We start from the raw sequence: 55,563 nt of genomic DNA on the forward strand, positions 1-55,563 counted from the left end.
TCTCCTTCTGTGGGGTGGTCGGGCCCGGTGGGGCCCGGGAGAGCGGGTCGGCTGGGTCGAGCCGTCCGGCGGCGCGCGGGTGCGGGGGAAGGGGCGCATGGGCACGGGGCGACGGGATGACGTCCGCTCGGGCATGCGCATGACACGAGAAAGGAGATGCGGGTACTGCGTGAGGTACCTGTGAGTGGACGGTGAACTTCCGGAGAGCAGATTGGCATCCGCCGCCCGAGACTGTCATGACCGCATCAGAACATCGGCTGGAACTGATGGTTGCGAGCGGGGGTTTCGAGCACGGCGACAGCGCTTTCCGGTCGGCGTGGGCGTCGGGGCGGGAACCGTCCGGGGCGGGCACCCTCGCGATGTCGTCGGGTCGGGACCGTCGGGGAACGCGCCCTCGTGATGCCCTTCGGCCGAGCGGGACCGGCCGGTGCGGGCGCCCTCGTGACGTCGGTCAGTCGCGCTGTACGACGATCATGGCCATGTCGTCGTCCCGCCGGCCGCCCGTGTGCGCGCGGACGTCCGCGGCGAGCCGTTCGACGAGCAGACCGGGCGTCGCGTCCGCCCAGGCCGTGGCGCGCTCGGCGAGCGGATAGAAGTCGCCGTCGCCGTTCCGGGCCTCGCTCACGCCGTCCGTGTAGAGCACCAGCCGGTCGCCGTGCGCGAACGGGAAGGTCGCCGCCGCGTAACAGGCGCACGCCCCGTCCGTGCCGTGCGCACCGGCGGGCCACACGCCGAGGCCGAGCGGCGGCGCGGGCTCGGGGACCGCCAGCACCAGCGGCTTCCTGGCGCAGCCGCGCAGCAGGAGCGGCGGCGGATGCCCGGCGCTGACCAGGTGCAGGACGGGTTCGTCGTCCGGGATGTCCATGACGGCGGCGGTCACGAACCGCTCGGCAACGTCCTCCGCCGGCTCCGAGAACTCCGCGAACCCCCAGCGGACGGCGTCCTCGATGTAGGCGACCAGTTCCGGCAGCGGGATCCGGCGGTGCGCCGCGGCCCGGAAGGCGCCCAGCACGATCGCCGTGTCGCTGATGGAGGGCAGCCCCTTGCCCCGGACGTCACCGATGAGCAGGCGGGTGCAGCCGGGGATCCGCGCGGCGGCGTAGAGGTCGCCGCCGATGGTCGCGTCCGCTTCCGCGCTGCGGTACCGGGCGGCGAGGACGACGGGACCGGCCCGCTGCGGCAGCGGCCGCAGGACGACACGCTGTGCCGCGTCGGACACCGAGCGCGCCCGGACGAGTTCGCTCTCCCGCCGGTCCCGCAGCCGCGTGAACAGGACGAAGAAGACGGAGACGGCGAGGAGGGCGGCGATCTCCACGAGGACGCTCTCGGTGCTCAGCGTCCGCCGCTCCATGCCGGCCAGGACCAGCGCGATGACCGCCAGCACGCCGATCAGCGCGGTGGCGCGCGGCCCGGCCCCGACCGCGGTGACCGCCACGGCGACGACGAGGAGGTGGGCGAGATGGATGTCCGGCGGCAGGAACCCGTCGGCCACCGGGATCGCCACGATCAGCAGCAGCGGACCGGCCAGCCACAGACGTCCCGGCGCGGAGCGGCCCCATCCACGCAAGGTGTCGACCAGGGATGTCGCGATCATCGCAGCGCTCACGTCGTGCTCCGGTACTCGTCGTCCTGCACGGCCAACGCGTGATGACATGTCCCCCATTCCCGGACACCGTCCGATGTGACCGTCCGGCTGCGCTCCGTGCCGCACGGGCGGGGCGGCGGACCTACTGGTAGCAGGGAGGTCCGCACAGCACGGTGACCTCGGCGGACGGCGGCACGGTCGGCGGCGGGCCGCAGGCCGGGCGCGGTGACGGTCGGGTCCTGCCGGTCTCCCAGAACACGGGCGCGGCCACGGCCCGTGGTGCGAGCGCGGTGCAGGCCGCGGCGGCCATGCGTGTGCGCGGACGCAGGATGAACTCCTCTGTGGACGTGCGGCGTCCGGTCGCGTCGGTGCGGGCGCCTCGGGCAAGGCGCCGGCGCCTGCGGCCGGTCTCGGGCCGCGGACCGCCCGCGGTCCCGTCTCCGGGCGGATTCCGGCACGTCTCCACAGGGTCGCCGCGAGGGGCGGACGGCGCTCCGCGCCCGGCCCGGCAGGCCGGTGCGCCGGTGCCCGCCGGCCGGGCCAGGAGTGGCGGCGGGTGGGGCCCGGGCGTGGAATGGAGGAGCGGGGGTCGGTGAAGAGGTGGAGGCGTCGTGGGTGTGACACCGCTGACCGAGATCCTCGCCGGGCCTTTCGAGGAGCGGTACGCCGTACCGGCCATCAACGTGTTCAACGACCTCACCATGGAGGCCGTTCTGGCGGCCGCGGTGGAGAACGCCTCTCCGCTCATCGTGCAGACCTCCGTGAAGACCGTGCGGTCCATCGGCAGCGACGTGCTGTACGCCATGTGGAAGGCGATGACCGCCGGCATCGAGGTCCCGGTCACCCTGCACCTGGACCACTGTCCCGAACGCGAGGTCATCACCGAGTGCCTGCGGCGGGGATGGAACTCGGTGCTCTTCGACGCCTCCGCACTGCCGGTGGAGGAGAACATGCGGCAGACCGTCGAGGTGGTCGCGGAGGCCCGCGGGTTCGGTGCCGCGGTCGAGGGCGAGATCGAGTCGATCACCGGTGTGGAGGACGGCGTCGGCAGCGACACCGCAGCCGAGCGGCAGGACCTGGCGGTCGCCCTGGAGTTCCTGCGGACCACGCGGGTCGACGTCTTCGCACCGGCGATCGGGAACGCGCACGGGTCGTACAAGCGGGCGCCGGTGCTGGACGCGCAGCGCGTCTCCGACATCGTGGCCGCCCATCCCGTGCCCATCGCGCTGCACGGCGGCAGCGGCCTCTCCGACGAGCAGTTCCGCGACCTGATCTCCCGGGGCTGCGCGAAGGTCAACATCTCCACGGCCCTCAAGGAGACGTACATGAAGTCGAACCTGGCCTTCCTGCGGACCGCGCAGGAGCGGCAGAAGTGGGATCCGCCGTCGCTGTTCCGCGACGTCCGCCGGGACGTCGTCGAGCTGGCCGGTTCGCTGATGCGGCTCTTCGGCAGTGCCGGGCGGGCGGCCTAGCCGTGCCCGCGCTCGTCTTCGACTGCGACGGCGTCCTCGCCGACACCGAACGCGACGGCCATCTGCCCGCCTTCAACAGGACGTTCGAGGAGTTCGGCCTGCCCGTGCGGTGGAGCGACGCGGAGTACGCGCGGAAGGTGACCATCGGCGGCGGCAAGGAACGGATGCGCTCGCTGCTGACCCCGGACTTCGTCGCCGCGGCCGGCCTGCCGTCCGATCCGGCCGCGCTCGACGAACAGGTCGCGGCCTGGCACCGGCGCAAGACCGAGATCTACACGGCCGTCATCGGCAGCGGAAGCATCCCGCCCCGGCCCGGTGTCCGGCGGGTCGCCACGGCGGCGCACGAGGCGGGCTGGACGCTCGCGGTCGCCTCCACCTCCGCGGAGCCGTCCGTCCGCAGCGTGCTCGAACTCGCCATGGGCCCCGAACTGGCCGCGCACTTCAGCGTGTTCGCCGGAGACGTGGTCCCGCGCAAGAAACCGGCCCCGGACATCTACGCGTTCGCCCTGGACCGGCTCGGCCTGGATGCGGCGCGGGCCGTCGTCGTCGAGGACAGCCGCAACGGACTGCTGGCCGCGCTCGGCGCCGGGCTCGCCTGCGTGGTCACGACGAGCGCCTACACGGGCGGCGAGGACTTCACCGGCGCCTCCCTGGTGGTCACCTCGCTGGGCGATCCGCCGCCGGAGGAGACCGTGGCCCGGGTGCTGAGCGATCCGCTCGGCACCGCACCGGGGCCCTGGATCGAGCTCGCGGACCTCGCCGGACTGCTCGGCACCGTGGGCGGCGCGGGCCCGGATCCCGCACCGTCCGATCCCCGGCCGCACTGACGTCGCGGCAGTCAGGAGAGACATGTCAGCGCCATCGTCCTCGTCACCCGCCCCGCCGTCGGCACCCGGCGGCGACCTCGCCTTCGTGGTGCGGGTCGTCGCGCGGACCGCGGTCGACAACGAACGGGCCTTCAGCGACCTCGACGCCGTCGCGGGGGACGGAGACTTCGGGTACTCGCTCGCCCGCGGCTTCGAGATCGTCCTCGCCGACTGGAACGACCTCGCCGGCGACGTGCCCGCCGAGTTCCTGAAGAGGGTCGCGATGGTGATCTCCAAGCGGGTCGGCGGCACGTCCGGGCCGCTGTGGGGCACGGCGTTCCTGCGGGCCGCCGGCGCGGTGAAGGACCGGCCGGAACCGGACGCCGGGGACGCGGTCGCCATGCTGCGGGCCGCCGCCGAGGGGATCAAGGCGCGCGGCAGGTCCGACGTCGGCGACAAGACCCTGCTGGACGCGCTCGTTCCGATGACCGACGCGCTGGAACGGCGGCTGGCCCGGGGCGAACCGGCGTCCGGCGCCGAACTCGCGGCGCTGGCCGCGTCGACCGCGCGGGCCGCCGCCGACGCGACGGCGCCCATGCAGGCCCGGCGCGGCCGGCAGAGCTACACCGGTGAGCGCAGCATCGGTTCGCCCGACCCGGGCGCGGTGGCGGTCGCGGTGATGGCGGAGCGGGTGGCCGCCGAGTGGGACGCGCGCGGCTGACCCGGCCGGCAGGACCAGGAGGAGGTGCGGCATGAAGAAGTTCGTCAACGACCCGAAGGACTACGTCTCGCAGATGCTGGAGGGGCTGGCCCTGGCCAACCCCGGCACGCTGAGGTACGTGCCCGAGTACAACCTGGTCATGCGTGCCGACGCCCCGCGGGAGGACAAGGTCTCGATCGTGCAGGGCTCCGGATCGGGTCACGAGCCGGCGCACGTGATGACCGTCGGCAAGGGCATGCTCGACGCCGCCTGCCCGGGGGACGTGTTCGCCGCGCCGCCCGCCGACTACGTCTACGAGACGGTGAAACTGGTCGCCTCCGCCAAGGGCGTGCTGCTGCTGGTCAACAACTACACCGGGGACCGCATGGCGTTCGAGATGGCCGAGGAGCTGTCCCAGGCCGACGGGGTGAACGTCCGGACCCTCTTCATCGACGACGACGTGGCCGTGCAGGACTCGACGTACACCGTCGGCCGGCGCGGGGTGGCCGGCAACTTCTTCGTGATGAAGGCCGTCGGCGCGGCCGCCGAACGCGGTGCGGACCTCGACGAGGTGTACCGGATCGGCGAGAAGGTCAACTCGGTCACCCGCACCATGGGCATGGCCCTCACCGCCTGCACGCCTCCGGCGAAGGGGTCACCGCTGTTCGAACTGCCCGACGACTCGGTGGAGATGGGCGTGGGCATCCACGGCGAACCGGGCCGCAGGCGGGAGAAGCTGCGGTCGGCCGACGAGATGGTGCGGGAACTGGTCGACGCGGTCGTGGACGACCTGCCGTTCGCCTCCGGCGACCGCGTCGCGCTGATGGTCAACGGTCTCGGCGGCACACCGATCGGCGAGCTCTACCTGGTGTACGGGCTGGCCCACAGGCAACTGGCCGAACGGGGCATCGAGGTGGGGCGCAGCTACGTGGGCGAGTACTGCACCTCGCTCGACATGGCCGGTGCCTCGGTGACCCTGGTCCGCCTCGACGACGAGATCCTCGACCTGCTCACCGACCCCGCGGAGATCCCGATCCGGGTCTTCTGAGGAGCCGTTTCACGGCCGCCTGCGACGTGACCGCAGAGCGGAGGGCTTGTGGAGGCGATGTGCGGGCATACGGGTTTCACCCTACGAGAGGAGCCTGATCATGCCCGGCATCATCGCGGCAGTGTTGTTCTTCATAGCCTTCCTGATCAACGCGGCGGACATCAGCACCAACGACACGTTCACCTCCACGAACGTGATGCTGCTGGGACTGACCGCCCTGGCTCTGCACGTGGCCGGAATCGGCACCGGCTGGTCGTACCGGAGGCGGCGCTGACCTCCTGCTCCGCTTTCGTGGGCCCGGCGGCAGCGCGCCGCCGGGCCCACGACCCGGTTCGGGTCAGAGCAGTCGCCTGATGTCACCGCGCACCCGGTAGAAGCCGCCGGCCGCCGTGTGCAGGGAGTCCACGACGTAGCGGGCACCGGGCTCGCGTATCCCGCGCGGGAACTGGACGTTCAGCGACCGGTCGTAGCCGTCCGACACGACGTGCACCCGGACCCGGCCCGACTCCTGGACGCACTCCACGACGATCGCGCCGGTCGGCGCCTGCGCGACGGTGGCCACCGCGCTCACGGTCGTGGCCGGCGCGTAGGCGGGCATCGCCGCGGCCAGTTTGACGTCGCGGGCCACCGGCACCGTGCCTCCCTGGGCCGCCGTAACGGCCGCCTCGCTCGCGTCCACGCAGACCAGCGAACCGTCGGTGGTCACCAGGTAGAGCCGCTCGTCGTGGTACTGCATCGACAGCGCCGAGCCGCCGCCGGTGCCGAGCTTCCACAGCCGGGTGCCGTCCTGGTCGAAGCAGTAGACGGACGAGGCCGCGTCGCCGGCGAACACGAACCGGCCGCCGGGCGAGGTCGCGCACGAGTACACGGCGCTGTCGCAGGTGTACGTCGCCTCGATCGCGCCGGTCGCCTTCGCCAGCCGCTGGACCGCCTTGTGGGCCGTGCCCGCGTACACCACGGCGCCCTCCTGCCAGCCGAACAGCACCCCGCCCTTGGTGGGCGTGTGCCACAACTCCCGTCCTCCGTCGGGGGCGTAGGCGGTGACGCCCCGGCTGTGGCCGTGGTAGACGGCCCGTTCGTCGGCGCGGACCATCCAGGCCTGCTCGCCCTGGCTGCGGCGGGCCCACTGGTGTTCGTCCTCGTGGTCGATGACGGTCAGCCGGCCGTCGCGGTCGGAGACGTCCAGCACGCCCTCGTGGATGTCCAGCCAGAAGATGTCGACGTCCGCCGCGATGTCGTAGGCCACGAACGGCAGTTTCGAGGACAGGTCGTACACCTTGCCGTCGTCACAGCCGGCGTAGATCCAGAAGTCGTCCGCGACCAGGCACTTGACGCCGTCCGGGAGGCCGAAGCGGGCCAGTACGCCGCCGTCGTGGTCGAGGGTGTAGACGTCGCCCGACTGGTTGCCGACCCAGCAGTGGTCGTCGTCGACGTGGATGCCGAACGCGGCGGAGCCGGTGCGGAAGCGCCACAGCACCGGCGCGGCCGCGCGGGCGGTGGAGGGGGCCGAGGCGACCTGGCGCCGGGTCACCGAGCGTGGTGCGCGGCCCCCCTGGACGGCCGGGGCGTATCCCTTGCGGACCTTCTCGCCGACCTTCTTCGCGGCGGCGGCCCGGGCCTTCTCCACCGTCGCGAACGTCGTCGTCTGCGTCTGCCCCTCGGCGCCGATCCGGCCGTACCGCACGGTCACGACCAGGTCGGCGACGGACACCTCGTAGAACTTGTGCGCGGCGCCGTCGTCCTGCGACAGCTCCAGGTACGTCGTCGACACCGCGGCAGAACCGGTGGACATGGCAGACCAGACCCCTCCCCATACGGATCCGCCGTCCGTCCGGCGGGTCCCACTGATCGAACCGTAGCCGTGGGCACTGACAACGGACTTCGCGATCAGTCGTGCGGGGGCGGGCGCCGGTGGCGCCGGGACCCGCGTCGGGCGCGGGTCACCGGCACCTGGCGAGCCGGGTCAGTGGCGGCCGCCCCGGTGCCGGCCCCAGGTGACCTGGTCCACCACGCGGTTGCGGTCGTTGCGCAGGGTCGCGGTGTCGGCGAAGTTGTCCCAGGCCTCGTGACGGCGGTCCTGGTACACGTCCTTGGCGTTGTCGCGGCCCACGCCGGTGTGGACGCGGACCGTGGCCCGTCCCTCCAGGCGGAAGTGACGGAAGGTGTAGCGGTGCCCGTCCTTGCCGGTCAGCGTCCAGTGGTCCAGGTTCACCGACCGGCGCGTGGTGTTGGTGATGTCGACGTACTCCTTGTTCAGGGAGCGGTTGGAGTTGTCGTCGCGTCCCGGGGAGTCGTACCGGACGCTGCTGATGACCACGTCGCCGTGCGGGCGGGCGGAGTGCTGGCCGGACGCGGCGGCCGGCAGCGCGAGAGCGCCCACGGCCGCCGTGGCCACGGCAGCGGCGGCGGTCAGACGGCGAGCGATCACAGACACGGACATGAGGTCCCCCTTCGCAGGGCCGGACACCCGGGCGGGCGACGCGGTAGTCGCAGGTCACCCGGGATGTTCAGGCGATTCGGCGGCCGGTCGGCCGCACACCCACACCCTGCCCACGGTGCGGAGGGAATGTGATGACGACGAGAAGGTCATGACCGTTCCGTCATATTCCTATGACCCTTGGATGCAACCTCCATGTATGCGCCGAATGCACGAAGTTGACGCCCTCTCACCGAATGGCCCCTTGTGCGCGAAGGGTCCTCGGCGCGAGCCACCCCCGTGCGCCACCCCCCGGCTCCGTGGCACGTCACCCGAAAGTGAGTAACAGCCGGCGCCGCCGTGACGTGCGGATGCGGCGCCGCCGGCCGGGTCAGGAGCGTGACCGCACCGGCGCGGCCGTGCCGTCCGGCGAGCCGTCCGCCGCCGCGCCGTGCAGGAGTCCGCGTTCCAGGTCGTCCAGCGCCTGCCGGGCCGCGCCGATCCGTGTCAGCAGCAGGCGCCGGTCGTCCGGCTCGCGCGGCTCCTGCGCCGTCTCCTGCTCCTGCCCTTCCATCTGCCGGGCTTCGTCGAGGGACGTGATGACCACGCCGATCAGGACGTTGACGAGCACGAACGAGGCGATGAGGACGTAGGAGGCGTAGTAGGCGAGGCTCCAGCGCGAGACTTCCAGGCCCGCGTGGACGGCGTCGCCGATGCCGTCGAGGGTCATCAGCAGGAAGAGGGTGAGGACCGCGCGGCCGATGGAGCCGTAGTGCTCGGGGTCGTGGTGGCCGAAGAAGACCCAGCCGACCATGGCGTACACGTACAGCAGCAGGGCGCCCACCAGCAGGAAGCTGAGGGTGCCCGGCAGGCTGCGGGCGACGGCGGTGAGCACGATGCGCAGCTGCGGCAGGAAACGGGCCGTGCGCAGCACCCGGGCCAGCCGCAGCAGGCGCAGCACGGTGGTGTTCTCGCGGACGACCGGCAGGAAGGCGCACAGCACCACGGCGAGGTCGAAGAGGTTCCACGGGTCGCGGAGGAAGTCCCGGGGGCGGTCGGCGTGCGCGCCGACGCGCAGCAGGATCTCGACGGTGAACACCGCCAGGCAGCCGTGCTCGGCCGTCCGTAACCACCGGTGCCAGTCCTCGACCAGTCCCGGGTATGTCTCCAGGCCCAGCAGGGCGGCGTTCAGGAGGATCACGGCGAAGACGGTCAGGGCGAACCAGCGGGCCTCCGTCGTACCGCGGCAGCGGCGGGCCAGTCGCTGCCGGGCCGGCCGGCTCCGGTCACCGGTCGTGGGGTCGTGCTGCTCCGGCATGCTGCTGCCACCGCTCCTCGGCTGTCAGGGGATGTCTCCGGCCGACCCGGCGGGACGGCGGACTTGCCGCGTGATCGTCCGCGGGGGAAACTTCTACAGCACTGTAGATCGAAATGCGGAAGGCAGTACTCATGTTCGGCTTGAGCGAGCTGGCACTGATCCTCGTCGTCGCCGTCGTGGTCCTCGGCTTCAAGAAGCTGCCCGAGCTGACGCGTTCGGCGGGCAAGGCGGCCCGGATCTTCAAGAGCGAGACCAAGGCGCTCAAGGAGCAGGACGCGTCGGACCCGGGGACGACGGCGGCCGGTTCCGGCCGGGTGGTCTCGGGCACCGTGGTCGAGCCGGACGGCACACCGCGGCCCTGACCGCGGTGGCGCCGCGCCCGGCGCCACCGCGGTGGCCTGATCTTCGCGGCGCTGGCCAGAACCAGTATCCTTCCGCCTGCGTCGTAGCGGATGGTGCCGACGGCCTGACCTGTGGGGGGACCACATGAGCAGCGAGATCTACTTCAGCAACAACTACCGCGACCTCTGTGAGCGCAACGGCACGGGAGCCGGCTTCCAGTTCGAGTTCTCCTGCGCCCGTTGCTACGACACCTGGCGTTCGCCGTTCGAGCCGTACACCGGCGAGCGGGCCGCGAGCTGGCTCAGGAAGGGCACGGACCTGGCCTGGAGCATGCTCGGCAGCGCGGGCCGGGGTGTCACGTCGGCCGCCGACGGGCTCGCGGGAGCGGGCTACGGGCAGGCCCGCGACCGCGCCTTCGAGCGCGCGATCGCCAACGCCCAGGGCCACTTCAACCGGTGCGCCCGGTGCACCCACTACGTCTGCGGGCGCTGCTGGAACCCGGCGCAGGGCCTGTGCTTCAACTGCGCCCCGGACACCGCCGCCGAGGCCATGGCCGCACAGCAGCGCGGCCTGAACGACATGGCGTCCCAGCGGGCGTACGCCGCCGGTCAGCAGACCGGGCAGACCTACGACCCCGGCACGCCCCGGCAACTGGTCTGCCCCCAGTGCCGTACCGAGACCCACGGCGCGGCCTACTGCTCCGGCTGCGGCCACCACCTCGCGCAGAGCACGCACTGCGGCTCCTGCTCGGCGGTGGTGCCGGACGGCGCGGCGTTCTGCCCGGGGTGCGGCACCCGCCGGTAGCGCGGCGGCGCCTGCCGGACCGGTCACGGGCCGGGCATATCGGTCGGGAACGCCTTTGATAGGGTCACCGCGTCGGACCGCCGGACGCCTGTCCGCGGTCCGCGCGACCACGGCATTCCCAGCCGGTGACACGGACCTCCGGGCCGTCAGCCCGGCCCCAGTCGCCAGGACCACGCGTGTCCGAGGCGGGGCATGCTCTCTCCCGCAGAGGCAGACCGTCATGCGCACGTCCCCGGCCGGCTCCCGCCGTGCCGCCCTGTCCCTCGCCGCCGTGCTCGCCGCGGCCTGCGTCACCGCGGCGGGCTGCTCCGACGCCGCGCGCCCCACGGGCACCGGCTCCGCGAGCCCTGGGGCCGCGAAGGTGTCGGCGCCGCCCGTCCACGCCGACGTCGACTACCAGCTCGGCGGCGCCTATCCGCCGCCGAAGGGCGTTGCCGTCGTCTCCCGCGACCACACCGACTCACCGGCTCCCGGCCTGTACAACATCTGCTACGTCAACGCGTTCCAGGCACAGCCGGACGCCGAAGACGCATGGGACGCCGACCTCCTGCTGCGGGACCGCTCCGGGAAGGTCGTCATGGACGAGGACTGGGGCGAGGCGATGCTCGACATCGGCACGCCGGGCAAACGCGCACGGATCGCCGAGAAGGTGGGCGCCTGGATCGACGCCTGCGCCGACAAGGGGTTCGACGCCGTCGAACCGGACAACTACGACAGTTACACCCGCGCCCCGCACGGCCTTTTGACCGCGGCCGACGCCGAGGCGTTCCAGACCCTGCTGGCCCGCCACGCACACGCCCGGCTCCTCGCCATCGCCCAGAAGAACACCCTCGAACTGGCCAAGGACCGCAAGCGGGTCGGCCTCGACTTCGCGGTGGTGGAGGAGTGCGGGCAGTACGACGAATGCGCCTCCTACGTCGACGCGTTCGGCGACCACGTCCTCGTCGTCGAGTACACCGAACAGGGCATGCGCAAGGCCTGCGCGGGCTGGGGCGACCGGATCAGCATCGTCCGCCGCGACCTCGACGTCACCCCGGCCGGCGGGGACGGGTACGTACGGGAGACCTGCGCGGGCTAGGTCCGTACCGGGCCGTCGGCTCCCCTCCCTGCGGCGCCTGGAACCGCGGACCGGCGGCGCAGTGACGTACGTCACTGCGCCGCCGTCGAACCTCCGCCCCGCGCAGGCATCTTGTCCACGTCGTCGGCACCGCCGGACGAGGAGGACGCATGATCTCGCCTGGCCCGCCCCTGCCGCACCGCGGCGCCCCGGGTGCCCCGGACGGCTGCTCGTCCGTGACCGCCGGGGAGGGGCGATGACGGAACGCGACGCGCACGCAGGACTCGTCGGACGGGAGGCGGACCGTGCGCGGCTCGGCGCCTTCCTGGCCGAACTCCCCGGTGCGGGCGGCGCCTTGGTGCTGCTGGGCGACCCCGGCATCGGGAAGAGCGCGTTGCTCACGGCGCTCGCACGCGACGCCGGGGCGGCGGGCGTACGCGTCCTGCACACGGTCGGCGCGCAGTACCGGGCCCGCACCGGTCACGGCGCGCTGCGCCAGTTGCTGGCCTCGTCGCCCGAGGCGTGGTCGCAGGCGGCCGAAGTCCCCGTGCTCGGCGCCGCCCTGGCCGTCGAGCGGCCCGCCGCACCCGGACACGACGCGGTCGCCGACGCGCTGACCACGCTGATCGCCGGGCTCTCCCGGGACCGGGCCACCCTGCTGGTCCTGGACGACGCGCACTGGCTGGACCCGGCGAGCGGTGCGGTCCTCGGGCGGGTGGCGCGCCGGCTCGCCGGGACCGGCGCGGGCCTGGTCGCCGCGGTACGGACGGGTGAGGCGGGTTCCTTCGCGTACGACGGACTCGCGGTCCACGAACTGCGCCCGCTCAGCGAGGCCGCGTCCGAGGAACTGCTGCGGCTGCGCTTCCCGTCCCTGGCGCCCCGGGTACGCCGGCGGCTGATGGCGGACGCGGACGGCAACCCGCTCGCCCTGCTCGAACTGCCGGCCTCGCTCACCGACTCCCAGCGGGCCGACGCCCAGGCGCTGCCCGCGCGCATTCCGCTGACCCAGCGGCTCCTGGCCACGTTCGCGTCCCGCGTCGGGGCCCTGCCGGCCGCCACCCGGCACCTGCTGCTGGTGGCCGCGCTGGAGGGCACCGGCGACCTGCCGGCCGTACGCCGGGCGGTGGCGGGCCGGTGCCACCTCAAGCACCTGGCGCCCGCCGAGCGCGGCCGGCTCGTGCACGTCGACGACGCGACGGGACGCTTGACCTTCCGGCACTCGCTCATCCGCTCCGTCGTCGTCGACCTGTCCAGCAGTGACCAGCGCCGAGGCGTGCACCGGGCGCTCGCGGACGCCTGGGCCGGCGTTCCCGAACAGCGCGCCTGGCACCTGGCGCAGGCGGCGGAGGAACCCGACGCGCGGGTCGCCGACCTGCTGGAGGAGGCCGCGGACAGCAGCGTCCGCCGGGGCGACGGCCCGAACGCCGTCGCCGCGCTGCTGCGTTCGGCCGGCCTCAGCCCGGCCGCCGCCGAGCGGGCACGGCGGCTGGCCAAGGCGGCCTACTTCGGCGCCAACCTCACCGGCGGCCTGCGCGACGTCCCTCGCCTGCTGGACGACGCGCGCCACGCGGCGCCGGGACAGGGCTCGCTGGCCGCCGCCGTGGCGGGCTCGGCGTACCTGCTCAACGGTTCCGGGGACATCGCCACCGCGCACCGCCTGCTCGTCGGCGCGCTCGCCCAGCGGCCCGAGCCGTACGATCCGGCGGACGCCACACTGGCCGAGGCGATGCACACCCTGCTGCTCATGTGCTTCTTCGGCGGCCGCGCGGAGCTGTGGTCCGCGTTCGACGCCGCGGCGGCCAGGTACACGGCGCTTCCCGAGCTTGTGGCGATCACCCGCAGCACGTTCGCGGATCCCGCCCGCGCGGGCCGCGAGGACCTCGCCCGGCTGGACGCGGCCGTCGCGGAACTCGCCCACCGAACCGACCCGTTGCACATCGTCCGGGTCGCCACCGCGGGCGCCTACCTGGACCGGCTGGGCGACTGCGCCGAGGCGCTGGGCCGCGTCGTGGACGCCGGACGCCGGACGCCGCGGCGAGAACATCACCGCCGCGCTCAACGCGCTGTTCCTGCTGGGCAACCACGCCTGGCTGACCGGGCAGTGGGCGGAGCTGCGCCGGACCGCCCGCGAGGGCCTGGACCTGTGCGAGCGGTACCACTACCCCCTGCTCGCCTGTCCGGGGCACTTCCTGCTGGCCTGCGTCGCGGCGGCACGCGGCGACCACGCGGCGGTGCGGGACCTCACCGGCCGGATGCAGCTGTGGGCCGGGCCGCGCGGCGCCGAGGGCGTGCGGTTCTACGTCCTGCACGCCAAGGTCCTGTACGCCCTGGGCCAGGGCGACTTCGAGGACGCGTACCGGTTCGCGCGGTCGATCGCGCCGCCCGGTGAACTGCCTCCGCACGTCCCGCACGCGGTGTGGTCGCTCCTCGACCTGGCGGAGGCCGCGGCGCGGACGGGCCGGCCGGGGCAGGTCAGGGCGCACGTCGCGGCGGCGCGGGACGCCGGTCTGGACACCCTCTCGCCCCGGCTGCGCATGGTGCTCCTGGCCGCCGCCGCGCTGGGCACGGCGGACGACGGCGCCGCCGTGGCGCTGTTCGGTGAGGCCCTGGCCGTCGAGAACGCCGACCGCTGGCCGTTCGAGCACGCGCGCATCCTCCTGTACCGGGGCGAGAGGCTGCGGCGCGGCCGGTTCCCGGCCCGGGCGCGGGCGCACCTGCGGGACGCGGCCGAGGCGTTCGAGCGGCTCGGGGCGGTGCCGTGGGCCGAGCGCGCCAGCCACGAACTGCGGGCCTGCGGTGCGCCGGTGCGCGCTCCGGGCGGGCCGGCCGCCCCCGCGCTCACGCCGCAGCAGCGGGAGGTCGCGCGGCTGGCGGCCACGGGACTGACCAACAAGCAGATCGGCGAGAAGCTGTTCCTCTCGCCGCGCACCGTCTCCACCCACCTCCACCAGGCGTTCCCGAAACTGGGTGTGACCTCCCGCGCCGCACTCCGGGACGCCCTGGAACGGCTGCCGGAGCGGTGACGGGGCCGGAGCCGCGGGCGGGGTGCGTTCCCCGGGCGCGGACCGGCCGACATCCGCGCGGCGCGCCCCGCCTCGACGTTACTGTCCGGTAAGTATCCTGCTCCCGGAGGTGGTTCCCCATGCCGTCGGACCGTTCACCGGGTCTCGTCGAGGCCGCACGTGCCCTGGCCGCGGGCGAGACGACGTCTCGCCGGCTCGTCGCGGACTGTCTCGCGCGCATGGAGGCGACGCAGGACTCGCTCAACGCCTTCCGGATCGTCCGCCGGTCGGCCGCGCTCGCCGAGGCCGAGGCCGCCGACCGGGAGCTGGCCGCGGGCGGGCGCCGCCCGCTGCTCGGGGTGCCGGTGGCTGTGAAGGACGACACCGACGTGGCCGGCGAGCCGACCGCCTTCGGCTGCCCGGGCGACTTCCCGCCGGCGGCCGAGGACGGCGAGGCGGTACGACGGCTGCGCGCGGCCGGAGCGGTGATCATCGGCAAGACCAACACCTGCGAGCTGGGCCAGTGGCCGTTCACCGAGGGACCCGCCTTCGGTGCCACCCGCAACCCCTGGCAGCCGCGGCACACCCCGGGCGGTTCCTCGGGCGGATCGGCGGCCGCCGTCGCGGCCGGGCTGGTGCCGGCCGCGCTCGGCTCGGACGGCGCCGGATCCGTGCGCATACCGGCCTCCTGGACCCATCTGGTCGGCATCAAGCCCCAGCGCGGCCGCATCTCGACCTGGCCGCACGGCGAGTCCTTCCAGGGCATCACCGTCAACGGCACCCTGGCCCGCACGGTCGCCGACGCGGCCCTGCTCCTGGACGCGGCGAGCGGCAACCACCCCCAGGACCCGCACCGGCCACGGCCGTTGACCGTCTCCGAGGCGATCGGCCGCGACCCCGGACGGCTGCGGATCGCGCTGTCCCTGAAGCCGCCGTTCACCGCGCTGCCCGCCCGCCTGTGGCCGGGCGTTCGCGCCAGGGTCCTCGAAGTCGCCGAGAGACTGGCCGCGTCGGGCCACACCGTCGAGGAGGCCGACCCGCCCTACGGACAGATCGGTCTCACCTTCGTCCCGCGGGCCACGGCCGGGATCGCCGAACGCGTCCGCGAGGTGCCGGCGCCCGGCCTGCTCGATCCGCGCACCCGGGAGGCGGCCCGGCTGGGACGGCTGCTCGGCGGCGCGCCCCTGCGGGCCGCCCGGCGCGCCGAGACCGCCCTGCGCCACCGGATCGGCGGCTTCTTCGCGTCGTACGACGCGGTCCTCGCGCCGACCACCGCCGCTCCCCCGCCCCGCGTCGGCGCGCTGCTGGGGCTGGGCCCGTTCGCCACCGACCGGGCGATGATCGCCGCCTGCCCCTACGCCTGGCCGTGGAACGTGCTGGGATGGCCCGGCGTCAACGTGCCCGCCGGTTTCGTGGACGGTCTCCCGGTGGGCGCGCAACTGCTCGGCCCGGCCGACAGCGAGCCGCTGCTCGTGTCCGTCGCCGCCCGGCTGGAGGCCGACCTGCGCTGGCACGAGCGCTGGCCGCCGGCCGCGGGTGCGGCCGCGGACCCGCCGGCGGCGTGAGGGAACCGGGTGCGGCGCCGCGCGGCTTTCCCGCGACGTGACCGGCCCGTAGGCTCTGGCCATGGACGACGCGTCGATGGTCGGGCTGATGGGGCGGGTCACCGGAACGGTCGGGCCCGGACTCGTCGGCGAGGTGATCGTCCGGGTGCGCGGGGGCGCCGAGCACTTCCTGGCCTACGCCGCCGACGGCTCCGCCCGGATCGAGCGCGGCACGGTGGTGATGGTGGTCGAGCACCTGCCCCCGCGGACCGTCTACGTCACGCCCGCGTACGACAGTTGAGCGCGCTCCGCCCCAGGTGAGGGGCGTATGCGTCAAGATTGCAACAAGGAATCGTCAGCGTCTTCACCCCGCGCTCGCACGGGCGCACACTCCCTTCGTTCGGTGCCGTCAGGGCACCATGCAAAGGGGGCGTATGCCGATGGTCGTCGGCGTCGTTGCGGGGGCGGCGGTTCTCGCCGTGCTCGTGCTGATCGGTGTGTTCAAGATGATGTGGCGGGTCGCCGAGCCCAACGAGGCGCTCATCATCTCCGGTTCGAACCATCGGACCGAGGGTCTCGAAGCAGGTATGGGATTCCGTATCGTCACGGGGCGCGGCACGCTGGTGCTGCCCGGCGTGCAGGCGGTGCGCAAGCTCTCGCTGGACCTGAACGAGACCGAGTTGTCGGTGGACTGCGTGACGCAGCAGGGCATTCCGCTGAAGGTGCGGGGCGTGGTCATCTTCAAGGTGGGCGACGACTTCGTGTCGATCGCCAACGCGGGCCGGCGTTTCCTGGACCAGCAGAAGCTGATGTCCGAGCGGGTGCACAACGTGTTCGCCGGTCATCTGCGGTCCATCGTGGGCGGGTTGACGGTCGAGGACATGATCCGCGACCGGGACAAGCTCACCGGACAGACCCGGGCCGCCTGCGGCACCGAGATGGAGAAGCTGGGACTGATCGTCGACTCCCTGCAGATCCACGAGATCGAGGATCCGACCGGGTACATCAAGAACCTGGCGATGCCGCACGCGGCCGCCGTCCAGCGGGACGCGCGGATCGCGCAGGCGGAGGCGAACCGGCTGGCCACCGAGGCGGAGCAGGCCTCGTTCGCCCGGATGGCGGAGGCCACCCGGGACAGCGAGATCCTCCAGGCCGGCTACCAGGCCGAACGCGACAAGGCGGCGGCCCAGTCCCGCCAGGCGGGCCCGCTCGCCGACGCGGCCGCCCGGCAGGAGGTCGTCGTCCAGGAGACGCGGGTCGCCGAACTGGAGGCGCACCGGCGCGAACAGCAGCTCCAGGCGGACGTCCGCAAGCCGGCCGACGCACGGGCCTACGAGAAGCGCACGCTGGCCGAGGCCGAGCGCGACGCGCGCATCTCGGCGGCCCAGGCCAAGGCGAAGGAGACGGAACTGGCGGCGGCGGCCGAGGCGACCCGGGTCAAGACGGCCGCGAGCGCCGAGGCCGAGGCGACCAAGGCCCGCGGTACGGCGAGCGCGGCCGCCACCCGCGCCACCGGTGAGGCCGAGGCCGCCGCCGCGCAGGCCAAGGGTCTGGCGGACGCCGAGGCGGCCAAGGCCAAGGGCCTCGCCGAGGCCGAGGCCATCAAGGCCCGCGCCGCCGCCCTGGCCGAGAACCAGGAGGCGGTCGTCGCCCAGCAACTCGCCGAGAACTGGCCGGAGATCGTCAAGGCCGGCGCTTCGGCGTTCGGCAACGTCGACAACATGGTGCTGCTCAACGGCGCCGACGGCATGGGAGAGATGTTCGCCAAGGCGCTCACGATGGGCGGTACCGGACTGGGGCTGGCCCGCCAGCTGCTGGCGTCGATGCACCAGAACGGGCAGGACCACGCGGTGGCTTCGCCGGTCCTCAACGGGGCCGCGGCCCCGCGGACGCAGAAGGTCCCGGTGGAGCAGGACGGCGAGTAGCCGGCGGCGCGGCCGCAGCGCAGGGATGCCCCCGGCGGGTCCGGGGGCATCCCTGTTGTCTATTCGGCCTCGTTGAGCCGTCGCAGCAGTTCCAGCAGGGTCGCGCGTTCCGGTGCCGTCAGTCCGGCGAAGCAGCCGGCGAGCACCTGGCCGGCGACCCCGTGTCCGGCCGCCAGGATCCGCTCGCCCTCCGCGGTGAGGCGGTGCAGGATGCGGCGCCCCTGGCCCGGTTCCCGTTCCACCAGTCCCCGCGCCGCCATCCGGGTCACCAGCGTGCCGAAGGCCTGCTCGCTCTGGAAGGTGACGGCGGCCAGCTCGCGCGCCGAGGCGCCGGGCAGCCGGTCGATGGCGCGCAGCGCGTCCCACTGCGCGAGGGTGGTTCCGACGTCCGCGAGCGCGCTGTCCATCGCCCGGTGCTGCCGGTACTGGGCCTGTTTCACCGCTCGGCCGAGAACGTGCAGGTCGTCTTGCATGGGGCAAGCCTAACCCCTGACTAAGGTTGTTTATATAAAGATGTTTAGTTAGAGTCCTCGGCATGACGACGAACCGCACCGTCCCGGTGTATCCCGACCTGCCCCTCTCCCTCACCGAGGCCGGTTCCGGCCGAACCGTCCTCGTCCTGCACGGAGGCGGGGGCCCCGCGACCGTCGCGGGTCTCGCCGCCCGCCTCGCGGAGTCCGGCCATGTCCTCACGCCGGTCCACCCGGGCTGGGACGGAACACCCCGCCCCGACTGGCTGACCGACGTCGACGACCTCGTCACCGCCTATCTGCACCTGCTCCAGGACATCGGGGCGCGCGACGTCCTGGTCGTCGGCTCCTCGCTGGGAGGCCGGCTGGCCGCCGAGATGGCGCTCCGTGACACGGCCGGAGTGATCACCGGCCTCGTCCTGGTCAACGCGGTCGGCCCGGAGATCGACGGCGAGGAGGTCACCGACTTCTTCGCGCTGGACCCGCGCGCCCAGGCCGAGCACTCCTGGCACGACCCGGACCGCTTCCACGTCGACCCGGCCACCCTCCCCGCCGCCGAACTGGCCCGCCGGCAGGCCAACATGGCGACCATGCGGCTGCTCACCGACGGCGGCCGGATGACCAGCGCGAAGCTGCTGCCCCGGCTGGGCCGGGTGACGCGGCCGGTGCTGGTGGTCTGGGGCGAGAGCGACCGGATCGTCACCCCCGCCTACGGGGCCGCCTGGGCGCGGGCCTTCCCCGCGGGCCGGTTCGTGCCGGTGCCCGGCGCCGGTCATCTTCCGCACATCGAACGCGCCGACGTGACCGCCGAGTTGATCGAGGCCGAGCTGCGCCGTACCGGCACCCCGCGTGTTCTCGCAGGGTGAGGCCCCTTAGGGTGCCCTCGTGACTGCGCTTACCGACGACGAGAACATTCCCGGCCGTTACGGCCCCACCGCGACCACCGAGGCCGACCCGCGCGAGGTCGGCACGGTGCGCACCGAGTACTCCCCCGCCCACGACGGCGACCCCGATCCCGGTGAGATCGTGTGGACCTGGGTGCCGTTCGAGGAGAACGACGGGCGGGGCAAGGACCGGCCGGTGCTGGTAGTCGCCCGCGAGGCCGGCGGCACCCTGCTCGCGGTGCAGCTGTCGAGCAAGCGGCACGACGACGACCGCGAGTGGGTGGCCCTCGGCAGCGGCCCCTGGGACCGGTCGGGCCGCGACTCCTGGATAAACGTGGACCGCGTGCTGCGGCTGCACGAGGACGGCATGCGCCGCGAGGCCTGCGCGCTGGACCGGGGCCGCTTCAACCTCGTACGCAACCGCCTGCACGAGCGCTACGGCTGGCGGTGAGGATCTAGGCCGTAGCGGCCGTGTCCGCCGGGAACTCCTCGGTGAAGGCCGCGCGTACCGTCGATCCCGGCGTGCGGTCGAGGATCCCGAAGACCACGTGCGCGAAGGTCCCGGCGAACCGTCCGCCGGGGCCCAGCAGCCCCCGGAAGGCCCCCGCGACCTGGCGGGGGTCGTTCTGGAAGACGCCGCAGCCCCAGGCGCCGAGGACCAGCCGCCGGTAGCCGTGCGCGGCGGCCACCTCCATGACCCGCTCGGCCCGGACGGCCAGGACCTCCGGCAGTTCGGCGGTGCGCTCCGGTGCCGTACGGCGGATCACGCCGGCGTTGGGCGCCGCCGAGGTGAGGAAACCGGCGCGGTAGGGCTCCGCGAGGAGGCGTCCGCGGTCGTCGCGGAAGACCGGGACCGCCGGGGAGTGGATCACCCGGTCCGAGTAGAACGGGTCGCGGTGGGCGCGGTGGTGGTCGTAGAAGGCGCGGGCCTCCAGTTGGCAGGCGTAGAGCGCCGAGGCACGGCACAGGGCCTCCTCCTGTGCCTGCGCGCCGTTCAGATAGCCGCCGCCCGGGTTGCGTGCCGAGGCGAAGTTCAGGACCGCGACCGGGGCGTCCGCCAGCCGGCGGGCGGCCTCCAGGCTGCTCTCGCCGGTGACCTCGAACGCCGTGCGGACCGGGTCGGGCGCGGTGACCGGCACCGGCCGCGGGCCGTACATCCGGGTCCCGGCACGTGCGGCGGCGATGTCGGCGGCCAGGGAGACCTCGCGTCCTTCGGAGGTCCGGTAGCTCCCCGCCGCCACGATCAGCTCGGTCTCCTGGGCGATCCCGCGCAGGCGCGCGCTCATGGCGCCACCCCCGTGGACGCCATGCCCGCGACCTGCGCGGTCTCCCCCGTCGTGCTCATGCAGGCATCCTGGGTGATGCTTGTGGTGCGGTGCAACGGAGTTTCCTGTGCCCGAAACGGCGCCGGAACGTGCGAGGAAGCAGAGGTTACCGATCTAGAACGTCCGAATAGGTACCCTTGTGCGAATCGGCGCGAAGGTCTTGGGTGGAACGGACGATGCCGTCCCGGGCCCATCCACGGCCGGGCCGGCGGCATGGTGGAATCTCAGGAGGATCCCTACATGTCCGACTCGATATCCGACGGCGGCGACTGTACCGACGGGTCGGTGAAGACCGACTTCTCGGACGACCGCACCGCCGTCACCGAAGCCGAGGTGGAGGCCCTGGTCAAGGGCATCTGCTTCAAGACCGGCCCGCCCCGCACGGTCGGGGTCGAGGTGGAATGGCTGGTCCATGAGCTGCGGCAACCACAGCTCCGCGTGACACCCGAACGACTCGAAGCGGCCTACGCCGCACTGCGCACGGTACCCCTGGGGTCGGCGCTCACCGTCGAACCCGGCGGTCAGCTGGAGCTCAGCTCGCCGCCCGCCGCCTCCCTGACGGAGTGCATCGGTACCGTCTCCGCCGACCTGGACGCCGTCCGTACGGTCCTCGCCCGACAGGGCCTCGGCCTCGTGGGCGCCGGTCACGATCCCTGGCACACACCCCGCCGCTTCCTGCGCGAACCGCGCTACGAGGCCATGGAGAGATGCCTGGACCGCACCGGCCCGGCGGGCCGCCACATGATGTGCAGCTCGGCCTCAGTACAGGTCTGCCTGGACGCGGGGCACGAGGAGCCCGGTCCGCTGGGGCACGTCCGCCGCTGGTGGCTGGCCCATCAGCTGGGCCCGGTCCTGGTGGCCGCCTTCGCGAACTCCCCGTTGGTGGACGGACGTCCCACCGGCTGGGTCTCCACCCGGCAGCTGCTGTGGATGGAGATCGGCGCGGGCCGCGCGGGAGCGCCGCCGCTGGCCGGTGACCCGCGCGCGTCCTGGGCCCGGCACGTGCTGGACGCCCCGGTGATGTGCCTGCGCCGGGACGGTGGCCCGTGGGAGGTCCCCGACGGGCTCACCTTCCGGGAGTGGACCCGGTCCGGGTCGCCCACCAGGGCCGACCTCGCGTACCACCTCACCACGCTGTTCCCGCCGGTCCGGCCGCGCGGTCATCTGGAGCTGCGGATGATCGACGCGCAGCCCGGTGACGACGGCTGGATCGTGCCGCTGGCGGTGACGACGGCGCTGTTCGACGACCCGGAGGCCGCCGAGACCGCGTACCGGACGGTGAAACCGCTGGCCGAGCGGGCGCGGCCGCGGACCGCGCCGAACAATCCGCTGTGGATCGACGCGGCCCGTACCGGACTCGGCGACCCGGAGCTGCACGAGGCCGCCGTCGCCTGTTTCGCGGCCGCGCTGGAGGCACTGCCCCGGCTCGGCGCGGCCCGCGAGGTGGTGGCCGCCGTGGCGGCGTTCACCGACCGCTACGTGCGCCGGGGCCGCTGCCCGGCCGACGACCTGCTGGACCCCCTGCGCGGCGAACCGAGCCGCGCCCACGGGAAGGACATCCCCGCATGACCGCCCCCGAGACCGACATCGACATCGAGGCCCTGCGGGACCGGGCCCTGGCGTCCCTGACCACGGCCAGGGACCGCACCACGCTCCTGACCAGCTGCGTCGAGGGGCCCGACCTGACCGCCCAGCACTCCCCGCTGATGTCCCCGCTGGTCTGGGACCTGGCCCACATCGGCAACCAGGAAGAGCTCTGGCTGCTGCGCAACGTCGGCGGCCGGGAGCCGATGCGCCCCGAGATCGACAGCCTCTACGACGCCTTCGAGCACCCGCGCTCCGAACGTCCCACGCTGCCGCTGCTGCCGCCCGAGGAGGCCCGGCGGTACGCGGCCGAGGTGCGCGGGCGGGCGCTGGACCTGCTGGAGGGCGCGGCGTTCAGCGGCACCCGGCTGACCGAGGCGGGCTTCGCCTTCGGGATGATCGCCCAGCACGAACAGCAGCACGACGAGACGATGCTGATCACCCATCAGCTCCGCAAGGGCCCCCAGGCGCTGACCGCCCCGGACCCGGACCCGGTGCCGCCGTTCACCGGCCCCTCGGAAGTCCTGGTCCCCGGCGGCCCGTTCACCATGGGCACCTCCACCGAGCCGTGGGCGCTGGACAACGAACGCCCCGCGCACCGGCGGGAGGTCGCGCCCTTCTGGATCGACACCACCCCGGTCACCAACGGCCGGTACCTGGCGTTCATCGAGGACGGCGGCTACGACGACGAGCGCTGGTGGACCCCGGAGGGCTGGGCGCACGTCCGGGAGCACTCGATCGTCGCCCCGCACTACTGGCGCCGTGAGGGCGATCAGTGGCTGCGGCGCCGGTTCGGGGTCACCGAGGTCGTGCCGCCCGAGGAGCCGGTGCTGCACGTGTGCTGGTACGAGGCGGACGCCTACGCCCGCTGGGCCGGCCGCCGGCTGCCCACCGAGGCCGAGTGGGAGAAGGCCGCCCGGCACGACCCCGCCGAGAACCGGTCCCGGCGCTATCCGTGGGGCGACGCGGATCCGGCGCAGGCCCACGCCAACCTCGGCCAGCGCCACCTGCGCCCCGCCCCGGCGGGCAGCTATCCGCAGGGCGAGTCACCGCTGGGCGTACGGCAGTTGATCGGTGACGTCTGGGAGTGGACGTCCAGCGACTTCCTTCCCTACCCCGGCTTCAGCGCGTTCCCGTACAAGGAGTACTCGGACGTGTTCTTCGGCCCCGAGTACAAGGTGCTGCGCGGCGGTTCGTTCGCCGTGGACCCGGTGGCCTGCCGCGGGACGTTCCGCAACTGGGACTATCCGATCCGGCGGCAGATCTTCTCCGGATTCCGCACCGCCCGCAGCGCGGAGACGGCCTGATGTGCCGTCATCTGGCCTGCCTGGGACCCGAGGAGCCGCTCGGCCGGCTCCTCGTGGAGCCCGCCCACTCCCTGTACCGGCAGTCGTGGGCACCGCGGCGGCAGCGGTACGGGACGGTCAACGCCGACGGTTTCGGCGTGGGCTGGTACGCCGACGGTGATCCGCAGCCGGCCCGTTACCGGCGGGCCGGGCCGGTCTGGGCCGACCCGTCCTTCGCCGACCTGGCCCGGGTGGTGCGCACCGGCGCGCTGCTGGCCGCCGTACGGGACGCCACGCTGGCGGGTGCGGACGGCGAGGCCGCGGCGGCGCCGTTCGCCGCGGGCCGCTGGCTGTTCAGCCACAACGGGGCGATCCCCGGCTGGCCGCAGGCCGTGGCGTCCCTGGTGCCGCTGCTGCCCGCGGCCGACCTGCTCTCCCTGGAGGCACGCACCGACTCCGCGTTCGTCTGGGCCCTGGTCCTGCACCGGCTGCGGTCGGGCACACCGCCGGGCCGCGCCCTCGCCGAAACGGTTCTCCAGATCGCCGAGGCGGCCCCGGCGGCCCGGCTCAACCTGCTGCTCACCGACGGCGAGACCATCGCCGCCACCGCCTGGGGCGACAGTCTCAGCCACCTCTCGGAACCCGGCCACCGCGTCGTCGTCGCCTCCGAGCCGTACGACGACGACCCGCGCTGGCAGGACGTCCCCGACCGCACACTGCTCGTCGCGAGCCGCCGGGGCGTCACCCTCGCCCCGGTCGAGGACCGGGACCCGAGCCCGGCCGAGGCCCCGGCGTCCGCATCCCCGAAGGAGCCCTGTACGTGAGTCCCTTCCGTGTCACCCGCACCCTTCCCGAGGACGCGACGGACGCCGCGCTGCGCGCCGACGTCCTGAACGGCCTCACCGCCACGCCCAAGACGCTGCCGCCGAAGTGGTTCTACGACGCCCGGGGCAGCGAGCTGTTCGAGCAGATCACCGAACTGCCCGAGTACTACCCGACCCGGGCCGAACGGGAGATCCTGCTCGCCCGGTCGGCCGAGATCGCCGCCGCGAGCGGCGCCCGGACCCTGGTGGAGCTCGGCTCAGGCTCCTCCGAGAAGACCCGCCTGCTCATCGACGCGCTCACCTCCCTGGAGGTGTACGTCCCGGTCGACGTCAGCGAGAGCGCGCTGACGCAGGCCGGCCGGGCGCTCGTCGAGGAGCGCCCCGCGCTGTCGGTGCACGCCCTGATCGCCGACTTCACCGGCCGGATGAGCCTGCCCGAGACACCGGGGCCGCGGCTGGTGGCCTTCCTCGGCGGCACCATCGGGAACCTGCTGCCCGCCGAGCGGGCCGTGTTCCTGGCCTCGGTGCGCGGGCTGCTCGCGCCCGGTGACGCGCTGCTGCTCGGCACCGACCTGGTCAAGGACGAGGACGTGCTGGTCCGCGCGTACGACGACGCGGCCGGGGTGACGGCGGAGTTCAACAAGAACGTCCTGGCCGTCGTCGACCGTGAACTGGACGCCGACTTCGACCCGGCCGCCTTCGACCACGTCGCCCTGTGGGACGCGGAGCAGGAGTGGATCGAGATGCGGCTGCGCTCCCGTGTCGCGCAGACCGTGAAGGTGCCGGCGCTGGACCTGGCCGTCGACTTCGCGGCGGGCGAGGAGCTGCGCACCGAGATCTCGGCGAAGTTCCGGCGGGACGGCGTGACCGCCGAACTGGCCGCCGCGGGCCTTGAGCTGACCCACTGGTGGACCGACCCGCAGGGCCGCTTCGCGCTCTCCCTCAGCGTCGCCCGCTGACCCGCCGGCTCAGCCGAAGTCCGGCGCGAGCAGTTCGGTGATCCTGCGGGAGGCACGGCGGGCCTCGGTCGCGGGGTCCGCCCCGCGGAGCACCTTGGTCATGTAGCCCTTGATCGGGTTGGCGGCCTCGACCGCCGGCCAGTCGGGGGTGTTGGGGGTCGCCCGGCCCTGTGCGGCTCCCGCCGCCATGGCGGCGACCCCCTCCGACCCGGCGACCGCGCCCGCGAGCGTGGTCTTGTTCGGCACGTAGTTCATGGTGCGGGCCAGTTCGGTGTCCCACTTGGCGCCGGCCAGCGCGCCGACGACGGCGGTGGCATCGTAGGGCCGGTCGGTGTTCTGCGGTACGACCAGGTCGGAGCCGCCGGTGAAGACGGCACCGGGGTGCGCGGCGGTGCGGCCCGGCACCGGGAAGTAGCCGATCTCGTCCTTGAGTTCCGGGTTCTCCTGCACGATGGACTGGGCGAGGCCGGGCACCGCGATGAGCTGGGCGACCTGGCCGGAGGCGAACACCTGCGCCTGGGGCGGGTGTTCCTCGTCGGCGTCGACGGGTCCCGCGCCCAGGGCCTGGAGCCGCCGGTAGAAGTCCATCCCGCGCAGCGCGGCCGGGCTGTCCAGGGCGCCCTGCCAGGCGGCGTCCGTCTCCACCGCGAGGTCGCCGCCCTCGTCCCAGATGAACCCGGAGAGCGTGTACCAGTCCTGTCCGGCGAGGTAGATCCCCTGGTTACCGCCCGAGTTGAGCTTCTCGGTGTCGGCCAGCCACTCGTCGCGGGTTCTGGGCGGGGAGGTGATGCCGGCCTTCCTGAAGAGGTCCTTGCGGTAGATGACCACGCGGTTGGCCGCGTACCAGGGGATGCCGTACTGGCGGGAGTCGTCCCGGCCGGGTTCGGCGAGGCCGGGCAGCCAGTGCTCCTTGCCCCAGTCCCGCATCGACTCCAGGGTCAGGTCGGTGAGCCGGCCGCCCTCGACGTACTGCGGGACCTGGGTGTTGCCGACCTCGATGACGTCGGGAGCGTCGGCGGAGTCGGACTTGAGCGCCGTCTGCACCTTGTCCACGATCCCGGTCCACTGCTGGATGCGGATGTCGACGCGGATGTCCTTGTGGGTGCGCTCGAAGTCCGCGGTGAACCGGCGCAGGAACTCCGGGGAAGCACTGTTCTGCATCAGCCACACCGTGACCGTGTGCCGCCCGTCCGAGCCGCCCGGCAGGACGCCACAGGCGCTGAGCAGCGCGGCGGACACACAGACGAGGGCGAGCGGGCGACGAGGTCTCACGAGGGGGTCCAGTTCTGTCTGGCGGACAGGGGAAATGGCCCGACGTGGGGGAACGAGCACGGATGGCTCATACGGGTGTACGGGATTTTGGTACAGACCAATACGCAGGGTCAAGGGCCGCCGACACGGCGCGCGGTCAGGCGGTGACCCGGGCGACGAAGGCCGTGAGGTTGGCGAGGGTCCGCTGGACCTTCTCCTCCAGCGTGAGCGACTCGGGCATGCGGGCGCCGGCGCCCGCGTCCTTCCTGCCCCGGACGTAGAGCGGACAGGCGAGGTCGCTGCACAGGTAGACGCCCACGGAGTTCCCCTGCTGCCCGGCCCTGCCCGGCTTGGCGGCGACCATCAGCGAGACGCCTCCGGTGTGGGTGGTCAGGCAGATCGAGCACATGCTGCGCCGCGCCTGCCAGGAGGAGGCGCCCGAGGAGCGCAGGGCCAGGGCCACCGTGCGTCCGTCCAGCTCGACGGCCAGGTAGGCGCGGTCGGGCGCCTGGGGGTCCCGCCAGCCGAGGAAGTCCAGATCGCCCCACGGGCGGTCGGACAGGTCATGGGGGACGAACAGGCGCTTGGCCTCGCCCTTGGTGCAGTTCACGAAGGCGGCGCGGATCTCCCGCTCGGTCAGGGGCTTCATGCACCGCAGGCTAATTTGCCTAAAAGCTTTAGGCAAATGCATTATCGTTCTCGGCGGACAGGAGGAAGATTATGGCTAGAGCAGGGCTGACCCCGGAGCGGCTGACCGTGGCCGGGGCGGAGCTGGCCGACGAGGTCGGCTTCGACCAGGTGACCGTCTCGGCGCTCGCCCGGCGCTTCGACGTCAAGGTCGCGAGTCTGTACTCGCACCTGAAGAACTCCCAGGAACTCAGGACCAGGATCGCCCTGTTCGCCCTGGAGGAACTCGCCGACCGGGCCGCCGACGCCCTGGCGGGCCGGGCCGGGAAGGACGCGCTGGCCGCCTTCGCCGAGGCCTACCGGGGCTACGCCCGCGAGCACCCCGGCCGGTACGCCGCCGCCCGGCTCCGCCTCGATCCGGAGACGGCCGCCGCCAGTGCCGGCGTCCGGCACGCCCAGATGACCCGGGCCATCCTGCGCGGCTACGACCTGGCGGAGCCGGACCAGACCCACGCGGTCCGGATGCTCGGCAGCGTCTTCCACGGCTACGTCAGCCTGGAGCTGGCCGGAGGCTTCGACCACAGCGCCCCGGACCCGCGGGAGTCGTGGGCCTGGATCGTGGACTCCCTCGACGCCCTGCTGCGCGGCCGGGCCGCACCCACCCACTCCTCGACAGGCTGAGGCAATGAGCACCGAACCCGACTGGATCACCACCCCCGTCACCGCGGACCTGCTGCGCGGCTTCCTGGACGTGGAGGAGACCGCGCACGGCCTGCTGCCGCACCGGCTGCCCGCACGGGCGCGCCGGCAGATCCCGGACGACCGGCTGGCCCAGGCCGAGGCCCAGCCCTCCGGCGTACGGCTGGCCTTCCGTACCCGCGCCACCACCGTCGAACTGGACGCCCTGCCCACCAAACGGGTGTACCAGGGGTTCCCGGCCCCGGCGGACGGCGTGTACGACCTGATGGCCGACGGCCGCCTCACCGCCCAGGCGACGGTGCCCGGCGGCAACGTGTACACGGTCACCGACATGGTCACCCAGTCCGCCGAACTCACGGAGGGACCGGCCGGCACCGCGCGGTTCACCGGTCTGCCCGCGGGTGACAAGGACGTCGAGATCTGGCTGCCGCACACGGAGATCACCGAACTCGTCGCGCTGCGCACCGACGCCCCCGTCGAGCGGGCGCGGGACCGCGGGCGCAGGGTCTGGATGCACCACGGCAGTTCCATCAGCCACGGCTCGAACGCCACGCACCCGACGGCCACCTGGCCCGCGCTGGCCGCCGCCGAGGGCCAGGTGGAGCTGGTGAACCTGGGGTTCGGCGGCAGCGCGCTGCTGGACCCGTTCACCGCGCGCGCGATGCGGGACGCGCCCGCGGACCTGATCAGCGTGAAGATCGGCATCAACATCGTCAACGCCGACGCCATGCGCCTGCGCGCGTTCACCCCCGCGGTGCACGGCTTCCTCGACACCCTGCGCGAAGGGCATCCGAGCACACCGCTGCTGGTCGTCTCCGCCCTGCTGTGCCCGGTCCAGGAGGACACACCCGGACCGCTCGCCCCCGACTTCGACGGCGGGACCCTGCGGTTCAGGGCGACCGGCGATCCCGCCGAACGCGCGGCCGGCCGCCTGGCGCTCGGTGTCGTACGCGCCGAACTCGCCCGGATCGTCGCGCAGCGCGCGGCCGACGACCCGCACCTGCACTACCTCGACGGCCGGGAGCTGTACGGCGAGCGGGAGTACGCGCGGTTCCCGCTGCCCGACGAGGTGCATCCCGATCCGGCGGGGCACCGGCGCATCGCCGAGAACTTCGCACGGCTCGTGTTCGGCCCCGGCGGCCCCTTCGCCGCCGCGCCGCCGGTCACCGACGCCTCGCGCTCGGCTTCCGGATGCGGCACGGTGGAGTGACCACGAGAGGAGCATCCCGATGCCGAACCACACCTACCGGGTCACCGAGATCGTCGGCACCTCCAACGAGGGCATCGACCAGGCCATCCGCAACGGTGTCGCACGCGCCAACCAGACCCTGCGCAACCTGGACTGGTTCGAGGTGACCCAGGTCAGGGGCCAGATCGAGAACGGGCAGGTCGAGCACTACCAGGTGGGCCTGAAGGTGGGCTTCCGCATCGACGACGAGGGCTGACGGCCGCGGCCGCGCGGGGCGGGTCCCAGCGGGCGGGCGTCAGGTCCGCCCGTCCGCTTCCTGGGCCCGCTCCAGCGCGGCCGAGCGGTCGGCCCAGCGGGCCCGCACCACCGTGAACCCGGCCCGTTCGGCGTCGTCGCACACCAGCTCGTCGTCGTCGGCGAGGAAGCGGACCTCGCGCCGTTCGGCGAGGCGGCGCAGGATCTCCAGCTTGGTGCGCCGGGCGGGCCTGCGGTCGGCGTCGCGCCGCATGTGCACGCGCCCCTCGGGCAGCCCGTGGGCGGCGAGCCACTCCAGGGTGGCCCGCCGGCAGCGGTCGGGCCGCCCGGTGAGGTAGACGATCTCGCACTCCTCGGCGGCGGCCACGGCCAGCGCGATGCCCTCGGCGAGCGGCGGATCGTGCGGCGCCGCCGCGAAGAACGCGTCCCAGTCCCGGCGGCCGCCCTCCAGGAACCGCTGGCGGTGCGCGGTGTCGGCGAGCGTGTTGTCGATGTCGAACACGGCGAGGGGACGGTGGCTGCTCTCGGTCACGCGGCCACCCTAACCGGGCTCCCGCACCACGGTCGGGCGGCGGGAATCCTGGAGCCGCCGCGCTGTTGAACCCACTGTGAACGCGCTGACCGCCCGGACCCGGTTCTCCGTCCTCGACCGCTCACGCACCCGCGAGGGCCACTCCCCCGGTGCGGCGCTGCGGGACACCGTGGCGCTGGCCCGGGAGGTGGAGGCACTCGGCTACCACCGGTTCTGGGTGTCGGAGCACCACGGGGTGCCCGGGGTCGCCGGTTCGGCGCCGACCGTGCTGGCCGCCGCCGTCGCCGCCGCGACCCGCACCCTCCGGGTCGGGACCGGCGGTGTCATGCTGCCCAACCACCGGCCCCTGGTCGTGGCCGAGCAGTTCGGGGTGCTGGAGTCGCTGTTCCCCGGGCGGATCGACATGGGGCTCGGCCGGTCGGTGGGGTTCACCGACGGGGTCCGCAGGGCGCTCGGGCGCGGCAAGGACGACGCCGACGACTTCGCGGCGCAACTGGCCGAACTGCTCGGCTGGTTCGAGGGCACCTCGCCGACCGGCGTGCGGGCCCGCCCGGCCGAGGGGCTGCGGGTGCCGCCGTTCGTGCTGGCGATGGGCGAGGGCGCCGAGATCGCGGCCCGTGCCGGACTGCCGATGGTCATCGGCGACCTGCGCGACCGGGACCGGATGCGCCGGGGCGTCGACCGCTACCGGGACCGCTTCCGTCCCTCCGCATGGGCCGCCGAGCCCTACGTGGTGATCTCCGGGACCGTCGCCGTCGCCGCCACGCCCGAGGCGGCCCGGCGGCTGCTCGTCCCGGAGGCCTGGTCGATGGCGTACTCCCGCACCCACGGCAGCTTCCCGCCGCTGCCCCCGGCCGAGGCGGTCGAGGGCAGGACGATGACCGCCAAGGAGCGCGGCCTGTACGAGTCCGGTCTCGCCGGGCATCTCGCCGGCACCGCGGAGCAGGTCGCCGACGAGCTGGAGAGCGTCCTGAAGGAGACCGCCGCCGACGAGGTCCTGGTCACCACCAGTACGTACGACCGTACGGCGCTGCTGGACTCCTATCGGCGGCTGGCCTCCGTCGTGAACCCCTGATCAGACCTCGGCGGGATGGTCGGCGCGGACCACGATCTCGCCGTCGGCCGCGTCCACCACCGCCCGGTCACCGGCCGTCAGCTGACCGGAGAGCAGCAGGTCGGCGAGGCGGTCGTCGACCTCGCGCTGGATGGTGCGGCGCAGCGGGCGGGCCCCGAAGTCGGGTTCGTGGCCGAGGTTGGCGAGCAGTCCGGCGGCCTCGTCGGTGACGTCGAGGCCGACGTCCTGCGCGTGCAGGCGGCGCCGGGTGTTCTCCAGCAGCAGGTCGACGATCTCGCGCAGCTGGGTGCGGTCCAGGCCGCGGAAGACGATGATCTCGTCGATGCGGTTCAGGAACTCCGGCCTGAAGTGCTGCTGCAGGGCCGGCATGACGGCCTCGCGGACCTTGGTGTAGTCCTCGGTGCCGGCGGCCAGGATGCGGTCGGCGCCGATGTTCGACGTCATGATCACGACGGTGTTCTTGAAGTCGACGGTGCGGCCCTGGGCGTCGGTGAGGCGGCCGTCGTCGAGGAGTTGCAGCAGCGTGTTGAAGACGTCCGGGTGCGCCTTCTCCACCTCGTCCAGGAGCAGCACGGCGTACGGCTGCCTGCGCACCGCCTCGGTGAGCTGGCCGGCCTCCTCGTGGCCGACGTATCCGGGCGGGGCGCCGACCAGCCGGGAGACCGTGTGGCGCTCCTGGAACTCGCTCATGTCCAGGCGGATCATGCGGTTCTCGTCGCCGAAGAGGGCGGCGGCCAGGGCGCGGGCCAGCTCGGTCTTGCCGACGCCGGTCGGGCCGAGGAAGAGGAAGCTGCCCATGGGGCGGTTGGGGTCGCTCATGCCGGCCCGGGCGCGGCGGACCGCGCGGGCGACGGCGGTGATCGCCTCGTCCTGGCCCACCACCCGCTCGTGCAGGTGGTCCTCCAGCTTCATCAGCCGCTCCCGCTCCTCCTCGGTCAGCTCGGCGACCGGGATGCCGGTGCTGCGGGAGACGACCTCGGCGATGTCCTCGGCGGTCACCTTGGGCGCGTGCTCGTCGGCCGTGCCCTCCTGCGCCAGTTCCGCCTCGGTCTCCTTGATGCGGTCGCGCAGTTCCTTGGCGCGCTCGTACTCCTCGTCGGCGACGGCCTGGTCCTTCTCCCGGGTCAGGGCCGCGATCCGGTCCTCGATGTCCCGGGTGTCGGTGGGCGGGGTCTTCGAGCGCAGCCGGACCCGGGCGGCGGCCTGGTCCATCAGGTCGATCGCCTTGTCCGGCAGGAAGCGGGAGGTGATGTACCGGTCGGACAGCTCGGCGGCCGCGACGACCGCCTCGTCGGTGATCCGGACCTGGTGGTGGGCCTCGTACCGGTCGCGCAGTCCGCGCAGGATCGCGATGGTGTCGTCGACGCTGGGCTCGCCGACCAGGATCGGCGCGAACCGGCGTTCCAGGGCCGCGTCCTTCTCGATGTGCTTGCGGTACTCGTCGATCGTGGTCGCGCCGATCAGGTGCAGCTCGCCGCGGGCGAGGGCGGGCTTGAGGATGTTGCCCGCGTCCAGGGAGCCGTCTCCGCCTCCGCCGGCCCCGACCACGGTGTGCAACTCGTCCAGGAACAGCACCAGTCCGTCGCTGTTCTCGCGGACCTCGTCGAGGAGTTTCTTCAGCCGCTCCTCGAACTCGCCGCGGTACTTGGTGCCGGCCACCATGCCGGCCAGGTCGAGGGAGACCAGCCGCTTGCCCTCCAGGGTCTTGGGCACGTCACCGGCGACGATGCGCTGCGCGATGCCCTCGACGATGGCGGTCTTGCCGACTCCGGGGTCGCCGATCAGCACCGGGTTGTTCTTGCCGCGCCGGGAGAGCACCTCGATGGTCTGCTCGACCTCGTCGTCCCGTCCGATCACCGGGTCCAGGCGCCCGGCGCGGGCGTCCTCGGTGAGGTCGCGGCCGTACTCGTCGATGGTCGGCGTGGTGCTGGGCTTCTTCCGCTCCGCCGCGCCCTCGGCCGGCATCCGGGCGGGTTCCCAGCCGCTCTCGGCGAGCGCCCGGCCGGCCGTCGACTCCGGGTTCGCGGCGAGCGCGCGCAGCAGGTGCTCGGGGCCGATGTAGGAGGCGCCCTCGGCGCGGGAGATCTGGTAGGCGTCGAGCAGGGCGCGCTTGGCGGCCGGGGTCAGGGCGGTGGGCTCCGTCCGGCCACCGGTGCCGCCGTGGCCGGCGGTGAGCCGCTCGCGGAGCTGGTCGGGATCCGCGCCGGCCTCGGTGAGCAGCCGCCGGGTGGAGTCGTGCGTGGTGGCCGCGGCCAGCAGGTGCCGGGCGTCGACCTCGTCGCTGTCCTCGCCCGCGGCGAGTTCGCGGGCCTCCGCCACCAGTTCGCGCGCCCGCTCGGAGAGCAGGCTGCCGATGTCCACGCGCTGCGGGCGGCGGGCCGGCACGGCCGGTCCCGAGCCGCCGAAGAACCGGGACATCAGCTCGTCGAAGTCTTCGAAGGGGCTGCGGCCGTATCCGAAACCGGGAGTGCTCATGGGACCCGGGCCTTTCTGCGCTCAGCTTGCGGTCGGCGGGATTCCGCGTCTTCCAACCTCGCACAGGCGGGCCGGGCCCGCACGGGGACGGCCGCCGAGATGCGGACCGGGCCGGGGCCGGTGACGCTGGTGGGGAAGCCTCAACCAGCGAGGAGGGCTGCCATGTCCATGCTGGACAAGCTCAAGGGGATGCTCAAGGGCCACGAGGACCAGGCCAAGAAGGGCGTCGACAAGGGCGGCGACATGATCGACCAGCGGACCGGGAACAAGTACCAGTCCCAGGTCGACATGGGCCAGCAGAAGGCCACCGACTACATCGACCAGGAGCGGAACCGGAACAACCCTCCGCGGCCCTGACACACCGCACGGACTAGACTCGCGGGGTTTGTCCCTGCCCGGCGAGTCGTCCGTACCGAGTCTCCCTCCATGCACAGCTCTCATGATCCGTACGTCCGCGTCCGCGGCGCCCGGGAGCACAATCTCCGGGGCGTCGACGTGGACATCCCCCGGGACGTGCTGGCCGTCTTCACCGGGGTCTCCGGGTCGGGCAAGTCGTCGCTGGCGTTCGGGACCGTCTACGCCGAGGCCCAGCGGCGCTACTTCGAGTCGGTCGCCCCGTACGCGCGCCGGCTGATCCACCAGGTGGGCGCGCCGAAGGTCGGCGACATCAGCGGGCTGCCGCCGGCGGTCTCGCTCCAGCAGCGCCGCTCGGCGCCCACCTCCCGTTCCTCGGTCGGGACCCTCACCAACCTCTCCAACTCGCTGCGGATGCTGTTCTCGCGCGCCGGGGACTATCCGCCGGGCGCGCAGCGGCTGGACTCCGACGCGTTCTCCCCCAACACGGCGGCGGGCGCCTGTCCGGAGTGCCACGGCCTCGGGCGGGTGCACGGGACGACCGAGGAGTCACTGGTCCCCGACCCGTCGCTGTCGATCCGGGAGGGCGCGATCGCCGCCTGGCCGGGCGCCTGGCAGGGCAAGAACCTGCGGGACGTGCTGGACGCGCTCGGCCACGACGTGGACCGGCCCTGGCGCGATCTGCCCGCCGCGGAGCGGGAGTGGATCCTGTTCACGGACGAGCAGCCGGTGGTCACGGTGCACCCGGTCCGGGACGCCGACCGCATCCAACGGCCCTACCAGGGCACGTACATGAGCGCGCGCAGGTACGTCATGAAGACCTTCTCGGACTCCCGGAGCCCGGCCCTGCGGGCGAAGGCGGAGCGGTTCCTGACGAGCGCGCCGTGCCCGGTGTGCGGCGGCAGCAGGCTGCGGCCCGAGTCGCTCGCCGTGACCTTCGGGGGCCGTACGATCGCCGAGCTGGCGGCCGTGCCGCTGACCGGGCTGGCCGGGCTGCTCGGCGGTCCCGCCACGGAGACCGCGCGGGTGCTCACCGAGGACCTCACCGCCCGGATCGCCCCGGTCGTCGAACTCGGCCTCGGCTACCTGAGCCTGGACCGGGCGACCCCCACGCTCTCCGCGGGCGAACTCCAACGCCTGCGCCTGGCGACGCAGTTGCGCTCCGGGCTGTTCGGCGTCGTCTACGTCCTCGACGAGCCGTCGGCCGGGCTGCACCCGGCGGACACCGAGGCGCTGCTGACGGTCCTGGCCCGGCTCAAGGAGGCCGGGAACTCGGTGTTCGTCGTCGAGCACCATCTGGACGTGGTGCGCGGCGCCGACTGGCTGGTGGAGGTGGGTCCGGGCGCCGGCGAGCACGGCGGCCGGGTGCTGTACAGCGGGCCGGTGGCCGGGCTGGCCGGGGTCGCGGAGTCCGCCACCGCCCGCTTCCTGTTCGCGACGGGGCCCGCTCCGGCGCGCGAACTCCGTCCGGCCGCAGGCCGGCTGAAGGTCGGCCCGGTCACCCGGCACAACCTGCGGTCGGTCACGGCCGAGTTCCCGCTCGGGGTCCTCACCGCCGTCACCGGGGTCTCCGGGTCGGGCAAGTCGACGCTGATCGGCGAGATCAGCGAGGAACTGGACGGGGTCGAACGGCTGGTGTCGGTGGACCAGAAGCCGATCGGCCGCACCCCGCGCTCCAACCTGGCGACCTACACCGGGCTGTTCGACGTCGTACGGAAGGTGTTCGCGGCCACCGATCAGGCGCGGGAGCGCGGTTTCGGCGCGGGACGGTTCTCCTTCAACGTGGCCGGCGGACGGTGCGAGACCTGCCAGGGCGAGGGTTTCGTCAGCGTGGAGCTGCTGTTCCTGCCCAGCACCTACGCGCCCTGCCCGGACTGCGGCGGTGCCCGCTACAACCCCGCGACGCTCGAAGTGACCTACCGGGGGCGGAACATCGCCGAGGTGCTGGACCTGACCGTGGAGAGCGCGGCGGAGTTCTTCGCGGACACACCGGCCGTGGCCCGCAGTCTGGACACGCTGCTCGACGTGGGTCTCGGCTACCTGCGGCTGGGACAGCCGGCCACGGAGCTGTCCGGCGGCGAGGCCCAGCGGATCAAGCTGGCCGGCGAGTTGCAGCGCGGGCGGCGCGGGCACACCCTCTACCTGCTCGACGAGCCGACGACCGGCCTGCATCCGGCGGACGTCGAGGTGCTGATGCGCCAGCTGCACGGGCTGGTGGATGCCGGGCACACGGTCGTGGTGGTCGAGCACGACATGGCGGTGGTGGCGGGCGCGGACTGGGTGATCGACCTGGGTCCTGGCGGCGGGGACCGGGGCGGCCGGATCGTCGCGGCGGGCCCGCCGGCCGAGGTCGCGCGGGCTGCGGGCAGCGTCACGGCGCCCTATCTGTCCCGCGCCCTCGCCGGCTGACCACCCGCGCCGGTCCGGGCCGTTCCGGGGGCCGGGGCGTGCCCGGCCCGCCGACGGCTACGGCGTCGACTCGCTCAGGCTCCACGGGGAGAGCGGCCGCTGCGCGACCGTGCCGGGGCTGACCAGGGCCGCGTGCGTCCAGGCCGGCTCGTGGGTCACCGGCTGGGCGGCGCGGGCGAGGGTGCGGCGGTCCGGGTGGCTGCCGGCCGGTATCAGCGGCCGGACGTCCACCTCGGCGACCAGGCCGCGGGTCGACACCACGCGCCACACGGAGGCGAGCAGCGTGTCCTCGCCGACGTAGGCGGGCACGGTGCTGGCCTCGCCCGCTTCCCGCCGGTAGTGCAGCCGCACCGGCTGCACGGGGGTGCCGGCGTCCAGGGCGGCCTGGAAGACGGCCCTGCGGAACCGGCCCTGCGCGCGGCCGCACCAGGTGCTGCCCTCGGGGAAGGCGACCACTGCGGCGCCGTCCCGCAGCGCGCCGGAGATCCGTCCGACGGTGTCCGGCAGCGCGCGCAGCCGGTCCCGGTCGATGAAGAGCGCTCCCGCACCGGCCACCAGCGCGCCGGCCACCGGCCAGTCGCGGATCTCCTTCTTGGCGAGCATCCGGGCGGGCCGTACGGAGGCCAGCAGCGGGATGTCCATCCAGGAGATGTGGTTGGCGACGAGCAGCACACCGCCGGTGGCCGGGGCGCTGCCGTTGGTTCTGATCCGGACCCCGGCGGCCAGGACGACCAGCCGGGAGAACCGCCGCACCCACGCGGTGGGGATCCGGCCGCCGAGCGGAAGCAGCAGGACCGCGACGACGATCAGGGCCAGGACCGCGGTGAACCGCAGCACGGCACGCGGCAGGACGGCGAGCGACCTCGCGGACTCGACGCAGGCGCCGGGCGTGCACGGCGCGCTGGGCAGCCAGACGCTCATCAGGCCGGGACGAGCGAGAGGAAGTGCCGCAGATAGCGCGCGTTGACGCGGCGCATCGACAGCAGGACGTACATGTCGGCGACCCCGAAGTCCGGGTCGTGGGCGGGCTCGCCGCAGACCCAGGCGCCGAGCCGCAGGTAGCCGCGGAGCAGCGCGGGGAGTTCGGCGCGGCCCTCGGGGGCCGGGCCCTCGGGCGTCCAGGGGCGCAGCGGTCGTACCCGCAGCTCCTCCGGGGCCAGGTGCTTGTCGCGCACCCGCTCCCAGGTGGCGGCCGCCAGGGCGCCGCCGTCGGCGAGCGGGACGGAGCAGCAGCCGGCCAGCCACTCGTGGCCGCGGTCGACCATGTAGCGGGCTATGCCGGCCCAGATGAGGCCGATCACGGCGCCGTCGCGGTGCGCGGGGTGCACGCAGGAGCGGCCGACCTCGACCAGGTTGGGGCGGATGGCGGCGAGCGGGCCGAGGTCGAACTCGCCCTCGGAGTAGAGGCGGCCCGCGACGGCGGCGCGTTCGGGCGGCAGCAGCCGGTAGGTGCCGACGACCTCGCCGGTCAGGGCTTCCCGGATCAGCAGGTGGTCGCAGAACGCGTCGAAGGCGTCCACGTCGAGACCCGGTTCCGGCCCGTCGAGCCGGGCGCCCATCTCTCCGGCGAACACCTGGTGGCGCAGGCGCTGTGCGGCGCGGACGTCGTCCTCGTCGCGGGCGAGCTGCACCAGGTAGCCGGAGTCCCCGGTCGGGGCGGCGAGAGCAGGGGGTGAGGCGGGCATGGCGGTCATGGAGGTCTCCTGCGCCGAGCGGAAGCTGAGGAAATCTGCACCTGCTTTCTTCCTTGGCAGGCTGGACTCGGCGTGACGTGCGCGGGACCCGTGGATGTGCGGCTGCTGAATGCCGGGATTCGGGGGGTGCGGCACCCCCGCGCGTGTCCTGATGGACGCGCCGAAGCAACGCTACCGTGACCCGGCCGCGTCGTTGCGCGCCCCCGGCAGGGCCGTCGGTCACGGCGAAACGGGGCCGGGGAGCACCAGCCCCGGCCCCGCCCGTCCGCACGTGTCGGCGAACGTTCATGTAAGCGCCTCGTGCGGCGCTACCGCTTCCCGGCCTTCCGGGTGGCCCGCAGCCACTCCTTGTTCATGCTCGTGATGGACACCAGCGGAATGCCCTTCGGGCAGGCGGTCGCGCACTCCCCGGTCAGCGTGCAGCCGCCGAAGCCCTCGTCGTCCATCTGCGCCACCATGTCCAGCACCCGCGTCTCCCGCTCGGGCGCCCCCTGGGGCAGCACGTTCAGGTGGTTGACCTTGGCGGAGGTGAACAGCATCGCGGCCCCGTTGGGGCAGGCCGCCACGCAGGCGCCGCAGCCGATGCACTCCGCGTGCTCGAAGGCGAAGTCGGCGTCGGCCTTCGGCACCGCCGTGGCGTGCGCCTCCGGCGCGGCACCGGTGGGCGCGGTGACGTAGCCGCCGGCCTGGATGATCCGGTCGAACGCGGACCGGTCGACGACCAGGTCCTTGACCACCGGGAAGGCGGCGGCCCGCCACGGCTCGACGTCGATCGTGTCGCCGTCCCGGAAGGACCGCATGTGCAGCTGGCAGGTGGTGGTGCGCTCCGGGCCGTGCGCGTCCCCGTTGATCACCAGGGAGCAGGCGCCGCAGATCCCCTCACGGCAGTCGTGGTCGAAGGCGACCGGGTCCTCGCCCTTGAGGATGAGTTCCTCGTTGAGGGTGTCGAGCATCTCCAGGAAGGACATGTCCGACGAGATGCCGTCCACCTCGTAGGTGGACATCGCGCCGTCGGCGTCGGCGTTCTTCTGCCGCCAGACGCGCAGGGTGAGCCTCATGCGTAGCTCCGCTGGGTGGGGTGGACGTACTCGAAGACCAGGTCTTCCTTGTGCAGCACGGGGGCGTCCCCGGTGCCGGTGAACTCCCAGGCGGCCGCGTAGGAGAACTCGTCGTCCCGGCGGGCGGCCTCGCCGTCCGGTGTCTGGGACTCCTCCCGGAAGTGGCCGCCGCAGGACTCGGCGCGGTGCAGCGCGTCGAGGCACATCAGCTCGGCCAGTTCCAGGTAGTCGACGATGCGGTTGGCCTTCTCCAGGGACTGGTTGAACTCCTCGCCGGTGCCCGGCACCTTGATCCGGCGCCAGAACTCCTCGCGAATCTGCGGGATGCGCTCCAGCGCCTTGCGCAGTCCCGCGTCCGTGCGGGCCATGCCGCAGAACTCCCACATGAGTTCGCCGAGTTCGCGGTGGAAGGAGTCGGGGGTGCGGTCGCCGTCGACGGACAGCAGCAGGTTCAGCCGGTCCTCGGTCTCGGCCAGCACCTCCTGCACGACGGGGTGTTCGTCGGTCACCGCGTCCTGGTGGGGGTTGCGGGCGAGGTAGTCGTTGATGGTCGCCGGCAGGACGAAGTAGCCGTCGGCGAGGCCCTGCATCAGCGCGCTCGCGCCGAGCCGGTTGGCGCCGTGATCGGAGAAGTTGGCCTCGCCGACCGCGAACAGTCCGGGCACGGTGGTCTGCAGGTCGTAGTCGACCCACAGGCCGCCCATCGTGTAGTGCACGGCCGGGTAGATCCGCATCGGCACCTGGTAGGGATCCTCGTCGGTGATCCGCTGGTACATGTCGAAGAGGTTGCCGTACTTGGCCTCGACGGCCCCCCGTCCCAGCCGGGCGATGGCGTCGGCGAAGTCGAGGTAGACGCCCTGCCCGCCGGGGCCGACGCCGCGCCCCTCGTCGCAGACGTTCTTCGCGGCGCGGGAGGCGATGTCGCGCGGGACCAGGTTGCCGAAGGACGGGTAGATGCGCTCCAGGTAGTAGTCGCGCTCGTCCTCGGGGATCCGGTTCGCGGGCCGGGTGTCGCCCTTGGCCTTCGGCACCCAGATACGGCCGTCGTTGCGCAGCGACTCGCTCATCAGGGTGAGCTTGGACTGGTGGTCCCCGGTGCGCGGGATGCAGGTGGGGTGGATCTGGGTGAAGCACGGGTTGGCGAAGTACGCGCCGCGGCGGTGCGCCCGCCAGACGGCGGTGGCGTTGGAGTTCATGGCGTTCGTCGACAGGTAGAAGACGTTGCCGTAGCCGCCGCTGGCGAGGACGACGGCGTCCGCGAAGTAGGTGTCGATCTTCCCGGTGATCAGATCGCGGGCCACGATCCCGCGGGCCCGGCCGTCGATCACGATCACGTCGAGCATCTCGGTGCGCGGGTGCATCTCCACGTTCCCGGCGGCGATCTGCCGGCTCAGCGCCTGGTAGGCGCCGAGGAGCAGCTGCTGGCCGGTCTGGCCGCGGGCGTAGAAGGTGCGGGAGACCTGGACGCCGCCGAAGGACCGGGTGTCCAGCAGGCCGCCGTACTCGCGGGCGAACGGCACGCCCTGGGCCACGCACTGGTCGATGATCTCGACGGAGATCTGCGCGAGCCGGTGGACGTTGGACTCCCGGGCCCTGAAGTCGCCGCCCTTGACGGTGTCGTAGAACAGCCGGTGCACGGAGTCGCCGTCGTTGCGGTAGTTCTTGGCCGCGTTGATGCCGCCCTGCGCGGCGATGGAGTGGGCGCGGCGCGGGGAGTCCTGGTAGCAGAACTGGACGACGTGGTAGCCCTGTTCGGCGAGCGTGGCCCCGGCGGAGCCGCCCGCGAGTCCGGTGCCGACGACGATCACCGTGTGCTTGCGCCGGTTGGCCGGGTTGACCAGCCTGGCCTCGAAACGGCGCTTGTCCCAGCGCTCGTTGACCGGCCCGGAAGGGGCCTTGCCGTCGGTGACGGCCTCGCCGGTCGTGTAGTTCGCGTAGTCGGTCATGTTCAGCTCACCACTCCGGTCATGACACCCACGGGGACGGCGATGAAGCCGGCCGTGAGCAGCAGCGCGAGGACGTCGGCCGTGGCCTTCAGGGCGCGGTCGCGGGTGCGGCTGCCGACGCCGAGGGTCTGGGCCGCGCTCCAGAAGCCGTGCCGGATGTGCAGGCCGAGGGCGAGCATCGCGACGATGTAGATGACGTTGCCGTACCAGGTGGAGAAGGTGTCCACGACGTTCTGGTACGGGTGGCCCTCCTGGAAGCCGCCGGAGTGCACGGTGCCGGTGGTCAGGTCCAGGATGTGCCAGACGATGAAGAGGGCGAGGATGATCCCGCCCCAGCGCATGGTGCGCGTCGCGTAGCCGGCCCGGCGCCTGCCGTGCACGTACGCGACGGGACGCGCCTTGAGGTCACGGCGGCTGAGCTGGTACGCGGACGTGGCGTGGGCGACCACGGCGACGACCAGGACGATCCTGACGAGCCAGAGCGTCCACTCGTAGTGCATGAAGGGTTCGCCGACGGTGCGCAGCCAGTGGGCGTAGTGGTTGAACTCGCCCGCCCCGAAGAAGATCTTCAGGTTCCCGATCACGTGCGCGACCAGGTAGAGCAGCATGACCAGGCCGCTGACGGCCATCACGGTCTTCTTGCCGACGGAGCTGTCCCACATCGTGCGTGCCATGGACGGCCGTCGGTCCGTCCGCGTTGCCAGAGCCATGTGCAGGACGGTAGGCCGCCGGGACCCGATCGGTCCAAGACATGGTACGGCTTGATTCGATAGCCACCAGCTATCGTGTCCTCATGCAGTTCCAGCAGCTCCAGTACTTCGTCGCCGTGGCGGAGACCCGTCACTTCACCCGCGCCGCGGAGCTGGTGCACGTCGCCCAGCCCTCGCTGTCCCAGCAGATCAAGGCGCTGGAGCGGGAACTGGGAGCGGATCTCTTCCTGCGCGCCAGGGGCAACATCACGCTCACCGACGCGGGCGAGGCGCTGCTGCCGCTGGCCCGGCGGATCCTCGCGGACGCGGACACCGCCCGGCACGAGGTGCAGGAGCTGGTGCAGCTGCGGAGCGGCCGGGTGCGGCTCGGGGCGACGCCGAGTCTGTGCACGGGACTGCTGCCGGACGTCCTGCGCGCCTTCCACGACCGCTACCCGGGCATCCAGCTGCTCATCGAGGAGAGCGGCTCCCACGACCTGGTGCGGGAGCTGGCCCGCGGGGCGCTGGACCTCGCGCTGATCGTGCTGCCGCTGCCGCCGGCCTCGCCCGCGCTGACCACGGTGGAGCTGCTGCGGGAGGACCTGGTGGTGGTGTCCTCACCGGAGGCGACGGCTCCCGGGCGCGGACGCGGCGGGGTGCAGATCGCCGACCTGGAGGGCGAGCGGCTGGTGATGTTCCGGCACGGGTACGACCTGCGGGAGCTGACCGTCGCGGCGTGCCGCTCCGCCGGTTTCGAGCCGCAGTTCGCCGTCGAGGGCGGCGAGATGGACGCCGTGCTCGGGTTCGTGCGGGCCGGGCTCGGGGTGGCCGTGGTGCCGCGGATGGTCGCGGCCCGGTCGGGGCGGGGGCTGCGGGTCACTCCGCTGGCCCGGCCGGGTCTGCACCGCACGATCGCCCTGGCGCACCGCAGCGACGTGGCTCCGCCGCGGGCCGCGCGGGAGCTGCAGCGGATGCTGCTGGAGAGGTGAGCGGCGCGCACCCGCCGCCGTGCGCCGGGCCCGTGCTACGCGTCGGCGTCCGCCGCGGCGACCCATGTGTAGCGGACCGACTGGCCTTCCCGCGAACGCTCCGCGTCCCCCTTGGCGACCAGGGCCTCGACGGCGTTGCGTACGACGACCTTCCCCGAGGACCGCACCGTGCCGGGCAGCCCGGCGAAGATGTCGTTCACGGAGACCGGTTGCTCGCAGGCGCGCAGGAACCGCACGACGGCGTCCCGGACCGAACCCCGCCGGGCCGCCGGCCCGCGGGACGCCGGGCCGGGCTCCGGAGCGACCGGGGCGGGGGCGGGCTGCCGGGACCGGACGTCGCGGGCCCTGGGGACCGCGGCCCCTTCGGCGGCGCCGAGGTTCTCCCACAGCCGGCCGAGGAGCAGACGGTCCGCGCGCAGGGCCTCCAGACGTGCCTCGGTCCGGGCGATCTCCGCCTCGACCCGTTCCAGATCGGCCCGGACCTGATGGGCGTACACATCGCTCAGGGACCCCGGCGCGGCTGCCTCTGCGGACATCGGACACCTCCGTTTCGGGCACTGTATCCGACATACCGGACCGCACGGGGACGAAGGCGTCGAGGGCACACCCGTGCGCTCCCGGCCGCGCCGGTCAGCCCGTCGCGTCCACCAGGGCCAGGTCGTGCAGGCGTTCCGGCGGGCCGGGGCGGGCGTAGTACCAGCCCTGGGCCGTGTCGCAGCCCAGTATCCGCAGCTGTTCTGCCTGCGCGCCCGTCTCCACGCCCTCCACCGTGACCGCGAGGTCCAGGCTGTGGGCGAGGGAGACGATGCCCTCCACGATCTTGAGGTCGACGGGGTCCGCCGGGAACTGCTGCATGCTCTGGGTGAAGGAGCGGTCCAGCTTGAGGACGCTGACCGGCAGGCGGCGCAGGTTGGCGAGGTTGGAGTAGCCCGTGCCGAAGTCGTCCAGCGCGATGTCGACGCCCATCTCGGCGAGCCGCCGCAGCGGTTTGAGGAGATCGTCGTCGGCGCCGATCAGCGCCGACTCGGTGACCTCCAGGCACAGGGCGTCGGGGGCGACTCCGGCCCGCTCCAGGATGTCTACCGTGTCCTGGACCAGGCCGGGGTGGGTGAGCTGGCACGGCGACAGGTTGACGTTGATCCGCAGCGGGTCCGCGGCGCCGTAGCGCTCCCGCCATTCGCGGGCCTGGCGGATCGACTCCTCCAGGACCCAGCGGCCGAGCGGCACGATGAGGCCGGTGTGTTCGGCGAGCGGGATGAACCGGTCGGGGCCGAGGACGCCGTGCTGCGGGTGCAGCCAGCGCACCAGCGCCTCGGCGCCGCGCACGCTGCCGTCGCCGAGGTGGACCAGCGGCTGGTACTCGATGAAGAACTCGCCCCGGTCCAGGGCCGCGGGGAGCGCGGTGGTCAGGCCGTGCCGGGTGATGGCGCGGGCGTCGGCCTCCGGGTCGGCCAGCTCGAAGCGGTTGCCGCCCGCCGACTTGGCCCGGTACATCGTGATGTCGGCGCTGCGCAGCACCTCGGCCGGGGTCCGCTCGCCCGCCGGGCCCTCCACGATGCCGATGGAGCCGCGGACCATGAGTTCACGGCCGTCGATGCTGATCGGGGTGATCAGCGCGTTCATGATGCGGTCGGCGAGGTCGTCGACCTCCCGCTGGGTGCCCGGTCCGGTGGTCAGCGCCACGAACTCGTCGCCGCCGAGGCGGGCGACCATCTCGCCGGGCGCGGTCGCGCAGGACTGGAGCCGGTCGGCGACCTCCACCAGCAGCCGGTCGCCGGCCGAGTGGCCGAGGCTGTCGTTGACGGTCTTGAAGCCGTCCAGATCGAGGTAGCACAGCCCGAAGCGCTGGCCCTCGCCGGCGGCCAGGGCCTTCTCCAGGCGCTCGAAGAACAGCGTGCGGTTGGGCAGGCCGGTGAGCGCGTCGTGGGTGGCCTCGTAGCGCAGCCGCAGGTTGAGCAGCCGGCGCTCGGTGGTGTCCTCCATGAGGGCCAGCTGGTACTGCGGTTCGCCGTCCGCGTCGCGGAGCAGGGAGACGGTCAGGTTGGTCCACAGGACCGTCCCGTCGGAGCGGTTGAACGCCTTCTCGACGTGGTAGTGCTCGCGGTCGCCGCGGACCAGTTCCTCGTAGAGCCGCCAGGTCTGGGGCGCGTCCTCGGGATGCGCCCACTCCATCACCTTGCGGCCGCGCAGGGTCTGTTCGGAGCCGCCGAACATGCGCAGCAGCGCGCCGTTGACCTGGAGGACGTTGCCGTCCAGGTCGGCGATGCCGATCCCTATCGCCGCGCCCTCGAAGACGGCGCGGAACCGTGCCTCGCTGGCGTGCAGCGCCTGGGCGACCACGCCCTGGGCCCGCAGCGCGGCCTGCGCGATGGCCTCCTGCTCGGCCAGGGTGCGTTCGCGCAGCGCCTGGGCGAATCCGGCGGCCATCGCGTGCTGGATCCGCGAGGAGCGCATCCGCAGCTCGTCCTGGGGGCCGTCCCCGCCGCAGTACAGGGCCAGGTAGGCGTCGACGCAGTCGAGGGTGCGGGTGAGCGCCTCGGGGTCGGTGCAGTGCGCGTCGATCAGCGCGGCCCCCACCTGCCGGGCCTCCTCGGCCTCGAAGCCGTGCGCGAGCAGCACCTCGCTCAGCCGGCGTGCCAGCGGGAGGAGTTGTGCCTCGAACTCCGGCCGGGTCAGGGACGTCGAGGTCACCGGGAACACCGCCCGGCTCCAGATCGTCGCGAACCGGCGCAGTCTGTCCTCCGGGCCGTCCGGCTCCGCGCTCACGCCGCGGTCCCCACGCCGGCGAATCCGGCGAAGGCGTACGGATCCTCGTCCTCCGGCGCCGACTCCGGCCGCCAGTGCGGCATCGGCACCAGTCCGGGTTCCACCATGTCGTACCCCTCGAAGAACCGTGCGATCTCGTCTCGCGAACGCATGATGAGCGGGTTGCGGATGTCCTTGTACACGTCCACCGCGCTCTCGGCCCGCTCGGGAGCCAGCGGGATCCGCTCGTACGAGGCGTGCGTGAGGATCAGCAGGCTGCCCGGCGCGAGTGCGTCGCGCAACTGTGCCACTGTTCCGTACGGGTCGTCCGCGTCTTCCACGAAGTGCAGTATGGCAACGAGTAGCAGCGCCACTGGCCGATTCAGGTCGATGAGACGCTCGACCTGGGGGCTCGACAGGATCTCCTGGGGCTTGCGGAGGTCCGCGGCGACCACGTCCGCGCCCTCGTTGCCCGCGAGCACGGCCTCGCTGTGGGCCACGGCCACCGGATCGTGGTCGACGTAGACCACGTGCGCGCCGGGGCGCGCCGCCTGCGCCACCTCGTGGACGTTGCCGAAGGTCGGGATGCCGGAGCCGATGTCCAGGAACTGCTCGATGCCGGCGCCCGCGGCGTACCGCACGGCGCGGCGCATGAAGGCGCGGTTGGCCTGCATGATCTTCGGCAGCCCCGGCAGGTGTGCCATCGCCTTGCGGGCCGCCTCCCGGTCGACCTCGAAGTTGTGCGAACCGCCCAGGTAGTAGTCGTAGATACGCGAAACGCTCGGCACCGAGATGTCGATGCTTCGTGGGGCCCAGGCGGGACGCTCCATGTATCTCTCCAAGGCTGAGGCGATCCGGTGTTCGACCAGAGGCTACTGATCGCCTGCGAACTGGGCGAGTGGAACCGGAAATTGACCGTCCGTTCCCGGTCACCACCTGGGAATTCCGGGTGCGCTTTGGGGGTGTTCGGGCATTCCGCCGATTGCGGGTGCGACGCATTGCACATCCGTGCTCCGGCGCCCGGCGCACGCACGGGAGCCCGCCCCCTCCGTGCGGTCCGGAGAGGGCGGGCTCCTGCGCCGTCGCTCGGGGCTCGCGCCCCGCAGGGCCTACGCGCCGGGCGCGCCGACCAGCTTCCCCTCGGGCGAGACGGCGTACCAAGTGCCGCCGACTCCCTGCCCGTTGGTGTCCCCGGCCTTCGCGTCGCCGGAGAAGGTGTAGATCGGCCAGCAGTTGACCGTCATCTGCTTCTGGCCGGTGTCGGGGCGGGTGAAGCCCATCAGGCCCTTCTTCTGGATGCCCTTGGTGTCGTTCGTGGCGACCTCCGCGACGGCCGGCCACTTGGCGAGGCAGTCACCGGTGCAGTTCGAGACGGACTTGGGCCACGCCTTGTCCTTGATGAAGCGGTAGACCGTCATGCCGTTCTTGTCGACGATGATGTCGCCGAGCTTGGCGTCCTTGCGGACCGACAGGCCCGGCAGGTCGGCCAGGGTGGCCTTCTTGCCGTCGGGGGCGGTCGCGAACCACTTGCCGCCCACGCCCTGGCCGTTGACGTCACCGGCGTTCACGTCCTTGGCGTAGCGGTACACCGGCCAGCCGCCCACGGTCAGCTGCTTGGTGCCGTCGGTGCGGGTGACCTCGCCGAGCAGCGCCTTGTCGATGCCCGCACCGGCGCTCGCGTCGTCGGCGGGCACCGGCGGCCAGGTGGTGGCGCAGCCGCCGTCGCAGTTCGACTTCGGGGGCTTGGCGGTGTCGGAGTCGAAGCGGTAGAGGGTCAGGCCGCTGCTGTCGGTCAGCACCTTGCCGAGGTCCGGGTTGCTGGCGACGCTCAGTTCACCCGCGGGGGCGACCGGGGCCGGCGAGCCCGAGGCCTGGCTGCCGTCGGCGCCGTACCCGTTGCCGGCACCGGTGGAGGGGCTGGTCACGCTGCCCACGTTGCCGACGCCGGCCGGAGCGGTGGCACCGACGTTCTGGGCCGCCGAGGACGGAGTGGTCACATTGTCCTGGCCGCATCCTGTCGTCAACGCCAGCACGCCTGCGGCCGTGGCCACCAAAGAGGCGCTCCTCCAGGAGGTCTTCATCTTCAACTCCCCATAATCGCCTGGATATTGCAGCGCCTGTGCGCCGCCGCACGACACCAGGTACGGATTCGGGGGCCCGGAGTGTTCAACGGGCGCACAAATTTCTTTCCGGACACCGCGCCCCCGGCGCGCCGTCCGCACGGACGTACGCTTCGAGCCATGTCTCACGTCATGTGATTCAAACCGGTTTACGCCACCTGTACCCCGTTCGGGCCAATCCCTCCGCACTCCGGCGTACGACGGCATCCAGCGCCTCATGATCTCGGTCGTGCACGCACCCGAAGCGACCCGACTCGCGCCCGTCCCGAAGGTGTTGGCCCTGCTGACGCTGACCTGGACCCTGGTGGGCTGTCCGGTCGGCACGGCGTCGGCCGACGCCTGCGCCTACGCCTCGGCGGGACCCGACGGCGTCCAGGCGGTGGCCGTGGCCGGCGACTCCTGGCCGACACCACCGCTCTGCCCGCCTCCCGAACCCCCGCCCTGCCCCACACCCACTCCCCCACCCACTCCCACACCGCCTCCCCCGCCTCCCCCGCCTCCACCGCCGCCTCCGAAGCCCACCCCGCGCCCCAAGCCGACGCCGAAGCCCGAGCCCACGCCGAAACCGGCGCCGAAGCCGCGGCCCGTCCCGCCGGCCCCCGCACCGCCCCCGCCACCGCCGCCACCGGCCGCCAGGCCCGTGCACCGGCCCGCGCCGAGGCCGACGCCCACCCCGACCCCGCCGCCGAAGCCCACCCCCCGGCCCTCACCCACCCCGGTGACCTACCCGCCGTACCACGTCCAGTCGACCGCGAGCGCGGCCCCGAACCGCACCTCTCCGGTCACCTACGTCCTGCTCATCGCCGTACCCGCCATCCTCGCCATCGCCGCGTTCCGCGCGCGCTGACGGGCGGCCCACACCCTCCTGGAGGCTTCCGTTGCCGGATTGGCTTGTTCTCGTCCTCGCGATGCTCGCGGCCTGTGCCGTGGTCGTCGTCATCACCCTCGTACGGCACAAGAGGGCGGCGGAGGACGAGGATCCCTCCGAGACGCCGGACGTCATCGAATACATGACCATGTGGATCGGAGTCATCTACGCCATCGTCCTCGGCCTCGCGGTGGCCGGCGTGTGGGAGGCCCGCAGCGCCGCCCAGGACCACGTCCAGGCGGAGGCGCAGGCGCTGCACGAGATCTATGAGCGCGTCCGGGTGTATCCGCCCGACACCCGCGACCGGATCCGCGCCGACGTCGAGGCCTACACCCAGCAGGTCGTCGACAAGGAGTGGAAGGAGATGGCCGACCACGGCCGGCTCAGCACGCGCGGCGCGGAACTGCTCGCGACGCTCCGTCAGGACGTCACCGACTACCAGCCGAAGAGCGACTTCGAGGCGCAGGCCTACCAGCCGCTGGTGGACCAGGTGGCCGCCGTCGACCAGTCGCGCAGCGCCCGCGCCGACGCGACCGGGGCGACCATGCCGAGCGTGGTGTGGGTGGGGCTGCTGACCGGCGCCGTGATCACCGTCGGCATGATCTTCGCGCTGCAGATCAGGCGCACCCGGCGCGAACTGATCCTGGCGGGCCTGTTCTCCGCGACCATCGCCTTCATGCTCTTCCTGATCTGGGACTTCGACGAACCGTACAGCCGCGGCATCACCGCCACGGCGCAGCCGTTCCTGAACCTCTTCCCGCACCTCAGGGGCTAGCGGAGGACCCGCACACCCGAAGGCGTCCGGAGGACACCGCGGCGCGCCACGCCGTGGCCGTCCCCCGGGTGCCGCGTCCGGGTCACCCGTCCGGCGCACCGGCGTCCCCCGTTCGCGCTACTGCGTTCGCGCGCCTGTACGGATGTTCCTAGCGTTCCAGACATCGAGGTGCATTTCCGGCACGAGCGGAACGGATCCGCGGACAGCTCCTCGGGGACCGGAGGAACCAGCATGCACGCAATACGCCTGGCCTCGGCCGCGCTGCTCGGGATCGGAGCGCTCGTCCTGGGCGCTCCGGCCGCCCTCACGGACGACGAGAGCGGCGGGGACCATGACGCCGGCCGGCAGGCCTCCTTCGGCGTCCGCGTGACGCCGTCGACCGTCACGGCCGGCGGCCGGATCAGTCTGCAGCTGAGCCGCGACGAGAGCTGCCGGGGCGCCGCGACGGTCAGCTCCGACGTGTTCGACACCGTCCGGATCCCTCAGGGGCGGGACTCGGTGGCGGCCACGGTCCACCCGGACGCGCGATCGCAGACCTCGTACCGGGTGACGGTCGACTGCGACGGTACGCGGGGGTCGACCGAACTCAGCATCGCGGGCACGCAGTCGTCGGGACGCGCCGACGACGGGACGGGCGTCCGGGCCGACGGCCGCACCGACGGGGCCACCGACGGCCAGTCCGGGGTTCACACCGGCTCCCGTACGGACGGCCTGACGGACGACGGGTCCGACGACCTCACCGGCGGCGACGGCGACGGGCTCACCGGATCCGGCACCCAGCCCCTCCAGCCCGACCGGGGCGTGCGCGCGGGGGCCGGCGGCAGCGTCGCCGGGTTCGACCTCAGGGAGATCGGCCTCGGGGCCCTGCTCGTCACGGCGTCGGTCGGCACCGCGTACCGCATCGCACGCCGGCGGGCCGGCGAGGACGGTGCCTGAGCGCCTCCCGGTCCGCGAACCGGCCGTGCGGGTCCTCGCCCCGCACCCACGCGGGGGTTGGGGCGAGGACGGGCCGCACGGTTCAGAGCCGCTTCTCGTGCCGGCGGCGCAGCCAGAACCCGCAGCCGGCGAGCACGGCCGCGCCCACCAGCCCGCCGCCGATCGCCATGTCGGCCGGGGTGGCACCGCTGGAGACGCTGCCGCCGAGGCCGCCCCTGACCCCGCCCAGCACGTAGAACGCGGACGACCGGGTCAGCGTCCGCCCGTCGCAGCGGACGGTCAGGTCGTACGGACCGGGACGGGCGTCCCGCTCGATGGTCGCGACACCGCGCGCCATGTCGCCGCCGAACGGGAACAGCGACGTCGACCGGAACGCACGGGAGTACATGACGCCGCTGCGGCAGCCGTTGACGGTGACGGTGAGACGGGAACCGCTCGTGATCGCCCGGGGCTGGGCGACGATGTCGCGAGCCCCCTCGCCACCGCAGCCGAAGCCGAAGTCGCCGTCCCCGCGACCGCCCTCACCGCGACCGCCGTCGCCCCGTCCGCCGTCGCCCCGGCCGCCGTCCCCGCGACCGTCGTCGCCCCTGCCGCCGTCCCCGCGGCCGCCGAAGCCGTCGTCGAACCCGTCTCCGCCCCGCCCGCCGGATCCCTCGCCGCCCCGCCAGCCGCCCTCGTCGCCGCCCCGCCCGCCGAACCCTTCGCAACCCCGCCCGCCGCGGCCGAACCCGCCGACGCCGTAGGCGGGAACGACGACACCGGGGACCGCGAAGCCGGGAGCGACGCCGATCCCGGGCGCCACACCGACACCGGGGGCGACGCCCACGCCCGGGGCCACCCCGCCGACACCGCCTACTCCGCCGACGCCGCCGACCCCGGGGGCGACGCCGGTCCCGCCGACGACCGGGGCCTGGGTGTTGGGCGGGCCGCCGGGATTGCCGAGGCCGTCGGCGACGGCCACGGGGGCGGCGACGCCGAGCACGGCGACCACCGTGCACGCGGCCGCGAGGGCACGTGAGTTTCGCATCTCTTCCTCCGCGGAAGGCGCCCCGGGAACCGTCCCCGGTAGATCGGCGAGAAAGCACCTCCCGCATAGACCCTCAGATGCCGTGAACACGCCCGCATGTCGAGAATGGTCCGTCCTGGTGAGCGGACACGCCGAACGAAAAGCACACAATCGGATATTGCCGCAGGTCACGGACCGTCAGAAAAATCCTGGGAACGGCAACTCGGATGGCGCACCGAAGCGCGCACGGGCCACCCGTTCGCCCGCCGCCCCGTCGCCGCACACGCGCGCGGGACTTAGCGTTTTCCCATGCGCGCCGCGGACCGGCGCGCTGCGGATGTCGCGGCGGCCGTGTCGAGAGGGGATGGCGAATGTCTGCATCCGAACTTTCCGAGCTGGCCGAGGAGGAGGAGCGGCGGCGCAAGCGTGCCCCCTGGGGCGTCATAGCGCTCGTCCTGCTGACCGGCCTGGCCCTCATCCGCAACGGTTCCGGGGAGTTCGACGTCGGTCCGCCGCAGCCGGCCTCGGCCGCCGCCCCGGACAGCCGTAGCACGCTCCCTGACACCTTCGCCACCGCGGCGGCCTCGCTGCCGTACTCGGCGGCGAACCGGGTCCGGATCCCCGCGATCCGGGTGGACGCGCCCGTGATGGCGGTGGGGCTGGACGCGGACGGCTGGGTCGCGGCACCGCCGCCGGACGACCCGAACCTGGCCGGCTGGTTCACCGGGGGCGTCTCGCCCGGTGAGAAGGGCACCTCCGTGATCGTCGGCCATGTCGACAACACGAAGGGGCCGGCGGTGTTCTACGGCCTCGGTTCGCTGAAGAAGGGCAACCGCATCGAGGTCGACCGCACCGACGGCAGGACCGCGGTGTTCGAGATCTACGGCATCGAGGTCTTCGCCAAGGCCGACTTCCCCGGGGACCGGGTCTACGGCTCCAAGGGCACACCGGAACTGCGGGTCATCACCTGCGGCGGCGGCTTCTCGAAGCAGAACGGCTACGACGGGAACGTGGTGGTCTTCGCCCGCCTGGTCGAGGCCCGCTGAGGCGGACCCGGCCGGGCGGGCCAGGACCCGCCGGACGGGCCCGGTCCGGCTCAGGTCCGGCGGCGCGGCACGGTCAGGTGGTAGCCGTTGTCCAGCAGGTAGGGCAGGTACTCGCGCAGGGCCTGGACGCTCTGCGAGCGGTCGCCCCCGGCGTCGTGGGAGAGGACCACGACACCGGGGGCGGCGCCGCTCTCGATCGTGTCGACGATGGTGCGGGTGCCCGGCGTGGTCCAGTCGGTGCTGTCCACGGTCCAGGCCATGGGCTCCATGCCCATCTGGGCACCGAGCTGGAAGGCCGCGCGGTTCCAGGCTCCGTAGGGGGCGCGGAACCACTGCGGGCGTTCTCCGTAGGTGTCCTCGATGGCGTCGCTGGTGCTCTCCATCTCGTCGCGGATCTCCCGGCGGTTCAGGGTGGTCAGCAGCGGATGCGTCCAGGTGTGGTTGCCCACGACGTGGCCCTCGGCGGCCATCCGGGCCACCAGCTCCCGGTTCTCCACGATGCACTCCCCGCACAGGAAGAACATCGCGCGCACGCCGTACTTGGCGAGGGTGTCCAGGATGTGCGGGGTGTAGGCGGGGTTGGGGCCGTCGTCGAAGGTGAGCATCATGCGGCGGCCGGTCCCGGAGATCCGCAGGATGGGCTCCTTGCGGACCTTGAGCTTGCGCGGCGCGGCCGGCGGCGGGCCGTATCCGGTGAGCGGCTGGAGCCGGAAGGCCGAGGACTTGGGCGCCTGGCGGGCCGGTGGACCGGCGGCCGGGGCGACGGTGCCCGCCGCCTCCTCGCCGTCGCTCGCCACTACGAGTCCCGCGGTGCCCGCCGCGCCCAGAGCTGCGGCGCCGGCCAGCAGCAGCCGGCGCCGGGTGAACAACTGATCCTTCTGCATGACTCATCAGTCGCCCGGCCGGGCTGGGGCGCACCACTTCGACACCGGTGCGGCGGCTCGAAAACACCCGCACGGACCAGTGCAGGAAGGTTTCGGAAAGAATTCGCCAAGTCCCGCGGGCCGTCGGTGTGTCGGGGCGGCGGGCGGTCTTCAGCGGCGGCGGACCAGCGGGAAGGGCAGCGTCTCGCGGATCGTCAGACCGGTGAGGAACATGACCAGCCGGTCGACTCCGATGCCGAGACCGCCGGTCGGCGGCATGCCGTATTCGAGGGCGTCCAGGAAGTCCTCGTCCAGCTCCATCGCCTCGGGGTCACCGTCGGCCGCGAGCAGCGACTGCGCGGTCAGCCGGCGGCGCTGCTCGACGGGGTCGGTCAGCTCCGAGTAGGCGGTGCCGAGTTCGGTGCCGAAGGCCACCAGGTCCCAGCGCTCGGCGAGCCTCGGGTCGGTGCGGTGCTGCCGGGTGAGCGGGGAGACCTCGGTCGGGAAGTCCTTGTAGAAGGTGGGCAGCTGGGTCCGCTCCTCCACCAGGCGTTCGTACATCTCCAGGACGACGTCGGCGGGCCCGTCGTCGGCGGTGTACGGCACGCCCGTCCGGTCGCAGTGGCGGTGCAGCCGCAGCAGCTCGGTGCCGGGCCCGATCTCCTCGCCCAGCGCCTCGGAGATCGCGCCGTACACGGTCTTGACCGGCCAGTCGCCGGAGATGTCGTACTCCCGTCCGTCCCGGCGGACCACCGGCGAACCGCAGGCGGCGGTGGCGGCGCCCTGGATCAGTTCGCGGGCCAGGCCGAGCATCACGTCGTAGTCGGCGTACGCCTGGTAGGCCTCCAGCATGGTGAACTCGGGGTTGTGCTTGTAGGAGACGCCCTCGTTGCGGAAGGTGCGGCCGAGTTCGAAGACCTTCTCCATCCCGCCGACGCAGAGCCGTTTCAGGTACAGCTCGGGCGCGATGCGCAGGTACAGGTCGAGGTCGTAGGCGTTGATGTGGGTGGTGAAGGGGCGGGCGTTGGCGCCGCCGTGGATCTGCTGGAGCATCGGCGTCTCGACCTCCAGGTACCCGCGGTCCAGGAGGCCCTGGCGCAGCGCCTGTACGGCGGCGGAGCGGGCGCGGACGACGGCGCGGGCGGCGGGGCTGGTGGCGAGGTCGAGGTAGCGGCGGCGGACCCTGGCCTCGGGGTCGGCCAGGCCCCGGTGCTTGTCGGGCAGCGGGCGCAGGCACTTGGCGGTGAGCTGCCAGTCGGTGACGAAGAGGGTGGGCTCGCCCCGGTCGCTGAGGCCGGCCCGGCCGGTGGCGGTGATCTGGTCGCCGATGTCGGTGTCGGCGGTGAAGCGGGCCAGGGCGGCGCCGGACTCCGCTCGGGTGAGGGCGAGTTGGCGGTCGCCCGACCAGTCGCGCAGGGTCACGAAGACGATGCCGCCGAAGTCGCGCACCAGCATGATCCGTCCGGCGACGGTGGCCGTTTCGCCCTCGCGGACGTCGGCGAGCGCCCGGGTGGGCCGCAGGACCCCCACCGGATAGGGGTCGACGCCCGCCGCGCGCAGCCGGTCCAGGGTGCCGCGCCGGACGCGGAACTGGTCGGGCAGGCCGGGTGCCGGGGCTCCGGGCCCGGCCTCGTCCCCTCCGTCGAGACCGGGCACCGGTGAGGACCGCGGTGCCTCGACGGGGCGCGGTCCGTTCTTCGGGTGCCCTTTTCCCCAGAGTTTGCGCAACGAGGGTACGGAGACGAAGCCTTCGGCGATTCCGGAGGCGACGCCGATCCGGGCGAGGGAGCCGGTCTCGCCGTAGCAGATGAAGCGCGGGTACCACTCGGGGTGGTACTTGGCGTTGGAGCGGTACAGGGCCTCCAGCTGCCACCAGCGGGAGAAGAACAGCAGCAGGCGGCGCCACAGGCGCAGGACCGGTCCGGCGCCGATGCGGGCGCCCTCCTCGAAGACCGAGCGGAAGACGGCGAAGTTCAGCGAGACGCGGCGCACGCCGAGCCGGGGAGCGGCCGCGCACAGGTCGGCGACCATGAACTCCATGACGCCGTTCGGGGCGGCGCGGTCGCGGCGCATCAGGTCGAGGGAGACGCCGTCGCCGCCCCAGGGCACGAAGGAGAGCAGGGCGAGCAGCCGGCCGTCCTCCGCGAGGGCCTCGACGAGCAGGCAGTCGCCGTCGGCGGGGTCGCCGAGCCGGTCCAGGGCCATGGAGAAGCCGCGCTCGGTCTCGGTGTCGCGCCAGGCGTCGGCCTTGTCGACGACCTCCTCCATCTCCGCCTCGGTGAGCGTGGCGTGCCGGCGCACCCGGGTGGTGGCTCCGGACCGCCGGACCCGGTTGACGGCCTGGCGGGTGACCCGCATCTCCCGGCCGCCGAGGTCGAAGCCGGCGACGTGCAGGATCGCCTCGTCGCCCAGTTGCAGGGCGCCGAGCCCGGCGCGGACGTAGGCCTTGGCGCCGTCCTCGGAGGCGCCCATCACCGCGGGCACCCAGGCGTGCCGGCGGGCCACCTCCAGCCAGGCGCCGACGGCGTGCGGCCAGGCCTCCGGGTCGCCGACCGGGTCGCCGCTGGCCAGGCAGACGCCGGCCTCGACCCGGTAGGTGACGGCGGCCTTG

At 73.1% G+C, this 55,563-nt stretch carries 52 protein-coding genes (1 of these 52 cut by a window edge); 30 read left to right on the forward strand and 22 right to left on the reverse strand.

What is annotated here, in order from left to right; genetic code table 11:
* Positions 1-451: 451 nt before the first annotated feature.
* On the reverse strand, positions 452-1,594 hold the full coding sequence (locus ACIQOE_RS08595) for a PP2C family protein-serine/threonine phosphatase (protein ID WP_401410555.1): 1,143 nt from the start codon (positions 1,592-1,594) through the stop codon (positions 452-454).
* A 602-nt stretch (positions 1,595-2,196) separates the two neighbouring features.
* Between ACIQOE_RS08595 and ACIQOE_RS08600 the strand changes: the two genes are divergently transcribed.
* The 5 genes from ACIQOE_RS08600 to ACIQOE_RS08620 all read left to right on the forward strand — a co-directional run bounded on the left by ACIQOE_RS08600 (position 2,197) and on the right by ACIQOE_RS08620 (position 5,885).
* Complete coding sequence (locus ACIQOE_RS08600; protein ID WP_365559601.1) at positions 2,197-3,057, forward strand: class II fructose-bisphosphate aldolase; 861 nt, start codon at positions 2,197-2,199, stop codon at positions 3,055-3,057.
* A gap of 2 nt (positions 3,058-3,059) precedes the next feature.
* Entirely contained in the window at positions 3,060-3,884 is an 825-nt protein-coding gene (locus tag ACIQOE_RS08605) for an HAD-IA family hydrolase (protein WP_365567550.1), read from the forward strand.
* A gap of 22 nt (positions 3,885-3,906) precedes the next feature.
* Complete coding sequence (dhaL, locus tag ACIQOE_RS08610; protein WP_401410557.1) at positions 3,907-4,584, forward strand: dihydroxyacetone kinase subunit DhaL; 678 nt, start codon at positions 3,907-3,909, stop codon at positions 4,582-4,584.
* Between the two features lie 31 nt (positions 4,585-4,615).
* The gene (dhaK, locus tag ACIQOE_RS08615) at positions 4,616-5,611 is read left to right on the forward strand and encodes a dihydroxyacetone kinase subunit DhaK (RefSeq protein WP_401410559.1); all 996 of its coding nucleotides are present in this window, start codon (positions 4,616-4,618) and stop codon (positions 5,609-5,611) included.
* Between the two features lie 100 nt (positions 5,612-5,711).
* Complete coding sequence (locus tag ACIQOE_RS08620; protein WP_351313851.1) at positions 5,712-5,885, forward strand: hypothetical protein; 174 nt, start codon at positions 5,712-5,714, stop codon at positions 5,883-5,885.
* Between the two features lie 63 nt (positions 5,886-5,948).
* Here ACIQOE_RS08620 and ACIQOE_RS08625 read toward each other — a convergent pair whose 3' ends face one another.
* The 3 genes from ACIQOE_RS08625 to ACIQOE_RS08635 form a co-directional block, all read right to left on the reverse strand.
* The gene (locus ACIQOE_RS08625; protein WP_401410561.1) at positions 5,949-7,403 is read right to left on the reverse strand and encodes a WGR domain-containing protein; all 1,455 of its coding nucleotides are present in this window, start codon (positions 7,401-7,403) and stop codon (positions 5,949-5,951) included.
* A gap of 171 nt (positions 7,404-7,574) precedes the next feature.
* The gene (locus ACIQOE_RS08630) at positions 7,575-8,051 is read right to left on the reverse strand and encodes a lamin tail domain-containing protein (RefSeq protein ID WP_401410563.1); all 477 of its coding nucleotides are present in this window, start codon (positions 8,049-8,051) and stop codon (positions 7,575-7,577) included.
* Positions 8,052-8,418: 367 nt separating this feature from the next.
* Complete coding sequence (locus ACIQOE_RS08635) at positions 8,419-9,345, reverse strand: ion transporter (protein ID WP_362643508.1); 927 nt, start codon at positions 9,343-9,345, stop codon at positions 8,419-8,421.
* A 131-nt stretch (positions 9,346-9,476) separates the two neighbouring features.
* Between ACIQOE_RS08635 and ACIQOE_RS08640 the strand changes: the two genes are divergently transcribed.
* From ACIQOE_RS08640 to ACIQOE_RS08675, 8 genes are all read left to right on the forward strand, one after another.
* On the forward strand, positions 9,477-9,707 hold the full coding sequence (locus ACIQOE_RS08640) for a twin-arginine translocase TatA/TatE family subunit (RefSeq protein ID WP_362643509.1): 231 nt from the start codon (positions 9,477-9,479) through the stop codon (positions 9,705-9,707).
* Between the two features lie 124 nt (positions 9,708-9,831).
* On the forward strand, positions 9,832-10,491 hold the full coding sequence (locus ACIQOE_RS08645) for a zinc ribbon domain-containing protein (protein ID WP_365567556.1): 660 nt from the start codon (positions 9,832-9,834) through the stop codon (positions 10,489-10,491).
* A gap of 220 nt (positions 10,492-10,711) precedes the next feature.
* Positions 10,712-11,569, forward strand: coding sequence for an endo alpha-1,4 polygalactosaminidase (locus tag ACIQOE_RS08650; protein ID WP_401410566.1), 858 nt, complete (start codon positions 10,712-10,714; stop codon positions 11,567-11,569).
* Positions 11,570-11,804: 235 nt separating this feature from the next.
* Complete coding sequence (locus ACIQOE_RS08655) at positions 11,805-13,937, forward strand: ATP-binding protein (protein ID WP_401410568.1); 2,133 nt, start codon at positions 11,805-11,807, stop codon at positions 13,935-13,937.
* Positions 13,837-14,571: a LuxR C-terminal-related transcriptional regulator gene (locus ACIQOE_RS08660; RefSeq protein ID WP_401410570.1), complete on the forward strand. Its 735-nt coding sequence runs from the start codon at positions 13,837-13,839 to the stop codon at positions 14,569-14,571. The genes ACIQOE_RS08655 and ACIQOE_RS08660 overlap by 101 nt, the downstream gene beginning before the upstream one ends.
* Before the next feature lie 119 nt (positions 14,572-14,690).
* Positions 14,691-16,115: an amidase gene (locus ACIQOE_RS08665; RefSeq protein WP_365567562.1), complete on the forward strand. Its 1,425-nt coding sequence runs from the start codon at positions 14,691-14,693 to the stop codon at positions 16,113-16,115.
* A gap of 61 nt (positions 16,116-16,176) precedes the next feature.
* The gene (locus ACIQOE_RS08670; protein ID WP_351313872.1) at positions 16,177-16,395 is read left to right on the forward strand and encodes a hypothetical protein; all 219 of its coding nucleotides are present in this window, start codon (positions 16,177-16,179) and stop codon (positions 16,393-16,395) included.
* Between the two features lie 133 nt (positions 16,396-16,528).
* A complete protein-coding gene (locus ACIQOE_RS08675) occupies positions 16,529-18,019 on the forward strand; it encodes a flotillin family protein (protein WP_401410573.1) in 1,491 nt (496 codons plus the stop codon).
* A 59-nt stretch (positions 18,020-18,078) separates the two neighbouring features.
* Here the strand turns inward: ACIQOE_RS08675 and ACIQOE_RS08680 are convergent, their stop codons facing one another.
* Positions 18,079-18,492: a MarR family winged helix-turn-helix transcriptional regulator gene (locus ACIQOE_RS08680; protein ID WP_362643514.1), complete on the reverse strand. Its 414-nt coding sequence runs from the start codon at positions 18,490-18,492 to the stop codon at positions 18,079-18,081.
* Positions 18,493-18,554: 62 nt separating this feature from the next.
* Between ACIQOE_RS08680 and ACIQOE_RS08685 the strand changes: the two genes are divergently transcribed.
* Complete coding sequence (locus ACIQOE_RS08685) at positions 18,555-19,355, forward strand: alpha/beta fold hydrolase (protein WP_401410575.1); 801 nt, start codon at positions 18,555-18,557, stop codon at positions 19,353-19,355.
* A gap of 19 nt (positions 19,356-19,374) precedes the next feature.
* Positions 19,375-19,824 (forward strand): type II toxin-antitoxin system PemK/MazF family toxin, encoded by a 450-nt coding sequence (locus ACIQOE_RS08690; RefSeq protein ID WP_351313884.1) that lies wholly within the window; start codon positions 19,375-19,377, stop codon positions 19,822-19,824.
* Positions 19,825-19,828: 4 nt separating this feature from the next.
* Here the strand turns inward: ACIQOE_RS08690 and ACIQOE_RS08695 are convergent, their stop codons facing one another.
* On the reverse strand, positions 19,829-20,659 hold the full coding sequence (locus ACIQOE_RS08695; RefSeq protein ID WP_401410577.1) for a TIGR02452 family protein: 831 nt from the start codon (positions 20,657-20,659) through the stop codon (positions 19,829-19,831).
* Positions 20,660-20,938: 279 nt separating this feature from the next.
* Here ACIQOE_RS08695 and egtA point away from each other — a divergent pair, with 279 nt between their 5' ends.
* Genes egtA through egtD form a run of 4 tightly spaced genes read left to right on the forward strand, consistent with a single transcriptional unit; the run spans position 20,939 to position 25,351 of the window.
* Entirely contained in the window at positions 20,939-22,267 is a 1,329-nt protein-coding gene (gene egtA, locus ACIQOE_RS08700) for an ergothioneine biosynthesis glutamate--cysteine ligase EgtA (protein WP_351313890.1), read from the forward strand.
* Positions 22,264-23,589 carry an ergothioneine biosynthesis protein EgtB gene (gene egtB / locus ACIQOE_RS08705; RefSeq protein ID WP_351313893.1) on the forward strand — a complete coding sequence of 442 codons (1,326 nt, stop codon included), beginning with the start codon at positions 22,264-22,266 and terminating at the stop codon, positions 23,587-23,589. Before egtA ends, egtB begins: the two co-directional genes overlap by 4 nt.
* Positions 23,589-24,392, forward strand: coding sequence for an ergothioneine biosynthesis protein EgtC (gene egtC / locus ACIQOE_RS08710; protein ID WP_362643519.1), 804 nt, complete (start codon positions 23,589-23,591; stop codon positions 24,390-24,392). Before egtB ends, egtC begins: the two co-directional genes overlap by 1 nt.
* A complete protein-coding gene (gene egtD / locus ACIQOE_RS08715; RefSeq protein ID WP_365559618.1) occupies positions 24,389-25,351 on the forward strand; it encodes an L-histidine N(alpha)-methyltransferase in 963 nt (320 codons plus the stop codon). The genes egtC and egtD overlap by 4 nt, the downstream gene beginning before the upstream one ends.
* A 9-nt stretch (positions 25,352-25,360) precedes the next feature.
* On the opposite strand, the gene ACIQOE_RS08720 is transcribed toward egtD, so the two are convergent.
* Entirely contained in the window at positions 25,361-26,623 is a 1,263-nt protein-coding gene (locus ACIQOE_RS08720) for an extracellular solute-binding protein (protein ID WP_365559619.1), read from the reverse strand.
* A 136-nt stretch (positions 26,624-26,759) separates the two neighbouring features.
* Positions 26,760-27,251, reverse strand: coding sequence for an FBP domain-containing protein (locus ACIQOE_RS08725; RefSeq protein WP_365559621.1), 492 nt, complete (start codon positions 27,249-27,251; stop codon positions 26,760-26,762).
* A 71-nt stretch (positions 27,252-27,322) separates the two neighbouring features.
* Here ACIQOE_RS08725 and ACIQOE_RS08730 point away from each other — a divergent pair, with 71 nt between their 5' ends.
* The 3 genes from ACIQOE_RS08730 to ACIQOE_RS08740 are packed head-to-tail and all read left to right on the forward strand — an operon-like array spanning position 27,323 to position 29,373.
* Entirely contained in the window at positions 27,323-27,910 is a 588-nt protein-coding gene (locus tag ACIQOE_RS08730) for a TetR/AcrR family transcriptional regulator (protein ID WP_351313907.1), read from the forward strand.
* Positions 27,911-27,914: 4 nt separating this feature from the next.
* Complete coding sequence (locus tag ACIQOE_RS08735; protein WP_401410582.1) at positions 27,915-29,138, forward strand: GDSL-type esterase/lipase family protein; 1,224 nt, start codon at positions 27,915-27,917, stop codon at positions 29,136-29,138.
* A 19-nt stretch (positions 29,139-29,157) separates the two neighbouring features.
* Entirely contained in the window at positions 29,158-29,373 is a 216-nt protein-coding gene (locus ACIQOE_RS08740; RefSeq protein ID WP_351313913.1) for a dodecin, read from the forward strand.
* A 39-nt stretch (positions 29,374-29,412) separates the two neighbouring features.
* Here the strand turns inward: ACIQOE_RS08740 and ACIQOE_RS08745 are convergent, their stop codons facing one another.
* Positions 29,413-29,904, reverse strand: a complete 492-nt coding sequence (locus ACIQOE_RS08745; protein ID WP_351313916.1) for a hypothetical protein — start codon at positions 29,902-29,904, stop codon at positions 29,413-29,415.
* A gap of 76 nt (positions 29,905-29,980) precedes the next feature.
* Here ACIQOE_RS08745 and ACIQOE_RS08750 point away from each other — a divergent pair, with 76 nt between their 5' ends.
* Complete coding sequence (locus ACIQOE_RS08750; protein ID WP_399009469.1) at positions 29,981-30,979, forward strand: LLM class flavin-dependent oxidoreductase; 999 nt, start codon at positions 29,981-29,983, stop codon at positions 30,977-30,979.
* On the opposite strand, the gene ACIQOE_RS08755 is transcribed toward ACIQOE_RS08750, so the two are convergent.
* On the reverse strand, positions 30,980-33,454 hold the full coding sequence (locus ACIQOE_RS08755; RefSeq protein WP_351313922.1) for an ATP-dependent Clp protease ATP-binding subunit: 2,475 nt from the start codon (positions 33,452-33,454) through the stop codon (positions 30,980-30,982).
* 162 nt (positions 33,455-33,616) lie between these two features.
* On the opposite strand from ACIQOE_RS08755, the gene ACIQOE_RS08760 reads away from it, so the two are divergent.
* Positions 33,617-33,811, forward strand: a complete 195-nt coding sequence (locus ACIQOE_RS08760; protein ID WP_351313925.1) for an antitoxin — start codon at positions 33,617-33,619, stop codon at positions 33,809-33,811.
* 69 nt (positions 33,812-33,880) lie between these two features.
* On the forward strand, positions 33,881-36,217 hold the full coding sequence (locus ACIQOE_RS08765; RefSeq protein ID WP_401410585.1) for an ATP-binding cassette domain-containing protein: 2,337 nt from the start codon (positions 33,881-33,883) through the stop codon (positions 36,215-36,217).
* Positions 36,218-36,274: 57 nt separating this feature from the next.
* Here the strand turns inward: ACIQOE_RS08765 and ACIQOE_RS08770 are convergent, their stop codons facing one another.
* The 5 genes from ACIQOE_RS08770 to ACIQOE_RS08790 form a co-directional block, all read right to left on the reverse strand.
* On the reverse strand, positions 36,275-37,138 hold the full coding sequence (locus ACIQOE_RS08770) for a lysophospholipid acyltransferase family protein (RefSeq protein ID WP_365567580.1): 864 nt from the start codon (positions 37,136-37,138) through the stop codon (positions 36,275-36,277).
* Positions 37,138-37,911 (reverse strand): GNAT family N-acetyltransferase, encoded by a 774-nt coding sequence (locus ACIQOE_RS08775; RefSeq protein WP_399009473.1) that lies wholly within the window; start codon positions 37,909-37,911, stop codon positions 37,138-37,140. Before ACIQOE_RS08775 ends, ACIQOE_RS08770 begins: the two co-directional genes overlap by 1 nt.
* A gap of 308 nt (positions 37,912-38,219) precedes the next feature.
* Positions 38,220-38,969, reverse strand: a complete 750-nt coding sequence (locus ACIQOE_RS08780; RefSeq protein ID WP_351313934.1) for a succinate dehydrogenase/fumarate reductase iron-sulfur subunit — start codon at positions 38,967-38,969, stop codon at positions 38,220-38,222.
* The gene (locus ACIQOE_RS08785; RefSeq protein WP_365567582.1) at positions 38,966-40,915 is read right to left on the reverse strand and encodes a fumarate reductase/succinate dehydrogenase flavoprotein subunit; all 1,950 of its coding nucleotides are present in this window, start codon (positions 40,913-40,915) and stop codon (positions 38,966-38,968) included. The genes ACIQOE_RS08780 and ACIQOE_RS08785 overlap by 4 nt, the downstream gene beginning before the upstream one ends.
* A 2-nt stretch (positions 40,916-40,917) precedes the next feature.
* Complete coding sequence (locus ACIQOE_RS08790; RefSeq protein WP_351315965.1) at positions 40,918-41,589, reverse strand: succinate dehydrogenase; 672 nt, start codon at positions 41,587-41,589, stop codon at positions 40,918-40,920.
* Positions 41,590-41,708: 119 nt separating this feature from the next.
* On the opposite strand from ACIQOE_RS08790, the gene ACIQOE_RS08795 reads away from it, so the two are divergent.
* Positions 41,709-42,593, forward strand: coding sequence for a LysR substrate-binding domain-containing protein (locus ACIQOE_RS08795; RefSeq protein ID WP_351313937.1), 885 nt, complete (start codon positions 41,709-41,711; stop codon positions 42,591-42,593).
* A 35-nt stretch (positions 42,594-42,628) separates the two neighbouring features.
* Here the strand turns inward: ACIQOE_RS08795 and ACIQOE_RS08800 are convergent, their stop codons facing one another.
* The 4 genes from ACIQOE_RS08800 to ACIQOE_RS08815 all read right to left on the reverse strand — a co-directional run bounded on the left by ACIQOE_RS08800 (position 42,629) and on the right by ACIQOE_RS08815 (position 47,419).
* On the reverse strand, positions 42,629-43,129 hold the full coding sequence (locus ACIQOE_RS08800; RefSeq protein ID WP_401410589.1) for a hypothetical protein: 501 nt from the start codon (positions 43,127-43,129) through the stop codon (positions 42,629-42,631).
* A 94-nt stretch (positions 43,130-43,223) separates the two neighbouring features.
* Positions 43,224-45,359 carry an EAL domain-containing protein gene (locus ACIQOE_RS08805; protein WP_351313943.1) on the reverse strand — a complete coding sequence of 712 codons (2,136 nt, stop codon included), beginning with the start codon at positions 45,357-45,359 and terminating at the stop codon, positions 43,224-43,226.
* Positions 45,356-46,168 carry an SAM-dependent methyltransferase gene (locus tag ACIQOE_RS08810; protein ID WP_351313946.1) on the reverse strand — a complete coding sequence of 271 codons (813 nt, stop codon included), beginning with the start codon at positions 46,166-46,168 and terminating at the stop codon, positions 45,356-45,358. The genes ACIQOE_RS08805 and ACIQOE_RS08810 overlap by 4 nt, the downstream gene beginning before the upstream one ends.
* Positions 46,169-46,447: 279 nt before the next feature.
* Complete coding sequence (locus ACIQOE_RS08815; RefSeq protein WP_351313949.1) at positions 46,448-47,419, reverse strand: SCO0930 family lipoprotein; 972 nt, start codon at positions 47,417-47,419, stop codon at positions 46,448-46,450.
* A 757-nt stretch (positions 47,420-48,176) separates the two neighbouring features.
* On the opposite strand from ACIQOE_RS08815, the gene ACIQOE_RS08820 reads away from it, so the two are divergent.
* From ACIQOE_RS08820 to ACIQOE_RS08830, 3 genes are all read left to right on the forward strand, one after another.
* Positions 48,177-48,305 (forward strand): hypothetical protein, encoded by a 129-nt coding sequence (locus tag ACIQOE_RS08820; protein WP_401410592.1) that lies wholly within the window; start codon positions 48,177-48,179, stop codon positions 48,303-48,305.
* A 31-nt stretch (positions 48,306-48,336) separates the two neighbouring features.
* The gene (locus ACIQOE_RS08825) at positions 48,337-49,101 is read left to right on the forward strand and encodes a DUF4239 domain-containing protein (RefSeq protein WP_362643534.1); all 765 of its coding nucleotides are present in this window, start codon (positions 48,337-48,339) and stop codon (positions 49,099-49,101) included.
* Positions 49,102-49,332: 231 nt separating this feature from the next.
* Positions 49,333-50,037 carry a hypothetical protein gene (locus ACIQOE_RS08830; protein WP_401410594.1) on the forward strand — a complete coding sequence of 235 codons (705 nt, stop codon included), beginning with the start codon at positions 49,333-49,335 and terminating at the stop codon, positions 50,035-50,037.
* Positions 50,038-50,119: 82 nt separating this feature from the next.
* Here the strand turns inward: ACIQOE_RS08830 and ACIQOE_RS08835 are convergent, their stop codons facing one another.
* On the reverse strand, positions 50,120-51,064 hold the full coding sequence (locus ACIQOE_RS08835) for a hypothetical protein (RefSeq protein ID WP_365559636.1): 945 nt from the start codon (positions 51,062-51,064) through the stop codon (positions 50,120-50,122).
* A gap of 350 nt (positions 51,065-51,414) precedes the next feature.
* Here ACIQOE_RS08835 and ACIQOE_RS08840 point away from each other — a divergent pair, with 350 nt between their 5' ends.
* The gene (locus tag ACIQOE_RS08840) at positions 51,415-52,089 is read left to right on the forward strand and encodes a class F sortase (protein ID WP_351313964.1); all 675 of its coding nucleotides are present in this window, start codon (positions 51,415-51,417) and stop codon (positions 52,087-52,089) included.
* 50 nt (positions 52,090-52,139) lie between these two features.
* On the opposite strand, the gene ACIQOE_RS08845 is transcribed toward ACIQOE_RS08840, so the two are convergent.
* Positions 52,140-52,973 (reverse strand): polysaccharide deacetylase family protein, encoded by an 834-nt coding sequence (locus tag ACIQOE_RS08845; protein WP_351313967.1) that lies wholly within the window; start codon positions 52,971-52,973, stop codon positions 52,140-52,142.
* A 150-nt stretch (positions 52,974-53,123) separates the two neighbouring features.
* Positions 53,124-55,563, reverse strand: partial view of a bifunctional lysylphosphatidylglycerol synthetase/lysine--tRNA ligase LysX gene (gene lysX, locus ACIQOE_RS08850; protein ID WP_401410597.1) — the 3' portion only. The gene runs 833 nt beyond the window's last position; 2,440 of the gene's 3,273 nt are visible here — the last part of the coding sequence; its start codon lies off the right edge, out of view; the stop codon is at positions 53,124-53,126.

It is taken from the genome of Streptomyces sp. NPDC091282 (assembly GCF_044757385.1).
In the GTDB taxonomy this organism is placed as follows: Bacteria; Actinomycetota; Actinomycetes; order Streptomycetales; family Streptomycetaceae; genus Streptomyces; species Streptomyces gramineus.

What these genes read in the sequence shown, in the direction of transcription:
- ACIQOE_RS08595 (WP_401410555.1), bottom strand. Translation starts at nt 1,594, where the DNA reads ATGATCGCGACATCCCTGGTCGACACCTTGCGTGGATGGGGCCGCTCC.
- dhaL (WP_401410557.1), top strand. Translation starts at nt 3,907, where the DNA reads ATGTCAGCGCCATCGTCCTCGTCACCCGCCCCGCCGTCGGCACCCGGC.
- dhaK (WP_401410559.1), top strand. Translation starts at nt 4,616, where the DNA reads ATGAAGAAGTTCGTCAACGACCCGAAGGACTACGTCTCGCAGATGCTG.
- ACIQOE_RS08620 (WP_351313851.1), top strand. Translation starts at nt 5,712, where the DNA reads ATGCCCGGCATCATCGCGGCAGTGTTGTTCTTCATAGCCTTCCTGATC.
- ACIQOE_RS08625 (WP_401410561.1), bottom strand. Translation starts at nt 7,403, where the DNA reads ATGTCCACCGGTTCTGCCGCGGTGTCGACGACGTACCTGGAGCTGTCG.
- ACIQOE_RS08630 (WP_401410563.1), bottom strand. Translation starts at nt 8,051, where the DNA reads ATGTCCGTGTCTGTGATCGCTCGCCGTCTGACCGCCGCCGCTGCCGTG.
- ACIQOE_RS08635 (WP_362643508.1), bottom strand. Translation starts at nt 9,345, where the DNA reads ATGCCGGAGCAGCACGACCCCACGACCGGTGACCGGAGCCGGCCGGCC.
- ACIQOE_RS08640 (WP_362643509.1), top strand. Translation starts at nt 9,477, where the DNA reads ATGTTCGGCTTGAGCGAGCTGGCACTGATCCTCGTCGTCGCCGTCGTG.
- ACIQOE_RS08645 (WP_365567556.1), top strand. Translation starts at nt 9,832, where the DNA reads ATGAGCAGCGAGATCTACTTCAGCAACAACTACCGCGACCTCTGTGAG.
- ACIQOE_RS08650 (WP_401410566.1), top strand. Translation starts at nt 10,712, where the DNA reads ATGCGCACGTCCCCGGCCGGCTCCCGCCGTGCCGCCCTGTCCCTCGCC.
- ACIQOE_RS08655 (WP_401410568.1), top strand. Translation starts at nt 11,805, where the DNA reads ATGACGGAACGCGACGCGCACGCAGGACTCGTCGGACGGGAGGCGGAC.
- ACIQOE_RS08665 (WP_365567562.1), top strand. Translation starts at nt 14,691, where the DNA reads ATGCCGTCGGACCGTTCACCGGGTCTCGTCGAGGCCGCACGTGCCCTG.
- ACIQOE_RS08670 (WP_351313872.1), top strand. Translation starts at nt 16,177, where the DNA reads ATGGACGACGCGTCGATGGTCGGGCTGATGGGGCGGGTCACCGGAACG.
- ACIQOE_RS08675 (WP_401410573.1), top strand. Translation starts at nt 16,529, where the DNA reads ATGCCGATGGTCGTCGGCGTCGTTGCGGGGGCGGCGGTTCTCGCCGTG.
- ACIQOE_RS08680 (WP_362643514.1), bottom strand. Translation starts at nt 18,492, where the DNA reads ATGCAAGACGACCTGCACGTTCTCGGCCGAGCGGTGAAACAGGCCCAG.
- ACIQOE_RS08685 (WP_401410575.1), top strand. Translation starts at nt 18,555, where the DNA reads ATGACGACGAACCGCACCGTCCCGGTGTATCCCGACCTGCCCCTCTCC.
- ACIQOE_RS08695 (WP_401410577.1), bottom strand. Translation starts at nt 20,659, where the DNA reads ATGAGCGCGCGCCTGCGCGGGATCGCCCAGGAGACCGAGCTGATCGTG.
- egtA (WP_351313890.1), top strand. Translation starts at nt 20,939, where the DNA reads ATGTCCGACTCGATATCCGACGGCGGCGACTGTACCGACGGGTCGGTG.
- egtB (WP_351313893.1), top strand. Translation starts at nt 22,264, where the DNA reads ATGACCGCCCCCGAGACCGACATCGACATCGAGGCCCTGCGGGACCGG.
- egtC (WP_362643519.1), top strand. Translation starts at nt 23,589, where the DNA reads ATGTGCCGTCATCTGGCCTGCCTGGGACCCGAGGAGCCGCTCGGCCGG.
- ACIQOE_RS08725 (WP_365559621.1), bottom strand. Translation starts at nt 27,251, where the DNA reads ATGAAGCCCCTGACCGAGCGGGAGATCCGCGCCGCCTTCGTGAACTGC.
- ACIQOE_RS08730 (WP_351313907.1), top strand. Translation starts at nt 27,323, where the DNA reads ATGGCTAGAGCAGGGCTGACCCCGGAGCGGCTGACCGTGGCCGGGGCG.
- ACIQOE_RS08735 (WP_401410582.1), top strand. Translation starts at nt 27,915, where the DNA reads ATGAGCACCGAACCCGACTGGATCACCACCCCCGTCACCGCGGACCTG.
- ACIQOE_RS08740 (WP_351313913.1), top strand. Translation starts at nt 29,158, where the DNA reads ATGCCGAACCACACCTACCGGGTCACCGAGATCGTCGGCACCTCCAAC.
- ACIQOE_RS08755 (WP_351313922.1), bottom strand. Translation starts at nt 33,454, where the DNA reads ATGAGCACTCCCGGTTTCGGATACGGCCGCAGCCCCTTCGAAGACTTC.
- ACIQOE_RS08760 (WP_351313925.1), top strand. Translation starts at nt 33,617, where the DNA reads ATGTCCATGCTGGACAAGCTCAAGGGGATGCTCAAGGGCCACGAGGAC.
- ACIQOE_RS08765 (WP_401410585.1), top strand. Translation starts at nt 33,881, where the DNA reads ATGCACAGCTCTCATGATCCGTACGTCCGCGTCCGCGGCGCCCGGGAG.
- ACIQOE_RS08770 (WP_365567580.1), bottom strand. Translation starts at nt 37,138, where the DNA reads ATGAGCGTCTGGCTGCCCAGCGCGCCGTGCACGCCCGGCGCCTGCGTC.
- ACIQOE_RS08775 (WP_399009473.1), bottom strand. Translation starts at nt 37,911, where the DNA reads ATGACCGCCATGCCCGCCTCACCCCCTGCTCTCGCCGCCCCGACCGGG.
- ACIQOE_RS08780 (WP_351313934.1), bottom strand. Translation starts at nt 38,969, where the DNA reads ATGAGGCTCACCCTGCGCGTCTGGCGGCAGAAGAACGCCGACGCCGAC.
- ACIQOE_RS08785 (WP_365567582.1), bottom strand. Translation starts at nt 40,915, where the DNA reads ATGACCGACTACGCGAACTACACGACCGGCGAGGCCGTCACCGACGGC.
- ACIQOE_RS08790 (WP_351315965.1), bottom strand. Translation starts at nt 41,589, where the DNA reads ATGGCACGCACGATGTGGGACAGCTCCGTCGGCAAGAAGACCGTGATG.
- ACIQOE_RS08795 (WP_351313937.1), top strand. Translation starts at nt 41,709, where the DNA reads ATGCAGTTCCAGCAGCTCCAGTACTTCGTCGCCGTGGCGGAGACCCGT.
- ACIQOE_RS08800 (WP_401410589.1), bottom strand. Translation starts at nt 43,129, where the DNA reads ATGTCCGCAGAGGCAGCCGCGCCGGGGTCCCTGAGCGATGTGTACGCC.
- ACIQOE_RS08810 (WP_351313946.1), bottom strand. Translation starts at nt 46,168, where the DNA reads ATGGAGCGTCCCGCCTGGGCCCCACGAAGCATCGACATCTCGGTGCCG.
- ACIQOE_RS08815 (WP_351313949.1), bottom strand. Translation starts at nt 47,419, where the DNA reads ATGAAGACCTCCTGGAGGAGCGCCTCTTTGGTGGCCACGGCCGCAGGC.
- ACIQOE_RS08830 (WP_401410594.1), top strand. Translation starts at nt 49,333, where the DNA reads ATGCACGCAATACGCCTGGCCTCGGCCGCGCTGCTCGGGATCGGAGCG.
- ACIQOE_RS08835 (WP_365559636.1), bottom strand. Translation starts at nt 51,064, where the DNA reads ATGCGAAACTCACGTGCCCTCGCGGCCGCGTGCACGGTGGTCGCCGTG.
- ACIQOE_RS08840 (WP_351313964.1), top strand. Translation starts at nt 51,415, where the DNA reads ATGTCTGCATCCGAACTTTCCGAGCTGGCCGAGGAGGAGGAGCGGCGG.
- ACIQOE_RS08845 (WP_351313967.1), bottom strand. Translation starts at nt 52,973, where the DNA reads ATGCAGAAGGATCAGTTGTTCACCCGGCGCCGGCTGCTGCTGGCCGGC.